Source organism: Nocardia acidivorans NBRC 108247, assembly GCF_001625085.1.
Lineage (GTDB): Bacteria > Actinomycetota > Actinomycetes > Mycobacteriales > Mycobacteriaceae > Nocardia > Nocardia acidivorans.
Window position 1 is genome coordinate 1 of record NZ_BDAW01000010.1, and the last position, 55,592, is coordinate 55,592.

General features: G+C 66.9%; 61 protein-coding genes and 1 pseudogene (1 of these 62 running past the window's edge). 23 read left to right on the forward strand and 39 right to left on the reverse strand.

The window, feature by feature from the left end; genetic code table 11:
* The 7 genes from NA10_RS04885 to NA10_RS04915 form a co-directional block, all read right to left on the reverse strand.
* Positions 1-1,179, reverse strand: a 1,179-nt coding sequence (locus NA10_RS04885; protein WP_067564145.1) for a hypothetical protein, incomplete at its 3' end; no start/stop codon positions are given.
* Positions 1,180-1,231: 52 nt separating this feature from the next.
* Positions 1,232-2,056 (reverse strand): DUF8175 domain-containg protein, encoded by an 825-nt coding sequence (locus tag NA10_RS04890; RefSeq protein ID WP_067564005.1) that lies wholly within the window; start codon positions 2,054-2,056, stop codon positions 1,232-1,234.
* 58 nt (positions 2,057-2,114) lie between these two features.
* A complete protein-coding gene (locus NA10_RS04895; RefSeq protein WP_067564008.1) occupies positions 2,115-2,378 on the reverse strand; it encodes a hypothetical protein in 264 nt (87 codons plus the stop codon).
* Positions 2,378-2,668 carry a hypothetical protein gene (locus NA10_RS04900; RefSeq protein WP_067564010.1) on the reverse strand — a complete coding sequence of 97 codons (291 nt, stop codon included), beginning with the start codon at positions 2,666-2,668 and terminating at the stop codon, positions 2,378-2,380. Before NA10_RS04900 ends, NA10_RS04895 begins: the two co-directional genes overlap by 1 nt.
* A 160-nt stretch (positions 2,669-2,828) precedes the next feature.
* A complete protein-coding gene (locus tag NA10_RS04905) occupies positions 2,829-3,482 on the reverse strand; it encodes a hypothetical protein (protein ID WP_067564013.1) in 654 nt (217 codons plus the stop codon).
* On the reverse strand, positions 3,479-4,354 hold the full coding sequence (locus tag NA10_RS04910) for a MinD/ParA family ATP-binding protein (protein WP_067564015.1): 876 nt from the start codon (positions 4,352-4,354) through the stop codon (positions 3,479-3,481). The genes NA10_RS04905 and NA10_RS04910 overlap by 4 nt, the downstream gene beginning before the upstream one ends.
* A gap of 18 nt (positions 4,355-4,372) precedes the next feature.
* The gene (locus tag NA10_RS04915) at positions 4,373-5,038 is read right to left on the reverse strand and encodes a hypothetical protein (protein WP_067564018.1); all 666 of its coding nucleotides are present in this window, start codon (positions 5,036-5,038) and stop codon (positions 4,373-4,375) included.
* A 324-nt stretch (positions 5,039-5,362) separates the two neighbouring features.
* Between NA10_RS04915 and NA10_RS04920 the strand changes: the two genes are divergently transcribed.
* Positions 5,363-6,124, forward strand: a complete 762-nt coding sequence (locus NA10_RS04920) for a 3-hydroxyacyl-CoA dehydrogenase (RefSeq protein ID WP_067564020.1) — start codon at positions 5,363-5,365, stop codon at positions 6,122-6,124.
* Between the two features lie 76 nt (positions 6,125-6,200).
* Here the strand turns inward: NA10_RS04920 and NA10_RS04925 are convergent, their stop codons facing one another.
* Entirely contained in the window at positions 6,201-7,172 is a 972-nt protein-coding gene (locus NA10_RS04925; RefSeq protein WP_067564022.1) for a quinone oxidoreductase family protein, read from the reverse strand.
* 100 nt (positions 7,173-7,272) lie between these two features.
* On the opposite strand from NA10_RS04925, the gene NA10_RS04930 reads away from it, so the two are divergent.
* On the forward strand, positions 7,273-8,196 hold the full coding sequence (locus tag NA10_RS04930; protein WP_067564025.1) for a dienelactone hydrolase family protein: 924 nt from the start codon (positions 7,273-7,275) through the stop codon (positions 8,194-8,196).
* 99 nt (positions 8,197-8,295) lie between these two features.
* Here NA10_RS04930 and ppnP read toward each other — a convergent pair whose 3' ends face one another.
* The gene (gene ppnP, locus NA10_RS04935) at positions 8,296-8,607 is read right to left on the reverse strand and encodes a pyrimidine/purine nucleoside phosphorylase (RefSeq protein ID WP_067564027.1); all 312 of its coding nucleotides are present in this window, start codon (positions 8,605-8,607) and stop codon (positions 8,296-8,298) included.
* 75 nt (positions 8,608-8,682) lie between these two features.
* Positions 8,683-9,033 (reverse strand): hypothetical protein, encoded by a 351-nt coding sequence (locus NA10_RS04940; RefSeq protein ID WP_067564030.1) that lies wholly within the window; start codon positions 9,031-9,033, stop codon positions 8,683-8,685.
* Positions 9,034-9,061: 28 nt separating this feature from the next.
* Between NA10_RS04940 and NA10_RS04945 the strand changes: the two genes are divergently transcribed.
* Complete coding sequence (locus tag NA10_RS04945; RefSeq protein ID WP_067564033.1) at positions 9,062-9,373, forward strand: hypothetical protein; 312 nt, start codon at positions 9,062-9,064, stop codon at positions 9,371-9,373.
* Between the two features lie 72 nt (positions 9,374-9,445).
* On the opposite strand, the gene NA10_RS04950 is transcribed toward NA10_RS04945, so the two are convergent.
* The 3 genes from NA10_RS04950 to NA10_RS04960 form a co-directional block, all read right to left on the reverse strand.
* Complete coding sequence (locus NA10_RS04950) at positions 9,446-11,803, reverse strand: RelA/SpoT family protein (protein ID WP_067564035.1); 2,358 nt, start codon at positions 11,801-11,803, stop codon at positions 9,446-9,448.
* Between the two features lie 207 nt (positions 11,804-12,010).
* The gene (locus NA10_RS04955; RefSeq protein ID WP_067564038.1) at positions 12,011-13,606 is read right to left on the reverse strand and encodes an ABC-F family ATP-binding cassette domain-containing protein; all 1,596 of its coding nucleotides are present in this window, start codon (positions 13,604-13,606) and stop codon (positions 12,011-12,013) included.
* A gap of 167 nt (positions 13,607-13,773) precedes the next feature.
* Complete coding sequence (locus NA10_RS04960; RefSeq protein WP_245677043.1) at positions 13,774-15,753, reverse strand: peptidoglycan DD-metalloendopeptidase family protein; 1,980 nt, start codon at positions 15,751-15,753, stop codon at positions 13,774-13,776.
* Positions 15,754-15,911: 158 nt separating this feature from the next.
* Between NA10_RS04960 and NA10_RS04965 the strand changes: the two genes are divergently transcribed.
* Positions 15,912-16,199 carry a hypothetical protein gene (locus tag NA10_RS04965; RefSeq protein ID WP_067564041.1) on the forward strand — a complete coding sequence of 96 codons (288 nt, stop codon included), beginning with the start codon at positions 15,912-15,914 and terminating at the stop codon, positions 16,197-16,199.
* Here NA10_RS04965 and NA10_RS04970 read toward each other — a convergent pair.
* Entirely contained in the window at positions 16,196-16,597 is a 402-nt protein-coding gene (locus NA10_RS04970) for a MerR family transcriptional regulator (protein WP_067564150.1), read from the reverse strand. The genes NA10_RS04965 and NA10_RS04970 overlap by 4 nt on opposite strands.
* Before the next feature lie 59 nt (positions 16,598-16,656).
* On the opposite strand from NA10_RS04970, the gene NA10_RS04975 reads away from it, so the two are divergent.
* Positions 16,657-17,688: an oxidoreductase gene (locus tag NA10_RS04975; RefSeq protein WP_084514319.1), complete on the forward strand. Its 1,032-nt coding sequence runs from the start codon at positions 16,657-16,659 to the stop codon at positions 17,686-17,688.
* Here the strand turns inward: NA10_RS04975 and NA10_RS04980 are convergent.
* Positions 17,607-18,797 carry a PucR family transcriptional regulator gene (locus tag NA10_RS04980; RefSeq protein WP_067564043.1) on the reverse strand — a complete coding sequence of 397 codons (1,191 nt, stop codon included), beginning with the start codon at positions 18,795-18,797 and terminating at the stop codon, positions 17,607-17,609. The two genes, NA10_RS04975 and NA10_RS04980, sit on opposite strands and share 82 nt — an antisense overlap.
* A 209-nt stretch (positions 18,798-19,006) precedes the next feature.
* Here NA10_RS04980 and NA10_RS04985 point away from each other — a divergent pair, with 209 nt between their 5' ends.
* Positions 19,007-19,297 carry a hypothetical protein gene (locus NA10_RS04985; RefSeq protein WP_157556060.1) on the forward strand — a complete coding sequence of 97 codons (291 nt, stop codon included), beginning with the start codon at positions 19,007-19,009 and terminating at the stop codon, positions 19,295-19,297.
* Between the two features lie 24 nt (positions 19,298-19,321).
* On the opposite strand, the gene NA10_RS04990 is transcribed toward NA10_RS04985, so the two are convergent.
* The 5 genes from NA10_RS04990 to yajC all read right to left on the reverse strand — a co-directional run bounded on the left by NA10_RS04990 (position 19,322) and on the right by yajC (position 25,072).
* Complete coding sequence (locus tag NA10_RS04990) at positions 19,322-19,894, reverse strand: adenine phosphoribosyltransferase (protein ID WP_067564048.1); 573 nt, start codon at positions 19,892-19,894, stop codon at positions 19,322-19,324.
* A gap of 35 nt (positions 19,895-19,929) precedes the next feature.
* A complete protein-coding gene (locus tag NA10_RS04995; RefSeq protein WP_067564051.1) occupies positions 19,930-21,609 on the reverse strand; it encodes an ABC transporter substrate-binding protein in 1,680 nt (559 codons plus the stop codon).
* A gap of 55 nt (positions 21,610-21,664) precedes the next feature.
* Positions 21,665-22,897 (reverse strand): protein translocase subunit SecF, encoded by a 1,233-nt coding sequence (gene secF / locus NA10_RS05000; RefSeq protein ID WP_084514320.1) that lies wholly within the window; start codon positions 22,895-22,897, stop codon positions 21,665-21,667.
* Entirely contained in the window at positions 22,897-24,606 is a 1,710-nt protein-coding gene (secD, locus tag NA10_RS05005; RefSeq protein ID WP_067564054.1) for a protein translocase subunit SecD, read from the reverse strand. The genes secF and secD overlap by 1 nt, the downstream gene beginning before the upstream one ends.
* Positions 24,607-24,703: 97 nt before the next feature.
* The gene (yajC, locus tag NA10_RS05010) at positions 24,704-25,072 is read right to left on the reverse strand and encodes a preprotein translocase subunit YajC (protein ID WP_067564057.1); all 369 of its coding nucleotides are present in this window, start codon (positions 25,070-25,072) and stop codon (positions 24,704-24,706) included.
* A 189-nt stretch (positions 25,073-25,261) separates the two neighbouring features.
* Between yajC and NA10_RS05015 the strand changes: the two genes are divergently transcribed.
* Together NA10_RS05015 and NA10_RS05020 are read left to right on the forward strand one after the other, a co-directional pair.
* On the forward strand, positions 25,262-26,182 hold the full coding sequence (locus NA10_RS05015; RefSeq protein WP_067564059.1) for a helix-turn-helix domain-containing protein: 921 nt from the start codon (positions 25,262-25,264) through the stop codon (positions 26,180-26,182).
* 1 nt (position 26,183) lies between these two features.
* Positions 26,184-26,711: a dihydrofolate reductase family protein gene (locus tag NA10_RS05020; protein ID WP_067564061.1), complete on the forward strand. Its 528-nt coding sequence runs from the start codon at positions 26,184-26,186 to the stop codon at positions 26,709-26,711.
* 82 nt (positions 26,712-26,793) lie between these two features.
* Here NA10_RS05020 and NA10_RS05025 read toward each other — a convergent pair whose 3' ends face one another.
* Entirely contained in the window at positions 26,794-28,287 is a 1,494-nt protein-coding gene (locus NA10_RS05025; RefSeq protein ID WP_067564064.1) for a flavin-containing monooxygenase, read from the reverse strand.
* 58 nt (positions 28,288-28,345) lie between these two features.
* Between NA10_RS05025 and NA10_RS05030 the strand changes: the two genes are divergently transcribed.
* Positions 28,346-29,017 carry a TetR/AcrR family transcriptional regulator gene (locus tag NA10_RS05030; RefSeq protein WP_067564067.1) on the forward strand — a complete coding sequence of 224 codons (672 nt, stop codon included), beginning with the start codon at positions 28,346-28,348 and terminating at the stop codon, positions 29,015-29,017.
* 73 nt (positions 29,018-29,090) lie between these two features.
* Positions 29,091-29,651 carry a DivIVA domain-containing protein gene (locus tag NA10_RS05035; protein WP_067564068.1) on the forward strand — a complete coding sequence of 187 codons (561 nt, stop codon included), beginning with the start codon at positions 29,091-29,093 and terminating at the stop codon, positions 29,649-29,651.
* Positions 29,652-29,683: 32 nt separating this feature from the next.
* On the opposite strand, the gene NA10_RS05040 is transcribed toward NA10_RS05035, so the two are convergent.
* On the reverse strand, positions 29,684-30,067 hold the full coding sequence (locus NA10_RS05040) for a hypothetical protein (RefSeq protein ID WP_157556061.1): 384 nt from the start codon (positions 30,065-30,067) through the stop codon (positions 29,684-29,686).
* 141 nt (positions 30,068-30,208) lie between these two features.
* On the opposite strand from NA10_RS05040, the gene NA10_RS05045 reads away from it, so the two are divergent.
* Entirely contained in the window at positions 30,209-31,699 is a 1,491-nt protein-coding gene (locus tag NA10_RS05045; protein ID WP_067564073.1) for a phospholipase D-like domain-containing protein, read from the forward strand.
* Between the two features lie 8 nt (positions 31,700-31,707).
* Here NA10_RS05045 and NA10_RS05050 read toward each other — a convergent pair whose 3' ends face one another.
* Both NA10_RS05050 and NA10_RS05055 read right to left on the reverse strand, forming a co-directional pair.
* Positions 31,708-32,337, reverse strand: coding sequence for a hypothetical protein (locus NA10_RS05050; RefSeq protein ID WP_067564076.1), 630 nt, complete (start codon positions 32,335-32,337; stop codon positions 31,708-31,710).
* Positions 32,338-32,671: 334 nt separating this feature from the next.
* Positions 32,672-33,550, reverse strand: coding sequence for an NAD(P)-dependent oxidoreductase (locus tag NA10_RS05055; protein ID WP_067564079.1), 879 nt, complete (start codon positions 33,548-33,550; stop codon positions 32,672-32,674).
* Positions 33,551-33,599: 49 nt separating this feature from the next.
* Between NA10_RS05055 and NA10_RS05060 the strand changes: the two genes are divergently transcribed.
* On the forward strand, positions 33,600-34,001 hold the full coding sequence (locus NA10_RS05060) for a MerR family transcriptional regulator (RefSeq protein ID WP_067564082.1): 402 nt from the start codon (positions 33,600-33,602) through the stop codon (positions 33,999-34,001).
* A gap of 107 nt (positions 34,002-34,108) precedes the next feature.
* On the opposite strand, the gene NA10_RS05065 is transcribed toward NA10_RS05060, so the two are convergent.
* Both NA10_RS05065 and NA10_RS36420 read right to left on the reverse strand, forming a co-directional pair.
* On the reverse strand, positions 34,109-35,560 hold the full coding sequence (locus tag NA10_RS05065; RefSeq protein WP_067564156.1) for an amidase: 1,452 nt from the start codon (positions 35,558-35,560) through the stop codon (positions 34,109-34,111).
* A 64-nt stretch (positions 35,561-35,624) separates the two neighbouring features.
* Positions 35,625-35,777, reverse strand: a complete 153-nt coding sequence (locus NA10_RS36420; protein ID WP_157556063.1) for a hypothetical protein — start codon at positions 35,775-35,777, stop codon at positions 35,625-35,627.
* Between the two features lie 362 nt (positions 35,778-36,139).
* Between NA10_RS36420 and NA10_RS05070 the strand changes: the two genes are divergently transcribed.
* Positions 36,140-37,363 carry an oxygenase MpaB family protein gene (locus tag NA10_RS05070; RefSeq protein ID WP_067564084.1) on the forward strand — a complete coding sequence of 408 codons (1,224 nt, stop codon included), beginning with the start codon at positions 36,140-36,142 and terminating at the stop codon, positions 37,361-37,363.
* A 74-nt stretch (positions 37,364-37,437) separates the two neighbouring features.
* Positions 37,438-38,127, forward strand: a complete 690-nt coding sequence (locus tag NA10_RS05075) for a TetR/AcrR family transcriptional regulator (RefSeq protein ID WP_067564087.1) — start codon at positions 37,438-37,440, stop codon at positions 38,125-38,127.
* Positions 38,128-38,185: 58 nt separating this feature from the next.
* Here the strand turns inward: NA10_RS05075 and NA10_RS05080 are convergent, their stop codons facing one another.
* Positions 38,186-38,554 carry a hypothetical protein gene (locus NA10_RS05080; protein WP_245677044.1) on the reverse strand — a complete coding sequence of 123 codons (369 nt, stop codon included), beginning with the start codon at positions 38,552-38,554 and terminating at the stop codon, positions 38,186-38,188.
* Between the two features lie 381 nt (positions 38,555-38,935).
* A complete protein-coding gene (locus NA10_RS05085; RefSeq protein WP_067564089.1) occupies positions 38,936-39,910 on the reverse strand; it encodes a GlxA family transcriptional regulator in 975 nt (324 codons plus the stop codon).
* 69 nt (positions 39,911-39,979) lie between these two features.
* On the opposite strand from NA10_RS05085, the gene NA10_RS05090 reads away from it, so the two are divergent.
* A complete protein-coding gene (locus tag NA10_RS05090) occupies positions 39,980-41,026 on the forward strand; it encodes an NADP-dependent oxidoreductase (RefSeq protein ID WP_305781663.1) in 1,047 nt (348 codons plus the stop codon).
* Positions 41,027-41,175: 149 nt separating this feature from the next.
* Here the strand turns inward: NA10_RS05090 and NA10_RS05095 are convergent, their stop codons facing one another.
* The 8 genes from NA10_RS05095 to pdxT all read right to left on the reverse strand — a co-directional run bounded on the left by NA10_RS05095 (position 41,176) and on the right by pdxT (position 47,483).
* On the reverse strand, positions 41,176-41,934 hold the full coding sequence (locus NA10_RS05095; RefSeq protein WP_067564092.1) for a hypothetical protein: 759 nt from the start codon (positions 41,932-41,934) through the stop codon (positions 41,176-41,178).
* 502 nt (positions 41,935-42,436) lie between these two features.
* Positions 42,437-43,594 carry a Holliday junction branch migration DNA helicase RuvB gene (ruvB, locus tag NA10_RS05100; protein ID WP_084514321.1) on the reverse strand — a complete coding sequence of 386 codons (1,158 nt, stop codon included), beginning with the start codon at positions 43,592-43,594 and terminating at the stop codon, positions 42,437-42,439.
* A gap of 6 nt (positions 43,595-43,600) precedes the next feature.
* Complete coding sequence (gene ruvA, locus NA10_RS05105) at positions 43,601-44,206, reverse strand: Holliday junction branch migration protein RuvA (protein ID WP_067564095.1); 606 nt, start codon at positions 44,204-44,206, stop codon at positions 43,601-43,603.
* A complete protein-coding gene (gene ruvC, locus NA10_RS05110; RefSeq protein WP_067564097.1) occupies positions 44,203-44,772 on the reverse strand; it encodes a crossover junction endodeoxyribonuclease RuvC in 570 nt (189 codons plus the stop codon). Before ruvC ends, ruvA begins: the two co-directional genes overlap by 4 nt.
* 96 nt (positions 44,773-44,868) lie before the next feature.
* Positions 44,869-45,315, reverse strand: coding sequence for an acyl-CoA thioesterase (locus tag NA10_RS05115; protein WP_067564100.1), 447 nt, complete (start codon positions 45,313-45,315; stop codon positions 44,869-44,871).
* A 41-nt stretch (positions 45,316-45,356) separates the two neighbouring features.
* Positions 45,357-45,866 (reverse strand): O-acetyl-ADP-ribose deacetylase, encoded by a 510-nt coding sequence (locus tag NA10_RS05120; protein WP_067564164.1) that lies wholly within the window; start codon positions 45,864-45,866, stop codon positions 45,357-45,359.
* Positions 45,867-45,989: 123 nt separating this feature from the next.
* Entirely contained in the window at positions 45,990-46,742 is a 753-nt protein-coding gene (locus NA10_RS05125; protein ID WP_067564102.1) for a YebC/PmpR family DNA-binding transcriptional regulator, read from the reverse strand.
* Between the two features lie 129 nt (positions 46,743-46,871).
* Positions 46,872-47,483 carry a pyridoxal 5'-phosphate synthase glutaminase subunit PdxT gene (pdxT, locus tag NA10_RS05130; protein ID WP_281180150.1) on the reverse strand — a complete coding sequence of 204 codons (612 nt, stop codon included), beginning with the start codon at positions 47,481-47,483 and terminating at the stop codon, positions 46,872-46,874.
* A gap of 297 nt (positions 47,484-47,780) precedes the next feature.
* Between pdxT and NA10_RS05135 the strand changes: the two genes are divergently transcribed.
* Positions 47,781-49,472 carry an APC family permease gene (locus tag NA10_RS05135; protein WP_084514323.1) on the forward strand — a complete coding sequence of 564 codons (1,692 nt, stop codon included), beginning with the start codon at positions 47,781-47,783 and terminating at the stop codon, positions 49,470-49,472.
* A 61-nt stretch (positions 49,473-49,533) separates the two neighbouring features.
* Here NA10_RS05135 and NA10_RS05140 read toward each other — a convergent pair whose 3' ends face one another.
* Positions 49,534-50,385, reverse strand: coding sequence for an acyl-CoA thioesterase (locus NA10_RS05140; RefSeq protein WP_067564105.1), 852 nt, complete (start codon positions 50,383-50,385; stop codon positions 49,534-49,536).
* A 130-nt stretch (positions 50,386-50,515) separates the two neighbouring features.
* Between NA10_RS05140 and NA10_RS05145 the strand changes: the two genes are divergently transcribed.
* The 5 genes from NA10_RS05145 (at position 50,516) to NA10_RS05160 (ending at position 53,016) form a co-directional block, all read left to right on the forward strand.
* Entirely contained in the window at positions 50,516-51,121 is a 606-nt protein-coding gene (locus NA10_RS05145) for a nucleoside/nucleotide kinase family protein (protein WP_157556065.1), read from the forward strand.
* Between the two features lie 81 nt (positions 51,122-51,202).
* Entirely contained in the window at positions 51,203-51,385 is a 183-nt protein-coding gene (locus tag NA10_RS05150) for a hypothetical protein (RefSeq protein ID WP_067564111.1), read from the forward strand.
* A 42-nt stretch (positions 51,386-51,427) separates the two neighbouring features.
* Positions 51,428-51,982, forward strand: a complete 555-nt coding sequence (locus NA10_RS05155; RefSeq protein ID WP_067564112.1) for a DUF1990 domain-containing protein — start codon at positions 51,428-51,430, stop codon at positions 51,980-51,982.
* A gap of 16 nt (positions 51,983-51,998) precedes the next feature.
* Positions 51,999-52,229 carry a hypothetical protein gene (locus tag NA10_RS36425; protein WP_169812522.1) on the forward strand — a complete coding sequence of 77 codons (231 nt, stop codon included), beginning with the start codon at positions 51,999-52,001 and terminating at the stop codon, positions 52,227-52,229.
* Between the two features lie 202 nt (positions 52,230-52,431).
* Positions 52,432-53,016, forward strand: a complete 585-nt coding sequence (locus tag NA10_RS05160) for a TetR/AcrR family transcriptional regulator (RefSeq protein WP_067564115.1) — start codon at positions 52,432-52,434, stop codon at positions 53,014-53,016.
* A gap of 7 nt (positions 53,017-53,023) precedes the next feature.
* Here NA10_RS05160 and NA10_RS05165 read toward each other — a convergent pair whose 3' ends face one another.
* Positions 53,024-54,142, reverse strand: a complete 1,119-nt coding sequence (locus NA10_RS05165; RefSeq protein ID WP_067564118.1) for a serine hydrolase domain-containing protein — start codon at positions 54,140-54,142, stop codon at positions 53,024-53,026.
* A gap of 7 nt (positions 54,143-54,149) precedes the next feature.
* Positions 54,150-55,019 (reverse strand): helix-turn-helix domain-containing protein, encoded by an 870-nt coding sequence (locus NA10_RS05170; RefSeq protein ID WP_245677045.1) that lies wholly within the window; start codon positions 55,017-55,019, stop codon positions 54,150-54,152.
* A 123-nt stretch (positions 55,020-55,142) separates the two neighbouring features.
* Between NA10_RS05170 and NA10_RS05175 the strand changes: the two are divergent.
* Positions 55,143-55,352 (forward strand): annotated as a pseudogene (locus NA10_RS05175) (3-ketosteroid-9-alpha-hydroxylase); the annotation flags it as partial.
* Positions 55,353-55,401: 49 nt separating this feature from the next.
* Positions 55,402-55,592: the 5' end (the start) of a MerR family transcriptional regulator gene (locus tag NA10_RS05180; RefSeq protein ID WP_067564124.1), read on the forward strand. 199 nt of this gene lie beyond the right edge of the window; the window shows 191 of its 390 coding nt (coding positions 1-191); the start codon lies at positions 55,402-55,404; its stop codon lies beyond the right edge, outside the window.

The following is a 55,592-nucleotide window of genomic DNA, read 5'->3' on the forward strand; positions in this document are numbered from 1 at the left end:
GGGTCCGACATAACCGGCGGCTCCGGGTGCGGCCGTCGCCTTCACCGCGACCGCGCGCGAACCGACCGCGCCGACCGCGGCGACACCGACCAGGGTGCCGGTGGTGGCGGTCAGACCCGAACCACCGCTGCCGACAATCGCCACGGCCGGGGTTGCCAGGCGCATGAGCGCGGGCAGTACGAAGGCCGCGCTGCACAGCAGCACGATCGCGACCAGCATGCGCTGGGCCTGATCGGCATCGGGCAGCCCGGCGGTGGAGGTCAGATCATCGGTATTGCCCGCGGTGACGAAGGCGATCATGTAGACGATCGCGGCCACCGGTTTGTAGAGCATGAAGGCGATGATCCAGCTGATCAGCTTCGGATAGGACTGCCGGCCGGTATTGGTGCCCGACGCCGCCGCGGCGAGCGGCAGCACTCCCGCCGCGACGATCAGCAGGCCCTGGCGCACGATGGCGAGCACGATCTGCGCGAGCGCGCCGAGCAGGCCCACGATCGCGATGATCAGCACCAGACCGGGTGAGAAGGCTTGCAGCTTGGAGGTTTTCACCATCAGCTCGGCGAGATCCTTGGCCTGGCCGTTGGTGGCGTCGTTGATCACCCACTCGGAGAACTTGTCCGAGGCCTGGGTGGCCGCGACGATCACCGCGCCCAGCATCCAGGAGCTGAAGACCACCCGGGCGTACATCCGGAAGGATTCAGCCGCCTCACTGACCGCGGCTCCGCGTCTGGCCTCGGCAAGCTTTGCGCCGGAAAGGATTACCGACACCATCAACAGAAGTATCTGCACCTGATACGTGTAGTCGTTGATCTTGGTGAAGAGCGTTCCGGAATCGCTGACCCGTTCATTGGGCAGTTTCATCCAGAACGTCAACGCCAGGATCAGCGCCTCGCCCAGACCGTTCATGAGCGAGTCGACCACCTTGCCGAAGGTGGAGTCCCACGCCTTGTCGCGGACCGCGGTGGCGGCGTCACCCGGATGGGTCGCGACATTGCCCGCCTTGCACGCGGCCGAGGCGGCGTCTCCCAGGCTCAGACCCGGTACGCCGAGACCGTCCAGGGAATCGTGTAATTGGTTGCAGGCCGGATCGAATCCGTAGTCCTGTCCGTACGCCACTGTCGGCGTAGCGATCATGACGGTGAACACGACCGCGAGGATCGTAAAGATACGCCTCACCATGTGGTTCCACCCCTCAATGGGTCGCTGGGCCACTTCCGCACCATTCGTTCGGTCACCATCGTGTCCACCCCGCAAGGGAATCCACGGTGTCGGTCTGCGAGGTCTTGGAGGTCGACGGTTTGAGCCGCCAGTCACCGGCGTCCCAGACCATGATCAGCCGGACCGCCGACCAGAGCTGGCGGCTGTTGACGACCGGACCGCGCACGGCGAGCCGCACAATGGCCATATCGTCGGCGTAGTTCTCGACCTGGAAACCGTCGGAGGCGACCAGATAGCGGGTCACCCTCTCCGGCTGCTGTTTCGGGAGCCGCTGATCGGCGAGCGCCCGGTCGTAGGCGGCCACCTGTTGCGCGGAGACCCGCACCTGCCGCACATAGAGTTCGCGATCGGCCGGGCGGGCGTTGAGGCGGTAGGTGATCTGCGCCGCCGCCAGCACCGCGCCCTGCGGGGTATGCGAATAGCCCACGGCCAGACCGTCTTCCAGGCGTGCGGGACCGTCGGAGGTGGAGAAGGGCACCGACGCCCCGAATACCCGCTGCCAGCCGTGCGGATCGACGGTGCCCGCCGGGGCGGCGGTCAGCCAATCCTGATCGGAGGGTTTGCGCTGCTTCCCCGGATCCTGTGGAAGCGGTTGCCCGGCAGCGTTATTGGGAATATCGACGCGACGGCCGAACAGATCCACCTCGGGCGCGGCGAAACCGGTCGCGCCCGACTGCGAGGTGGCCGGGGCGGTGCCGTCCGGCTTGGCGGCGGTCGGCGCGTCGCCGCGGCCGAGATACACCACGACACCCACGATGATGATCAAGGTCACCACGGCCGCCGAGGCGATGACACCGAACGAGACGCGGTCGCGCTCGGGCGACTCCTTCTCGCTCATGCCAATGCCTCCGAAGTCTTTGTGTCACTGGACAATTACGATGCCTGAACTCTTACGTCTACGTCGGGAGCAGTGCGAGCGCGATACCGCTGGCCGAACTGGCCATGATCGCGCCGAGCAGGCTCACCACCACCCCGTGCGTCGCGTCATTGGCGGCCAGATCATCGCGGAACGCGTACCACAGCCGCCCCGCCGAGAGGATCATCCAGGCCAGGCAGAACAGCAGTACGCACCACAGCAGCCAGTCGATCAGCTGCATCATCGGCCGCAGTACGTCGGCCGGCATCTGTTTGTAGGCCAGTACGGCCACTGTGGCGGTCATCAGGTGATCACGGCATTCATGATGGTCCCGGCGCTGGTGGCGATGATTCCACCAATCATGGCTCCCGCCACCATCTTCGGCGACTCCAAACCGCCTCCCGTCCACTTCTCCCAGGCGAACCGGCCGCCCGCGTAGGTGATTCCCAGAATGCCCGACAAGAGCACGAACCAGGTGAAGTATCGAACCAGCTTCAGCAATTTGTCGGACGCGGGCGGAGCCTCGGGGGTCGGATTGCCGACCTGGGCGAGGATCTGCTCGTATGCGTCATGCACAGCGAGGATCATGCTCATTGTCTGTCCTTCTCCAAAAACGAACTGCTAGTGACAATCTCGCCGCTTCCGGGCGCGTGGGGGCACCCGATTCCGGCAGCTCCTTCGGCGGTCGATCTTCCCCGCGCTCCCGGAACCCGGGAACGTGTTCGGGCACAACGTATTCCAATGGTCACAATGATCACTCCCCGGTTTCCGGAACATCCGGGCGGGGTGCGTCCAGCGCGTCCTGGGCGGCGGCCACGATGGCCGCGCCGATCTCCCGGACGTCGGTCGTAACCTCCTGCAGCGCATCGGCTTTGCGTTTGCGCTGGACGGGGGTCTGATCACCGGGCGACCAGACCGGGAGCTGATCGGGCTCGACCAGGGTCCATTCCTCGTGCCAGGGCATCTGCCAGACCTGACCGGCCAGCGAACCCACCACATCGCGATAGCGGCGGATCTCGGCCGGGATGCGGCCGGGGCGCGCGGCGACGGTCACCAGGCCCAGCACCTCACACGGACCCGCCAGGCCCGCGTGGTGCTGGCGCAGCAGATCGTGCGCGCGAGTCAGGCCGGAGATGGTCTCGCGGGCGACCAGGACGACGAACGGGGATTCCCGGTCGAACACCCCGGGCCAGCGGCGATACGAATCCGCCGCCGGGGCGAGCACATGGGCCAGGGTGCTGGCACCCGCGCCGCCGTGCACCCCGAGCAGCCACACCAGGGGTGCGCGGCCTCCGCCGGGTACGGGACGGTCCCAAATGGGTGCGCGGCGGGCCTCCGGTGGCGGCACCACACCAGCCGCCATAGCGGTTTCGGAGGAGGATCGACGTTCCTTCATGGCTGCGGTCATGATGCCACCCCCGCAAGCAGGCGGCGATACGCGCGGCGTGTCCCGGGGGCGAGATCGCTGTGCCGCACCAGTTCTCCGCGTGCCAGGTGCGGGTCGTAGGGCAGTTCGAGGATATCGCCGACCCAGCCGTCGAGATGTTCCCGCAAATGGTCAGCGACCCGAGAGTCGCTGCCGGGCAACTGATGTGAGACCACGATTGTGGTGTCACCGACAATTCCCTCCCCTTGACCCTCGCCCGGACCGCCGAACTGATCGTCGAGCCACTCGAGGGTCACCCGCAACCGGTTGGCGGCATCCGCGCGCGCCGGAATGGCAAGTACGAGAGCGATATCGCCATCCTCCAGCAGTGGCCGCAGATGCCGGCCGGCGATCGGATTGCCGCCATCGTAGACGGGCGTGTACCCGGCGTCGGCGATCGCGCGCGCGACCGTCAGATACGTCGCGCGGCGGCGCAGCGGCTCCGGATCACGCCACAGCAGTCCGATGCCGGAGGTGGCGCGCGAGAGGCATTCCTTGAGCGGCGCGGCCTCGTCCTCACCGCGGCCGTAGAGCCACGATTGCAGGCTGATCGGGCTCAAATGCTCATCGGCGCCGCGCAATGCGAGATCGCTGCCCGCGAAAGTGGCGTCGACCGCTACGGTTTGCGCACCGGCCGCGCCGATCTCACCCGCGATGCCGAGGGCGGTCGTGGTGGTGCCCGCACCGCCGCAGCCGCCGACCACCAGGATCGGCCGTTGTACGGGACCCGGTGCACCGGAGTCCCCGCGGCGCTTGCGCAGCCGCGCTACCGGAGCCTTGGAACGCGCGGCGGGACTCGGCGATTCACCCTCTTCGGGCACCTCGTCGAGCCAGCGGCTCCAGTCCTGATCCATCTTTCTCAGCTCTCCCTCTTATCCAGCCGGAATGCCTGCGGTGGGGATATGGTCGCCGATCGCCACGGTGGCCGTCATTTCGTTGTACGCCGCCGGGCGGTCGCTCGGACCGGAACGCGGGTCCCCTCCGAGTGTGCCGATGGATTGCGAAGTGCCGTCGTGTGAGTTGAGCACATAAAGAGCAACTCCTCCGGCAGCTACTAGCAACAGGATGGCAACAATCAGGAACAGCAGTGCGAAAAGTCGCCGGCGCCGAAACTGCCGGGGTGAGACGGACTTCACCGGATCGGGTTCGGCCACCGCGTCCAGCAGCGCCGAGGCGACATCCGGGCGATCCCGGTCGACGGGACCGCGCTCATCGTCTTCCGCACCCTCCCAGGGGAATTCCAGCACCGTGGTGCCGCGATAGCGGAGTTGCGGTGTGTACGAGGCGGACTCGCGATCGGTCATCCAATCGGACCACGCCCCGGAGAAGTGCGTGCGCCGCAGCACCGACTCGGGCACCGGCGGAATGGTGAGCTCGGGCTCGTCATCGTGGATGTAGTGCGGATAGCGGGCCGGACCGTCCGCGGCGCCGAAACCGGTCTCGCCGTTCGGATCCGCGGGCGCGGGCGCGCTGCCGTCCAGACCGACCGGTTCCAATGCCGGGTACCAGCGCGAGACTTTTTTGTACGACTTCAACATTGCTCGCGTCTTCGCGGAGCCAGGCGCGTCATGCTGCATCGTCGGACCCTCTCGGCGGTTGGTCGTGACGGGCGATCGTTGGTCGTACGGCGGCCCGCCGTCACCGCGCCGCCGGGTGCGCCGCAGTCCAGACGGTCCCGATCGGAAATTATTTCGCATGTGCAGGATTCCAACGACTCGACGCGCCGGAGTGCACCCCTCATATTCCACGCGCGTGCGCGATAGCAGCCCCGTCCGCAACAGGTGAACGCCACGCCGGGGACCCGCTTTTCCGCACCGCCACAGCAGAATCTACATTCACAAGACCTGATATTTGGAGGTTTTGTGAAGACAGCAGACATCGCCGCGGTTGTCACCGGTGGCGCGTCCGGACTCGGCCTGGCCACCGTGCGGGAACTGCACTCGGCCGGCGCGAAGGTCGTTATCCTCGACCTGCCCTCGTCCGACGGCAAGACCATCGCCGAGGAACTCGGTGAGCGTGTGGTGTTCTCGCCCGGCGACGTAACCAGCGAAGAGGATGTGACCGCGGCACTGGACGCGGCGCAGGCCCTGGGCACGCTGCGCATCGCGGTCAACTGCGCCGGACTCGGCAATGCCATCAAGACGGTCGGCAAGCAGGGCGCGTTCCCGCTCGACGCGTTCAAGAAGATCATCAACGTCAACCTGATCGGTACGTTCAATGTGATCCGCCTGGCGGCGGAACGCATTTCGACCACAGAGGAGGCCGACGGCGAGCGCGGTGTCATCGTCAACACCGCTTCGGTCGCGGCGTACGACGGTCAGATCGGGCAGGCCGCCTACTCCGCCTCCAAGGGCGGCATCGTGGGCCTGACGCTGCCGGTCGCTCGTGACCTGGCGTCCTACAAGATCCGCGTCATGACCATCGCGCCGGGCCTGTTCCACACGCCCATTTTCGCCAAGGTGCCCGAATCGTCCATCGCGGCCCTCGGCGCGCAGGTGCCGCATCCGGCCCGGCTCGGCGATCCGTCCGAGTACGCGGCGCTGGTGCGCCACATTGTGGAGAACCCGATGCTGAACGGTGAGGTCATCCGACTGGATGGCGCGATCCGCATGACGCCGCGCTAGTCACCCGGCACCGAACCGATCGAGAGAGGTTGGCTCTCGATCGATTTCGGCCCCGAGAGGGAGAGCGAGCAGTTCGTCAGACCGCGAGAATGAGCTTGCCCGTGGAGGTGCGACCGCCCATCAGGCGATGCGCGTCACCGGCCTCGGCGAGCGGGAATTCCGCGGTAATGGGCAGTTCCACCTTGCCGCTGGTGACCAATTCGAAGGCGTGCGCGGCGATTTCGCGCAACACCTGCGGTTCGGTCGCGGTGAGACTGAGGATGGAGAAGCCGGAGATGGAGCGACCGCGCGGGTAGAGCTCGGGTTGACCGACCTGCCAGGCGGGTTCGCCGCCGGCATTGCCGAACGAGACCAGTCGACCGAACAGGGCGAGGGTGTCGAGGCTGCGGCGCAGGGTGTCCCCGCCGACCGGATCCAATACCAGATCCACGCCCCGGCCGCCCGTGGCGGCCAGCACATCGGTGTCGAATGTGTCGGACAGGAACGCATCGTCATAGCCGCGTTTGCGGGCGTACTCGGCCTTCTCGGTGCTGGAGACCACGCCGTACACCGCGCTCGCACCCGCGAGTTTGGCCACCTGGCCCGCCACCGTACCGACACCGCCCGCGGCGGCCTGCACCAGCACGATCTCACCGGGCCGCACTCGGCCGACGGTGTTCACCAGTGCGTAGGCGGTCGGAAGCACGGTGGGAAGTGTTGCGGCCGTGCGCAAATCGATGCCGTCGGGAATCGGGAAGACGGTCGCGGCCTTGGCCCTGACCACCTCCGCGTACGCGCCGCCCTCGGTGATCGCGGCCACCGGCTGCCCGATGGTGAAACCCTCGACACCCGAGCCGAGGGCGCGAATCCGCCCGGAGAGTTCCAAGCCCGGCACGAACGGAAGTCCGGGCACCCGATAGCCGGTGGACCGCGCCTGCAAGTCCGCGAAGTTCACCCCCACGTAGGCGATATCGATGGTCACCTCGCCCGCGGCCGGCTCGGGGGCGTCCAGTTCGACCACCCGCAGTACCTCCGGTCCACCGAACTCCTCGAAACGCACACCGCGCATGGCGACCTCCAGATCTTGTTTGACAGCGACGTGAAGTCATAACGAAGGAACGGCTCGTCTGTTCCCCGCCGGCCGGGGTGGCGGGCTTAGGCTGGGGCGCATGACGCCGCTGCAGCGCTATATCGCGGAGGAGATCGCCACCGACCACGTCGAGGGGCTGCTCAGTCGCCGGGAAGCCATGCGCCGATTGGGCATGCTCGGGCTGGGCACACCGGCGGCCGTGGCGCTGCTGGCCGCCTGCGCCGGCAAGGCCGAGCAATCCGGTACTCCCCCAACGTCATCCGGCGCTTCGGGTACCTCGTCCGTGAGCGGCGCACCGGCCGGACCGCCGCCCGGGTCCGCGACCGCATTGCCCACCACCGCCATCACCTTCCCCGGTCCGCAGGGGCGCACGTTGCAGGCGGCCTGGGCGGAGGCCGCGCAGCCGCGCGGCGGTGTGCTGGTCATTCACGAGAACAAGGGTCTGACCGACCACATCCGTTCCATCGCAGGGCGTTTCGCGGGTATCGGCTATCACGCGCTCGCGGTGGACCTGCTCTCGGAGGAGGGCGGCACCGCCACCTTCACCGATCCGGCCGCCGCCACGGCCGCCCTCGCCAGACTCCCCCAGGAACGCTTCGTCGCCGATCTGCGGTCCGGCGTGGCCGAACTCCAGCGCCGCACCCCCGGAAAGAAGCTCGCCGCCACCGGTTTCTGCTTCGGCGGCGGCCTCACCTGGCTCCTACTCACCTCCGGCACCCCCGAACTGGCGGCGGCCACCCCGTTCTACGGCCCGTTCCCCGACAATGGCGAAATCACCACCGAGGCAGCGGTTCTCGGAATCTATGGCGCCCTCGACTCTCGCGTCGACGCTTCCCGCCCCGCCGCCGAAGCCGCCCTCGACAAGGTGGGTGCACCCCACGAATCCTTCGTAGCCGAGGGCGCCGACCACGCTTTCTTCAACGACACCGGCCCCCGCTACAACGCCACCGCCGCCGCCGAAGCCTGGCGTCGCGTCACCGACTGGTACGCCCGCTACCTCTGATCCGATGTGCATGTAACCACGCAGGCAGCTTCTCGACGTTTGCCCGCGCCATTACATGCACGTCGATACTCGCGCCGAACGCACAACGAGTGTGTGGGCTCAGCCGAAGTGGCAGACGTAGTGGACGGGCTCGAGGACTTCGATCTGGAAGCTGCTGTCGCCGGGCACCGAGAAGGATTCGCCGCCCTTGTAGACCACGGTCTCGTCCGAACCGGCGAGGGTCACCTTGGCCTCGCCCTCGAGGAGTTCCATGATCTCCGGCGCGCCGGTGTTGAAGGTCAGCGTCGCCGGGAGAATCACGCCGACCGACTTGCTGGTGCCGTCGGCCAACTCGATATTGTGGCTGACGCATTTGCCGTCGAAGTAGACGTTCGCCTTCTTGGTGACGCTGACATTCTCGAACGCGGTCATGAACTCTCCTGGTAGTGACGCTGGGAGAGGTCAGCGTACCGGGCCGGGTTCGACGTGCGGCGAACCGGTCGGGACTCACTCCGACTGTGCCCAGGCGGCGACGGGGAGAGACAGGTAGATGCCGAAGTCGGTCAGGCCGGTGGCGGCCTCGACCGTGCTGTGCAGTCGGTCGACCCGGTCCTGTCGGTTGTGGGCGCGGCTCTCGAACCATTTGGAGCGCACCTCGATGACGACGGGCAATCCGATGCTGTCGAATGGTCCGCGTTCGCGGAATCGCAGTTCGACATCGCCGGGTTGTAAGTCTCCGTCGTACGGCTCTTCCGGGCATTGCACCGCTACCGAAACCAGGTGCGGGAGCACGCGAGCCAACTCGCGGAGCGCGGACTCGGGAACATGGGGCGCATAGGTCACCTCGACAAGGGGCACAAGATCAAACTTACCGAGGCTATCTGCGATGCAGGCACCACAGTTCCAGTTCGTCCGGGGCCGGATAGGTGAAGGAGAGGCCGCCGCGGCGGTCGCAGCGCAGGCCGAAGTCGGTTTTCGCGGCATCGGCGGCGGCTTGGCGTGCGGGAATTTCGAGGCGGTCGAGAATCTGTCATTGCGCTTCGGCGGCGCAGGGCACGGCTTTCTTCGGAGGGTTGGCGCTGTCACGTTTGCGGATGCGGCCGCCGGGGGCTATCGACAGGTCGTCGGAGAGACCGAAAGACTCATCGGCGAAGGCGGAGAACCAGACGACATTGTGATTCTTCGAAGCGGCCGATGACAGAGCGAGGGCACGGAACGTGAAGCGGCGCTGCCCCGAAGGGAAGCGCCGCTCACGGATTTCGATGTACGGCTAGGCCGCCGAGGTCACGCGGTAGACGTCATAGACGCCTTCCACATTGCGGACCACGTTCAACAGGTGGCCCAGGTGTTTGGGGTCGCCCATCTCGAAGGTGAACTTCGAAATCGCCACGCGGTCACCGGAAGTGGTGACCGCCGCCGAGAGGATGTTGACCTTCTCGTCCGCCAGCACCTTGGTGACATCCGAGAGCAGGCGGGTGCGGTCCAGGGCCTCGATCTGGATGGCGACCAGGAAGACCGAGGACGGGGATGGGGCCCATTTGACCTCGATGATCCGTTCCGGTTGCGCGTGAAGGGAATCCGCGTTGGTGCAGTCGGTGCGGTGCACGCTGACCGCGCCGCCGCGAGTCACGAATCCCATGATCTCGTCGCCGGGCACCGGGGTGCAGCACTTGGCGAGCTTGGACACCGTGCCCGGCGCGCCCGGAATCTCCACGCCCGCATCACCGGTGAGCCGCTGCCGCGAGGGAACCGTTGAGGGCGTTGACCTTTCAGCCAGCTCGTTCTCGACATCGCTGACCCCGCCCAGCTGCGCCATCAGACGCTGCACGACGTGATGCGCCGAGACCTGGTTCTCCCCGACCGCGGTGTACAGCGCGGAGATATCCGCGTAGTGCAGTTCGGCGGCCAGGCTGGTCATGGCATCGGCGCTCATCAGCCGCTGCAACGGCAGACCGGACCGGCGGACCTCCTTGGAGATCTGATCCTTACCGGCCTCCAAGGCCTCTTCGCGGCGTTCCTTGGCGAACCACTGCCGGATCTTGGCCTTGGCGCGCGGAGACACCACGAAATTCGCCCAGTCCCGCGAGGGTCCGGCGTTCTGTGCCTTGGAGGTGAAGATCTCGACGACCTCACCGTTCTCCAGCTGTCGTTCCAGCGCGACCAAGCGCCCATTGACCCGTGCGCCGATGCAGCGGTGCCCGACCTCGGTGTGCACGGCATAGGCGAAGTCCACCGGGGTGGACTTCTGCGGCAGCGTAATGACCTCACCCTTGGGGGTGAAGACGAATATCTCCGGCGACTTCAGATCGAAGCGCAGCGACTCCAGGAATTCGGCCGGGTCCGCCGCCTCCCGCTGCCAGTCGAGGAGCTGGCGCATCCACGCCATATCGTCGACCTCGGTGGAGTCATTGGAGTGCTTACCCTTGGTCTCCTTGTACCGCCAGTGCGCGGCAATGCCGAACTCGGCGGTGCGGTGCATGTCCTGGGTGCGGATCTGCACCTCCAGGGGTTTGCCGTCCGGACCGACCACGGTGGTGTGCAGCGACTGGTAGACCCCGTACCGCGGCTGGGCGATGTAGTCCTTGAAACGCCCGGCCATGGGCTGCCACAGCGAATGCACCACGCCCACAGCGGCATAGCAGTCGCGCACCTCATCGCAGAGGATGCGGATACCGACCAGATCATGGATGTCGTCGAAGTCTTTGCCCTTGACGATCATCTTCTGATAGATGGACCAGTAGTGCTTGGGACGGCCCTCGACGATCGCGTTGATGCGGCTGGCGGCGAGGGTATTGACGATCTCGTCCCGCACCCTGGCCAGGTACGTGTCACGTGAGGGTGCGCGGTCGGCGACCAGGCGCACGATCTCGTCGTATTTCTTGGGGTGCAGGATCGCGAAGGCGAGATCCTCCAACTCCCATTTGACCGTGGCCATACCCAGGCGATGCGCCAGCGGGGCGATCACCTCGAGGGTTTCGCGCGCCTTCTTGGCCTGCTTCTCCGGCGGCAGGAAGCGCATGGTGCGCATATTGTGCAGCCGGTCCGCGACCTTGATGACCAGCACCCGCGGGTCCCGCGCCATGGCGATGATCATCTTGCGGATGGTCTCGGCCTCGGCGGCCGCACCCAGATTGACCTTGTCCAGCTTGGTCACACCGTCGACCAGGTGCGCGACCTCGGTGCCGAACTCGTCGGTCAGCTCCTGGAGCGAGTAACCGGTGTCCTCGACGGTGTCGTGCAGCAGCGCCGCCACCAGCGTGGTGGTGTCCATACCGAGCTCGGCCAGAATGTTCGCCACGGCCAGCGGATGGGTGATGTACGGATCGCCGGACTTACGGAACTGATGCTGATGCTTCTCGTCCGCGACGTCGAAAGCCCGTTGCAGCAGAGCGAGATTCGCCTTCGGGTACAGCTCGCGGTGCACGGTCGCCAGGGGCTCGAGCACGGGTTTCACCGCGGCGATACCGCGCTGGCCGGTCATCCGGCGGGCGAGGCGGGCGCGGACGCGGCGGGAGGCGGAGGTGGGGACGGCGGCGGATGCGGGACGTATGGGAGCGCCGGGCACGGAGGTGGCGGACTCGCCATTCTCCGATTGCCCGGCGTTCGCCTGCTCCAAATTCTGTGTCATGCCACCACCTCTCCCGGCCTCGATCGGAACACCGTACCGGACCGTCCAACCACGTAGACCACCCACTTTAGTCCTGGAAACGTTTCGAGACCGGAACGCCGAACGCCGCCTGACCGGACCTGTCCGGAGCGTTGAACCTTACTCTCTCCCGCTGACACTTCGCGGCGGCATTGCGTCCGGATTGCTCCGGTCCCGAAACCGCATCCCCTAATCGACCGGGACATCTGCCAGACCGTCGGCCGACAGCTCCAGGCTGCGCGTCACCCCGATCTCGGCCAGGAAGCGCGGATCGTGGCTGACCACGACGAGTGCGCCCTGGAAACCGGCGAGCGCCTCGGTCAGATGGCGCAGACTCGGCAGGTCCAGATTGTTGGTCGGCTCATCCAGCAGGAGCAGGCGTGGCGCGGGTTCGGCCAGCAGGATCATGGCCAGGGCCGCACGCAGACGTTCCCCGCCCGAGAGCGCGCCCGCCGAGACATCGGCATCCGCGCCACGGAACAGGAATCGGGCCAATTGCGCCCGGATCCGCTCCGGCGAGGCGTGCGGTGCGGTGGCGGCCACATTCTCGAAGACCGAGAGCTCCTCGCCGAAGACATCCAGGCGCTGGGGCAGCATGCGCCACGGCACCTTCGGCGATTCCTGCCGAATACGGTGCAGCAGAGTCGTTTTGCCTACGCCATTGCGGCCGGTGAGCGCGATCCGCTCGGGTCCGCTGATCTTCAGCGTCACCGTCGGCCCGCACGCCAGCCTCACCTTCTCCAATTCGATGACGTCCTGGCCCGGATACAGCCGGGTATCGGGCAGATCGACCCGAATCTCCCGGTCGTCGCGCAAGCGCTCCTGCGCCGCGGTGAGCTGATCCTTGGCGTCCTCGAGCTTGCCGATGTGCTGATTGCGCAGCTTGCCGGCCGAGACCTGGGCTTCGCGTTTGCGATTGCCCATGACGATCTTGGGCTCGCGCTTCTGATCCCACATCTTCTGCCCGTAGCGCTGCCGCCGATCGAGTTTGATCCTGGTCTCGACCAACTCGCGCGCCTGTTTGCGGACATCACCGCGCGCATCGCGGATCGCGGCCCGCGCGGCCTCCTGCTCGGCTTCTACGATGCGTTCGTACGCACTGAAATTACCTCCGAACACCCGGATTTCGCCCTGCCGGAGCTCGGCGATGCTGTCGACCCGTTCCAGCAGTTCACGATCATGACTGACGGTGAGCACGGTCCCGGCGAACTGCCCCACCACCTCGTACAGGCGCTCCCGGGCCACCTGATCGAGATTGTTGGTCGGCTCGTCCAGCAGGAGCACCTCGGGTTCGCGCAGCAGTTCGGCGACGAGTCCGAGCAGGACGGTCTCACCACCGGAGAGGGTGTCGAGCTCTCGATCGAGTTGCGCGATATCGCCTGCGACATAGTGCAATCCGAGTCGCCCGAGCAGTGCCACCGCCCGTTCCTCGATATCCCAGGCCGCGCCCACGATATCGAAGTCGCCGTCGAGCCCGACGCCGGTCTCGATGCGGTGCAAGGCTTTTCGGATCTCGGCGATCCCGAGCACCTCATCGACCCGCTGCCCGGTCAGCAGGCCCAGATCCTGGCGCAGATATCCGAGCGAGCCGGGCACCGTCACGGACCCGCGCAGCGGCCGCAGTTCCCCGGTGATGAGGCGGAAAAGCGTGGACTTACCGGCGCCATTGCTGCCCACGAGGCCGATATGGCCGCCGCCGAGCTGGGCATCGAAGCCGTCGAAGACGGGGGTGCCGTCGGGCCAGGCGAAAGTGAGATCGGAAAAGGAAATAGTCGGATACGCCATGCGGACTCCCACGGGTGATAGCCAGGAATGCGGCGCGCGGTAGTGCGGGCCACTCGAGGGTCACCTCAGGAAATCAACGCAATGTCTCCGATCGTTCGGGGTTGGGAACCTTCAACACCGTAATCAATGTCGACGCGGCTGTGCAAGGACCTATTTCGCGAGCGCCCTCACTGGCCGATGCGACGGGCCTTCATACCGTTCAGGAGCGGGACCTGGGCGACGGTGCCGCCGGGTTCGGCGTGCAGCATGCGTCCGTTGCCGAGGTAGATGCCCACGGTGGCGGGGCCGCGGGCGCCGAAGTCGCCGAAGACCAGATCACCGGCTTTGGCGTTGATCAGCGGCACTTCGGCGCCGATCTCCCACTGCTGTTCGGCGGTGCCGGGCAGGGTGATGGCGCCGCCGCTGGCGGAGAAGACCGCGGCGGCGGTGAGGCCGGGTTCGTCGAAGCCGCCGCCGGTGGGGCCCTGCGCGCCACCGCCGCCGAAGACGTATTTGGTGCCGAGCCAGTCCCGGCCCGCCGCCACGATCTGCGGGCCGAGGGACGCGGCGGCGTCGGGGGTGAAGCGGCCGCCACTGCCCATACTGCGGAAATTCGCCTCCGCCGCAAGGATTCTCGCGACGTAGGGGCGGGTTTCGCTGAAGTGGCCGGGGACCTGGTTGGGCATACCGCCCGAGGCCAGCACCGCGCCCTCACCGGCGTTGTAGGCGGCCAGGCTCAGCGCGGTGACATCGCCGGTGACCTTGCCCTGATCGATCCAGCCCTGCACGGCCTGGGCGATGGCGCACATATAGCGGCCCTGGCCGATGATGGCGTCACCGTCGTCCCAGAGGCTGGCGGTGCCGTTGCCGTCGGCGTCGATGACGTACGGCTGTCCGTCGGGGGCCAGCGAGGCCGCGGTGCTGGGTAGAAATTGGGCCAGGCCCTCGGCGCCGGCGGGTGAGGTGAGGCCGCGGCGGAAACCGGATTCGGCCTCGCCCTGGGCGGCCAGCAGGGAGGCGCTGATCTGCGGGCAGAGCGAACCGGCGCGGCGGTACCAGACCTCGAGTTCGGCCGGGACCTTACCGGGCGCGAGATTGCCTCCGGCGGAACCGAATCCGTTCTCGCAGTTGGGGACGGTGGCGGTGGGCAGCGCGGAGCCCGCGAGCCAGGCCATCGGGTCGACCTGATGGCCGCCGGTGAGGCGACCGCCGGGGACGAGCTCGAAATGCAAATGGGGACCGGAGGATTCACCATTGGAACCGACATCGGCGATGTGCTGGCCCATGGTGACGATGTCACCGGTGTGTACGAAGATGCCGGATTCGTACATATGCCCGTACACGGTGGAGTAGCGGTGACCGCTCTCGTCCAGGGAGTCGATGACGACCCAGTCGCCGAAGCCCGAGGCCGCGCCCGAGGCGACCACCAGCCCATCCGAGGCGGCGTAGATCGGGGTGCCCGCCGGGGCCGCCATATCGACGCCCAGGTGCGTGCCCCCGCGCGCGCCGAACACATCGGAGATGGTGAAAGTATTTGCGGCCAAGGGGTATTGGCGGCGACCGGCCCCGGTCAGGCGGCCCGCCTCATTGACCGGTCCGGGCATGGCGGCCAGCGATACCTCGGCGGGCGCGGTGACGGTCGAGGTGGCGGTGACCGGTTTGATGGTCACCTGTACGCGATCCATGTGATTGCTGGCGGCATCGCCGCGGTCCTCCAGTGGCGTCCACTGGATTCCGCGGGAGGCGTCGGGGGTCCAGCTGCGCTGCTTCCAGATCACATAGTCGACATGGAAGTTGGCGGCGCTGTCCCGCAGGAACGCGACAATGGCATCGCCCTTGGCCTGATCATTGCCGACGATGAATTCGACCGCGCGCCCCTCACGATGATCGGGATAGGCGTCGTCGGGGATGACCCCGCGCATATCCATCATGCCGAATCGCGCGACCACACAGCGCAATGCGCGCAGCGCCCCCTCCCGCAACCCGACCTCGGCGGCGGCTCCGGTGGCGGGGCAGTTGGGTTCGGTGAGCGCGGGGGTGGTGGCGGGAATGACGGGTGTGCCCGCACCGCAGGTCTCCTCGGTGGCGGGCAGGATGACCACGAGCACCAGGGTCACCAGGCTCAGTATCAGGCCGACGGCGCCCCCGATGAGGTACTTGGCCTTCACGCCAGAACGCTTCCGGTGGCCGTCGTGATCACCGGGTCATCATGCCATGCCGGACACGCCGTTTCACGGACCAGGCGTTCGGTTTCACGGTCCCGCGCGTCGAGGTCGACGCGCCGCAATCCAGTTTCCGATCCGCACACATCGGGCATCCTGAATCAATGCCGTACGTTGCCCGCAATGAGGCCACCGCCGCTCGCATCATCAGCGGTGTCGGTGCACTGTTCGCCCTCATCGAGGGCCTGTATCTCTTGCTGCTGGTGTTGCGGGCCGATCAGTCGAATCGGTTCTTCACCTTCATCAAGGGTCTCGCCGAGCCGCTGGCGCTGTTCTTCCCGGGACTGTTCCACACCGGCAACGGCACCATCGACATCATCCTCAATTATGGTCTGGCAGCGGTCTTCTGGCTGATCGTCAGCGGCTTCGTCGCCCGGTTGGTCGCCCGCTAGGACAGGGGAGCCCAGAGCCCCGCCGCGGTCCCATTCTCCACATGCCCGCGATAGGCGAGGACCTTGTCGCGGATGATCTCCAGGCTCGCCGTCAACTCGGCGATCCGGTCCTGAACGGTGCGTTCGTGCGCCTCCAGCAGCCGGAGACGATCGCGTTCGTTACCCGGCCCCGACCGCACCAGGGCCGCGAACCGCCGCAGGGCGGCGATGGGCATACCGGAGTCCCGCAACCGATTACACAGCAGCAGCCAGTCGACATCGGCCGAATCGTAGACCCGCTGACCCCCGGCGGTCCGCGGGATGGGGCGCAGGAATAGCTCCTCACGTTCGAAATAGCGCAGGGCGTGCACACCGAGGCCGGTCGCCTTCACCACATCGCCGATGGACAAACCGTTCATCTGCTCGCCGACTCCCTTCACTTGACCTAGATCGAACTCTAGATTTTAGGTTCGAGCGCATGACAATCACCCAGCAGCACAGGATCGGTTCGGGCTTCGGCGCGCGCAGCACGGCGGATGACGTACTCGCGGGCATCGACCTGACCGGTAAGCGCATCCTGATCACCGGCGGCTATTCGGGATTGGGCCTGGAGGCGACGACCGCGCTGGTCCGCGCCGGGGCGCACGTTATCGTGCCCGCCCGTCGGCCCGAGGCGGCGCGAGCGGCATTGAGCGGCGTAATACGAACGGAGGTAAGCGAACTCGACCTGGCCGACCAGGACAGCATTCGGACCTTCAGCGAGCGACTGCTGGATTCGGGCCGCACCCTCGACGTCATCATCAATAACGCGGGCGTCATGGCCTACCCGCACCGGCTCATCGGCCCCGGCTGGGAAGCGCATTTCGCCATCAACCACCTCGGCCATTTCGCCCTGGTCAATCGGCTGCGCCCGGCATTGGCCCGGACCGGCGCGCGAGTGGTGTCGGTGGCCTCCTCCGGACACTTCCTCTCCGATATCCGCTGGGACGATCCGCATTTCCACCGCGACTATGATCACTGGCTGGCCTACGGACAATCCAAAACCGCCAACGCCCTGTTCGCCACCCATCTCGACGCCCTCGGCGGGGACGGCGGTCCACGCGCCTTCTCGGTGCATCCCGGCAGCATTCTCACCCCGCTGCAACGCAATATCCCCCGCGCGGAGCAGATCGCACAGGGCTGGATCACCCCGGACGGTCGCCGTGCCGACGGATTCAAATCACCCGCGCAGGGCGCGGCCACGGCGGTCTGGGCGGCGACCTCCCCTCTTCTCGCGGAGCGAGGCGGGGCCTACTGTCAGGACTGCGATATCGCCGAACCGGCGACCACGGACGATATGCTCATCGGCGGCGTCAAACCATGGGCGGTCGACCCGGACGCCGCCGCCCGGCTCTGGGCCCTGTCCAGCGAGCTCACCGACGTGGGCGGCTACGCTTCCGACGAGGCCAGATCGAATGCGGTCAGGGCCGCGGCGAACAGTGGGGCGTGCTCGGAGCGGCCGGGGTCGTAGCCGGTGAGGGTGGCTATGCGGTTCAGGCGGTAGTTCAGCGTATTGCGGTGTACCACCAGGGATTCCGCCGCCGCCACGCGATTGTGGTCGTGGGTGAGATAGGCGCGCAACGCCTCCATGAGGTGTGGATGACAGGTGAGGGGTTCGAGCAGGCTCAGTAGCCAGGTGCGGGCGGGGCCGGGCCGGGCGAACTGGTATTGCAGGGCCAGGTCGGCCATGCGGTAGACGCCGGCGGGGCGGCCCAAACCCAGGGCCAGGCGGGCGATCTCACCGGCCTCCTCCGCCCGCGCCGGAATCTCCGAAACCATTGCGGCGGTGGATGTTCCGGCGATCAATCGGACGCCCGCCGCAGCGGCGATGCGCAGCACGGCGGCGTCCAGGCGGGCCGCGGGTTCGGTCGCGGGCACCAGCACCCAGCCGCCCGCGCGGTCCAGGATGGTCAGCGCCTGCGCCGAGAGAGCGTCGATCTCGCCGTGGATCACCCGGATGGCGGGTCGCCCGCCGTCCGCGGCCTCGGCCGCGCCCGAGGTGCGCAGTGCCAGTACGTGATACGGGCCCAGGGCGATCCCGAAACGTTCGGCCAGCAATTCGGCGGGCTTGCCCTGTAGGAGCGCCTGCGCCAGTGCGCGTTTCACCTCCCGCTGCTCCCAGTGCAGATCCTGGCGCTCGCGCAGATAGGAGGCCGCCACGCCGGGAATGACCGCACCCAGGTACCCGAGCAATTGCGGGACCGCGGCGATGAGTTCCTCGCGCTGATCCGGTGTCCGCGCGGCGGCGGCGAGATAGTTCCAGGCGGCCAGCGCGCCCCGGTGATACACCGCCAGCACCGCGTCCAGCGGAATGCCCTCGCGCGCACGGCGTACCGCGACCTCGATCATCTCGTCGAGATCCTCCGCCCGCGGCTCCCGATGCTCGCCCAGCAGGCGCAGGAACAGTCGCAGATTATCCTCGGACCGCCGAATGAGGTCCTGCTCCACCAACTCCGGCGGCAACTGTTCGTAATCGGGCACCGCGCGCACCACCGCGGTGACCATTTCCCGAGCCACCTCCGGCAGGTGAGCGCTCAGATAATCGGCGAAGGGTGTCTGCTCCCCCGGTGCGGTACTCATCTCGACATTGTGAGCGCGAACGAATCACCGCGCAGCACAACGGGACACAGCAGGGCAATCAGGACAACCAATCGTCCGCGACCTGTCATCCGACCAAAGTCACGGGGTCGAGACCGATTCCGCGCAGACGGACTACCGATGCTTTCCCGCGACCGCTGTTGCCCACCGATCGGTCGTTTCAACAGGCAATCTTCGGGCATTCCCCCTGCATGCCTTACATGTATCAAACCTATCGGGAGAGCGCCGCCGCCCGGTTGATCACCGGGATCGGCGCGCTCTTCGCGGTGGTCGAGGTCGTCTACATCCTGCTGCTGACCCTGGGTGCGGATCAGTCCAACCGGTTCTTCACCTTCATCAAGGGCTGGGCCGAACCGCTGGCGCTGTTCTTCCCCGGTCTGTTCCACACCGGCAACGGCAATCTGGACATTGTGGTGAATTATGGTCTCGCCGCGGTGTTCTGGCTGTTCGTCACCGGACTGATCGCCCGCGTCGTCTCCTGACGCGGGTCCGGCGTGCCGGACGGTTCAGAGCGTGACGATCGAGGTGAGCGGGTAGTCGCCCTGACGGCCCCGCCCGCCCAGGAAGCCGAGTTCGAGTACGACCGCGGCGGCGATGACCTGCGCCCCGGCGGCGTGGAAGAGTTCGGCCGCGGCCGCGAGCGTGCCGCCGGTGGCCAGCACGTCATCGAGCAGCAGGACGCGACGGCCCGTCAGATCGATGCCGTCGGCGGGGATCTCCAGTGCGGCCGAACCGTATTCGAGGGTGTACTCGCGGCTGATGACCGGCGGCGGCAGCTTGCCCGCCTTGCGCACCGCGACCACACCGGTGCCCAGCACCGCGGCCACGCCCGCGCCGAGCAGGAAGCCGCGCGCGTCCACGCCCGCCACGAGATCGGCGTCCGGCGCGCAGGCGGCGAAGCAGTCCAGGACGGTGCGGAAGCCCTCGGCCTCGGCGAAGACCGGCGTGAGATCGGCGAAACGCACTCCCGGAGTCGGGAAGTCGTCATGCCAGCGGGTCAGCCGCCGCACCGCGTCGGCGGCCTTGGCGGTGCGCTCACCGAGCGTCTCGGCGGTATCGACCATTTCATGCTTGCTCATACACCCACTCCTCGTCACCTCGCCGCCACCGTCACTCACCGTTCGAGTACCCAGCGATCCATATTCCAGCCCGCGCCCGCCTTGGTGGGGCTGGCGATCCCGTCCTTCAAACCGTCCCCGAACGCGATGGTGCGCGGGGAGGCGAACAACGGGATGGACGGCATCTCGCTCCAGAGCAGGTTCTCCTGCTCGTTGAGCAAGTTCAGCACCGTGGTCGAGTTGTCCTCCGCCGCAAGCTGATCCGCGATCGCATCGTAGCGGCCATTGCCGAATCTATTGAAATTCAGGCCCTGACCTGTGTGCAAGGACGCACTCGCATCGGTAGCTGTGAGCGAACCGGACGGTCCGGCGACACCGGCCGTACCACCGAGGATCGCGTCCACCTTGCCGTCGGCGAGCTGCTGCGGGGCGAAATCCGGCGTACCCGCGTCGACCACGGTGATACCGCCCGCCCTACAGGCATCGGCGATGGCGGCGACGGTCTGCGCGCGCCGCTCGTCCGGGCGCAGATAGCCGATGCGAACGGTGGCATTGGCCTGCCCGGCGGCGGTCATGGCCTGACCGGCCGCAGCCGCGTCACCGTTCTTGTACTTGTCACCGGCGCCCGCGACAGCCGGGTAGTACAGCGAATCCTGCTGCACGGTACGGGAGTTCAGCACACCCGCGCCGAGCCCGGTATCGACCTTGTAGTCCGGATGCCCGAACTTGTCGAACAGCGCCGCGCGCGGTACGCACAGCGCGAAGGCCCGGCGCGCGGCCACATTCTGGAAGACCCCGCCGGTGCCGAGAACCAACTGCTCCACCCCGCGCCCCGGGAGATTCTCCGCGGCCATCCCACCCGGTTTCCCGGCGCCGAGCGCGCCCGCACCGATATCGAGCACCTCGACGGCCTTGGACTCGACCTTGGCCTTGAGATCGGTGTTCTTGTCCCACACCACGATGCGCGGCGTCTTGGCGGCGTTGCCCCACCACTTCTCATTCTTGACCAGGACCAGACCGTCCTTGTCGCTGAATGATTCGATCCGATACGGTCCCGAGGCGGGCAGCACCGTCTGATCGATCTTGCCCGGCTTGAGAATCCAGCCGGTATTCCAGAAGCCGGCGATCCGCTCCGCGGTGGCCTGATCCCCGGATTGCAAGGGGGCCACCACATTCGGCACCTTCACCGCCGAGGCGACCACGTGCGCGGGCATCAGCTCGGCGGCATTGAACAGCGTCTTCCACGCCGAATAATGCCGACCGGGCCGGAACACCACGGTGGCGTCCTTGGACCCGGGCTGGCAGTCCACCCGCTCGATATCGCTGTATCCGGCCGTGCTCGCGGCATCGAACATGGGCACCGGTCCAGCGGGACCGGCCTTGGTGAAACGTCCGCTGCGCGCGGCCCACGCCATGACCAGATCGTCACAGGAGGTGGCCACGCCGTCGGAGTACTTACCGTCCGGATTCAACCGGTACTGGATGGTCTGCGCCTCGCCCGGCACCTCCTTCGCGGTGCCGGTATCGGTATCGGCCACCGGCTGCCCATCCGGGCCGGTGTAGAAGAAGCCGGTGATCACGCGTGAGAACACCGCCGCCGCACCACTACTCGCGCCCAGGGTGCTGCCGCCGTTGTAACTGGCGACGACGGTATCCACGCCGTACCCGATGGACGGCACCTGATTCTTTCCGGCGCAGCCCGCCACCATGCCCGCGGCGACCACACCGGCGAGCATGACGACCGAACCGCGGCGAGCCTTGTTTCCAATCACTTGCCGCAACCCCCTGCGCTCAGTGCCTTCTCTTGGTTCGTTTCCCACTCGGCCGGGTACCGGGACGCGGAGCCTCGGCCGCACCGCGCGCACGCGGTGCGGAGCCCTCCCGCCCGGCCGCGACGGTCACCGGACGGCTGGCCGCACCCGCGCGCTGTGCGGCGGATTCGGTGGCGCGACCGGTGGAGGCGCCCGAGCGGCGCGCGAGCACCTTCCGGGTGTGCGCGGCCACCGGACCCCAGCGTTCCTTGATGGTCACCAGCAGCGGCACCGCGAAGAAGATCGAGGAGTACGCGCCGACGATCATGCCGACCAGCTGCACCAGCGCCAAATCCTTGAGCGTGCCCACACCGAGCAGCCACACCGCGACCACCAGCATGCCGATGATGGGCAGAATGCCGATGATGGTGGTGTTGATCGAACGCATCAGCGTCTGATTCGCCGCCAGGTTCGCCTTCTCGGCATAGGTGTGCTTGCTCAGATGCAGGACGCCCTCGGTGTTCTCCTCGACCTTGTCGAAGACGACCACGTTGTCGTAGAGCACATAACCCAGAATCGTGAGCAGGCCGATGACCGCCGCGGGCGTCACCTCGAAGCCGACCAGCGAGTAGATGCCCGCGGTCACCACGAGATTGAAGAACAGCGAGCCGATGGCCGCGATGGACATATCGCGTTCGAAGCGAATCGCGATGTACACCATGGTCAGTACGACGAACACCACCAGCGCCAGCAGCGCCTTGTGGGTGACCTCACCGCCCCAGGTCTCGCTGATCTCGGCGGTGGAGATGGCGTTGATACTGGGCTGCCCGTTGGCATCCTTCGGCTTGAAGGCTTCGAACAGGGCGTTCTGCAATTTATCGGTCCGATCCTTGTCCAGGGTGTCGGACCGGATCTGGATTTGCGCGGCCGAACCCGAGCCCACCTTCTGCACCGTGACCGCGTCATGGCCGAGGGTCTGCGAATAGACCTTCTCCACCTGCGAGGTGCTCACCCCGTCGCCCGCGGGCAACTGGATGCGCGAACCACCGGCGAAGTCGATGCCGAGGGTGAATCCGCGAATCGCGATGCTGGCGATCGCGATCGCCAGCAGTCCGGCGGCCAGACCGTAGAACAGCTTGCGCCGCCCGACGATCTCGAAACCGCCGGTGCCGGTGTACAACCGCTCGAACAGGCTGTGCTTGCGCGTGGCCCTGCCCGATTCGTAGTCGAGTTCGGAATCGATATCCAGGACCGAACTGTTGTCGCGCGCCATCACGCCTCCTTCACCAGGACACCGGAGGCTGCCTTGCGCTCCCGGGCAATTTCAGCAACCGCGCCGAGACCGTTCACCGACGGCTTGGCCCAGAAGGCCGAGCGCGAGGCCAGCATCAACAGCGGCGAGGTGACCAGGTACAGCACGATGATGTCGAGCACCGTGGTCAGACCCAGTGTGAACGCGAAACCCTTCACCTGACCGGCGGCCAGGATGTAGAGCACCGCGGAGGCGATCAGCGAGACCGTCTTACCCGAGAGGTTGGTGCGCTGTGCGCGCTGCCAGCCGCGCGGGACCGCGGAGCGGAAACTGCGGCCGCCGCGCATCTGGTCCTTGATGCGTTCGAAGAAGACCACGAACGAGTCCGCTGTCATACCGATACCGATGATCAAACCGGCGATACCGGCGAGATCGAGGGTGAATCCGATGGACCTGCCCAGCAAAACGATCAGGGCGTACACCGCCACACCGGCCGCGACCAGCGAGAAACCGGCCAGGAAGCCGAGCATGCGGTAGTAGAGCAGGCAGTACAGCAGCACCGCCACCAGACCGATGGCGCCGGCGATCAGGCCCGCCCGCAGCGAGCTCAAACCCAGTGTCGCCGAGACGGTTTCGGCCTCGGAGGTCTGGAACGAGAGCGGCAGCGAACCGTACTTGAGGGTATTGCCGAGCTCCTGTGCGGTGGACTTGTTGATGCCCGGACCGGAGATCGAGGTGCTGCCGCCGTACTGGCCGCCCTGCTGCACGACCGGCGCGCTGACCACCTTGGTATCGAGCACGAAGGCCAGTTGCTTGTTGTAGTACTCGGTGGTCAGCTTGCCCCAGGTGTCCGCACCGCCGGACTTGAAGTCCACCGACACGACCCACTTGGATTCCTTCTGCACGTACTGGCCGGAGGCATCCTTGATCTCCTGGCCGTCCAGCCGGGACTTGTCCAGCAGATAGACCTCATTGCCCTCGACCGAACAGGTCACCAGGGGCAGGTTCGGATCGTCGTTGCCCTGCAACGGATCCGGCTTGGAGCAGTCCATGGTGAGCATGGCGGTCTGCTGGATCTGCGGATCGGTGCTCTGGCGCAGGGCCTTGGCCGCCGCGATCTCCTGCTGCGTCTGCTGCGCGCTGGGCTGGGTCGGCGGCGCGGACGGGGTGGTCGGAGCCTGTGCCGGGAACACCCGATTCTGCGGGGCGGGCGCCTCGCTTGTCGGTGCGTCGGCCGCGGGCGGCGTCTCCACGGGAGCGCTCGGCTCGACCGAGGAGGCCGGTGGGGCGGCCGGTTGCTGTGGCTGCTGTTGCTGCTGCTGGTTGGCCGGTTGGCCGTTCTTCACCTGCGGGGCGATCGCCTGCAGCACCGGGCGGATGTACATCTTGGCGGTGGTGGCGAGCGCCTTGGCCTGCGCACCGTCCTCGCCCGGCACCGTGATGACCAGGTTGTCACCCTCGATGACGACCTCGGAACCGGAGACACCCAGCCCGTTGACGCGCTGCTCGATGATGCTCTGCGCCTTGCGCAGACTGTCCTGGCTGGGCTTGCCGCCGTCGGGCGTGCGCGGGGTCAGCGTGACGCGGGTGCCGCCCTGTAGGTCGATGCCGAGCTTGGGGCTCGCCGCTTTGTCGCCGGTGAAGAAGATCAGGCCGAACATCACGGCCACCAGTGCGGCGTAGACGCCGAGCAGGCGCAGCGGATGCGCCGTTCCCTGGGAAGGTGGCACAGTACTTATCTCCTAGGCGGATCAGTGATGGATCGAGCGGGCACACCGCAGCGCCGTCGGCCGCCGGATCGCGGCGGGCCGACGGCGCGCGGGAATGTCAGTCCTTGGACAGCTTGGGGGCGTCGTCGAAGTTCTCCGAGGACGGGACGCTGTCGGACACGGACTCCGCGACGGGGGCCTCGGTGTCGGTCGACTCCTCGACGACGGCGGCATCCTCATTGCGGATCTCGCGGATGCTGGCGCGCAGCCAGGTGGTGACGACATCCTCGGCGATCTCGAGATCGACGGAGTCGTCATCGGCCTCGACGACGGTGCCGAACAGGCCCGACGTGGTGACCACGCGGTCGCCGACCTTCAGGGTCTCCTGCATCTCGGTCACCTTGGCCATCTCCCGCTTCTGGCGGCGAACGCCCAGGAACATCGGGATGAGCAGGGCAACCAGCAGCAGCGGCAGCAGAAGGTCCATCGTCGAAGTCAGCCCTTAATTTGAGTGGTCGAATGGGTCGTTTCCCAGACAGTCTGCCAGGAGAACCTGAGATAGGGCGCGCCGACCTGTATTGGATTCGCCCAGGGCGAATGAGTCGGCCGGGCCCGCGCACGGCACAGAGCAAGATCGGTCAAGCGCCGCGGACGGCCCATCCGCAAGACTTGTCGAGTGCACATCGGACGCGATCGACTTCGAGAACTGCTGGACGCGGTACTGGCGCAGGACAATTCGACGCTGGGCGAGATGGCGGCGGACGCCTATTCCTCACCGTTCCACTTCTCCCGGCAATTCGCCCGCGGCACCGGGGAATCCCCGGTCGCGTTGCGACGGCGGGTGCTGCTCGAACGCGCGGCCTGGCAATTGAGCCGGGGCGAGCGGGTCACCGAGGTGGCGTTCGAGGCCGGATACGACTCGGTCGAGGGGTTCAGCCGGGCATACAGCCGGGCGTACGGACATCCGCCGAGCGGAACGAGCACCGAGCGCGCCGCGCGCTGGCTGCCGGCGGTCAACGGTGTGCACTTTCATCCGCCCATGTCGTTGTGGGTGGAGAGCGAACCGAAGGGACGACCGGATATGGACCCGACGGCGATCATGCTGCATCACGAGGTGGATGACACCCGCGAGCTGCTGGAGCGGGCGGCGGAATTGACCGATGCGCGGTATCGGCTGGTCCGCGCACCGGACTTCTCGGTGCTGGAGTGGGACGGGGTGGAGGAATCCATCGCCGGGGTGCTGGCCAATCTGATCCGGACCAAAGAGGTCTGGCTGGCCGCGATCGAGGGCGCGGACACCCCGGCCGCGACGGACGACGATCCGGCGGCGCTGCGCGGGCGATTCGAGGAGATCATCCCGCGCTGGCTGGCCGCGGTGCGCGAGATCGATCGGCGCGGCGGCTGGAACGACACCCTCATCGACGCGCTGTGCGAACCGCCGGAGAGCTTCGTACTGGGCAGCGTGATCGCACACGTGCTGACCTATTCGGCGCATCGCAGACTGCTCGTTCGAGCCTGGCTGCGTGCCGAATCACCCGATAACGCAAGGGAAATCGGCCACGGAGATCCCATTCTGTGGCTGCGACAGAGAGGTTGAGATGTCCTTCACCACCTATTACACCGCCAGCAGTCTGGACGGCTTCATCGCCGACGCGAAGCATTCGCTGGAATGGCTGCTGTCCCGCAAAAACGACAGCTCGGGTCCGATGGGTTATGACGGTTTCATCGCCGAGATCGGCGCGATTGTCATGGGGGCCAATACCTATCAGTGGCTGTTGGATCATGATCCCGAGGCATGGCCCTATGAGGTGCCCGCGTGGGTGGTGACCCATCGCGAGTTCGAGACCAGGCCGGGGCGCGATATTCGCTTCACCAGCGCGCCCATTCCCGATATTCACCGGCAGATGGCGGATGCGGCCGGGGACAGGAAATTGTGGGTGGTCGGCGGCGGCGGGCTGGCCGCGGCGTTCGCCGAGCACGGACTGCTGGACGAGATCATCGTGTCGTTCGCGCCGGTCACCCTCGGATCGGGTGCGCCGATATTTCCCGCGCGGCAGGAATTGCGGCCCGTCGAGGTCGCCCTGAACGGTGAACTCACCTGCGCCCGTTACGAAGTCGTCAAATGAGCTGATACCCGACCGCGCGGCCGGAGCCGACCCACCGGCCGCGCGGCTCCGTGCCGGACCTACCCGGCACGGAGTCCCCGGGTCAGGCCGAGCGCGTGCCGTAGGTGTAATCGTCCAGCGGGAAGTTCGATGCCTCGCGATGCGCGTTCAGCGTGCTGGTGGGGCGCAGCAGGGCCGCCTCACCGTGCTGGTTGTAGTAGTAGCTGCGCGCGGTGGAGCACTTGCCGCTGTAGAAGACCGAGGAATCCAGCTTGTCGGTGACGCGATCGAGGAATTCGGAGTTCGCGTGCTCTGTCACCTCGAAGACCTGTTCGCCGCGTCGCTGCATCTCACCGAATAGTCGGCCCATATGCTTCATCTGGGCTTCGATGGTGGTGAAGTAGGACAGGCCGCTGTACGAGTACGGGCTGTTGAGGCTGACGAAGTTGGGGAACTTCGGCACGGTGACACCCTCGTAGGCCTGGAAGCGGTTGTCGCGCCAGAACTTTCCGAGATTGACGCCCTCGCGGCCGATGATCTCGATGGCAGGGAAGTTCACATCCCACAGGTTGAAGCCGGTGGCCAGGATCAGGGTGTCGATCTCGGTCTTGCGGCCGTCGGCGGTGACGATGCCGTCCGCTTCGATGTGGTCGATGGAGTTGGTCTCCAGGCGCACATGCGGTTCGTTGAAGGTCTTGAAGTACAGGTTGGAGAAGGTGGGGCGCTTACAGCCGAAGTCGTAGTCCGGGGTGAGCTTGCGCCGGGTTTCCTTGTCCTTCACCGAGGTTCGCAGATGCGCCTTGGCCAGTACCGCCGCGGCCTTGTTGAGCGGTTTGGCCTGCTTGAAGTGCAGCACGCCCACGACCATGAGGGCCTCGAGCATGGTAGTGTTGACCATGCGAGCGGCCTTCTGCGTCAAGGGAACTCGCGCGAACAGGCTCTGCACCGGCTTGGGGATGGCGGTATCCACCTTGGGCACCACCCAGATCGGGGTGCGCTGGAAGACGGTGAGCGCCCGCGCCTTCTTGGCGACCTCCGGAATCAGCTGTACGGCGGTGGCGCCGGTGCCGATGATGGCGGCCTTGGTATCGGTCAGGTCGAAGTCGTTCTCCCACCGGGTGGTGTGGATGATCTTGCCCGCGAAGGAGTCGATCCCCGGGAACGGCGGGGTGTACGGCTGGGACAGGAAGCCCGTCGCGGCGAGCAGGTAACGCGCGGTGAGGGATTCGCCGTTCTCGATGGCGACCACCCAGTGCTGCTGTTCCTCATCCCAGCGCGCGCCGCCGACCACGGTGTCGAAGCGCATACGGCGGCGCAGATCGTATTTGTCGGCGACGTGCTCGGCGTACTTCTTGAGCTCCGCGCCGGGCGCGAACAGTCGCGACCAACGCGGGTTGGGCTCGAAGGAATAGGAGTAGGTGACCGAGGCGATGTCGACCGCCAGGCCCGGATAGTGGTTGACGTGCCAGGTGCCGCCGAGATCGTCCTCGCGCTCGAGGATGAGGAAGTTGCTCAGGCCGAGCCGGTCCAGCTCGATGCCCGCTCCCATACCGCCGAAACCCGCACCGACCACGATGGCGTCGTACTGAGGTGCCACGCCGAACCTCCCTGTAAAACTGCGGCTCACAGACCGTATGTGACTCGGTTGTCACGGAATGACATCTCATTCCGTTTGTGAACACCGTATCATCAGGGTCGTGACGAAGCCATCCTCTCGAATCGAACGACGTAAGGCCGAGCTCCGCCAGGAGATCATCGACACCGCGTTCGCCCTGTTCGCCGAGAAGGGCTATCACGCCACCGGCATTGCCGACATCGCCGCCGAACTGGGCATCGGACATGGGACGTTCTATCGGTACTTCGCGAACAAGCGGGACATCATCGATCACGTCATCGACGATCTGGCGGCCCGGATCATCGAGGCGCTGGGCACCGAGAACGCCCCCGACGCCGCCGAGAGCCTGGAGGGATATCGGGAACAGTTGGAGCGCATCGGGACCGCGCTCAACGGGATCTTCCTCGCGGACGCACGGGTGGCGCAGCTGCTGCTGTTCCAGGCCACCGGTATCGATACCGAGCTGACCCTGCGGCTGTACGGACTCCTCGACACCGCCGACGCGCTGACCACCGCGTACCTGGAACACGGTGTGGAGCAGGGTTATCTGCGCGCCGATCTGGACACCGTCAATACCGCCAAGGCCGTGACCGGCATGCTGCTGGCCGCCATCCTGCACGGGCTGCGCAATCCCGAACCCGATGAGGCCGCGCGCGCCGGACTCACCGAGGCGATCCGGCGACTGCTCATCGACGGCGTCCGCAAGGACTGAGTCCCGCACCCGGCTTCCGACAAAGCGGATCCGCAAGGGGCGGCGACGATTCGGACATGAGCACATTGGCACAATGACCGGCGTGACTCCCGAGGACGTTCGCCGCAGACACTTCGGCACAGCACCGTTCGGGCACCACGGCTATCACCCCGGCCAGGTGGACGCCTTCTGCGCCCGCATCGCCGACACCATGTCCGGCCGCGATCACCTGACCGCGGCCGATATCCGCCTGGTCGAATTCGACGGCCCGCCCTTCGGCCACCGCGGCTACGACATCGACCAGGTCGACGAATTCCTCGACCAGATCTGCATGGACCTCGAATACCTCCGCCGCGGCCACCCCCTGATCGCCCCCGTGCGCCAGGAGGACCCCCTCACCCACGACGACGTCCTGCGCGTCCGATTCTCCGCACCCCCCTTCGGCCTATCCGGTTACGCCGCAGAGGAAGTCGGCGCCTTCCTGGACCGATTGGCGGCAACCCTGGCCCACGACGGCCCCAGCGGTCTGACCGCACAAGACGTGCGCGCCACCACCTTCCACACCGCCTCCCCCGGCACCGCCGCCTACCACCGCGAGGAGGTAGACGCCTTCCTCGACCTCGTCGCCCATCAACTCGCCAAGACCACCGGCTGATTTCCGCCCGCGGGCAACCCCGATGCGAGCGATTACGGGCGGTGGCAGTTGTCGACGGCGGTCGCCGATTCGAGATCGTTGGGGGACCGGCCGAGACCGAATTCCGTTCTATGGACCGTGCATACGACGTGGTCACCGGTGCGCAGGTTCTCGAGGCCCGGGGGGACGACCGAGGAGATGGTGTCGTCCGTTTTCCCGCCGACGGCCTGACGGGGGGTTTGCTCACGAACGCTGGTGAGGGTGCAGGGTGAACCGGCGGGGCAGTCGGCGACGAAGGGCACCTCACCCGCCCAGGTCGAATCGGTCATGGCGTCGTGCAGGCAGTACAGCAGCGCGCCTATGGCACCCGCCACGATCAGACAGCCGAACAGGATGCCCACCAGAACCGCCGCAGTATCGCCCAGTATTCGCCGCACCATCCGACGCTATCGCGAGGTTGTGCGGTAAACACGGTGGAGATGTGGAGATTTCCGTCCGCCGCGGGCGCAGTAGGGTGAGTTGTCCGTCTGTGCGGACGGGTGGGCGGCTGGACGGCTGGACGGGAGAGCTGAGTGCGCATGGTCGACGAGCGACGAATTCTCATTCCCGGCGAAACCTGCTGGCAGATAGCGCGGGCCGACCGGCTGGCGTGCATCGTCGACGCGGCGGACTACTTTCGCCATGCCAAGGCCGCGATGTTGCGGGCGCGCAAGCGGATTGTGCTGATCGGCTGGGATTTCGACACCCGGATCCAATTCGAACCGCAGGGCACGACCCTGCCCGGGCCGAATGAGCTGGGTGACTTCCTGTCCTGGCTGCCCCGGGAGCGACCCGACCTCGAGATATACCTGCTGAAGTGGAATATCGGCGCGTTCGCGGCGATCACCCGCGGGATGACGCCGGTCTTCGTCCTGAACTGGCTGACCGATCGGCGATTGCACTTCGAGATCGACGGCGCGCACCCGGTGGGTTCGGCGCACCATCAGAAGATCGTGGTGATCGACGACGCGCTCGCGTTCTGCGGCGGCATCGATATGACCGTGGATCGCTGGGATACCGGCGACCATCGCGACGACAACCACTATCGCACCAAGCCGAGCGGTCACCGGTACGGGCCGTGGCATGACGCGACCACCGCCGTGGACGGCGATGCGGCGCGGGCGATCGGCGAATTGGCCAGGGCGCGTTGGCAAGCCGCGACGGGACGGCAGCTCGACCCGGTCGGCGAACTCGACGGGGACACGCCCTGGCCGGAAGATCTGACGCCTACTATGCGCTCGGTGGAGGTCGGCATCGCGCGGACCTCCCCCGAACTCGCCGACCGCCCGGAGGTCCGCGAGATCGAGGCGCTGTACCTGGCGGCGATCGCGGGGGCCACCCGGTCGCTGTATATCGAGAGCCAGTATCTGGCCTCGCGCACGCTCGCCGCGGCGATCGCCGAGCGGCTGCGCGAGCCGGACGGTCCGGAGATCGTGCTCGTGCTCCCGCGCAATGCCGACGGTTGGCTGGAACAGCAGGCCATGGACGGGGCGCGGCGTCGCCTGCTGCATCTGCTATGGCAGGCCGATGCCGGTGGCCGGCTCGGCGTCTACTATCCGGTCACCACGAGCGGTGCGCCGATCTACGTGCATGCCAAGGTGCTGGTGATGGACGATCGCCTGCTGCGGGTGGGGTCGTCCAACCTCAACAACCGTTCCATGGGATTCGACACCGAATGCGATCTGGCCGTCGAGGTCACCCCCGAGACGGCCGACGCCGAGCTGTTGCGCGAGACCATCCTGGCCATGCGGCGCAGGCTGATCTGCGAACACCTCGACGCCGATCCCGCCGCCTTCGATGCCACCCTTGCCGAGACGTCGTCGCTGTTGCACACGGTGGAGGCGCTGCGCGGCGGCGGCCGCACCCTGCTGCGGTTCGAACCGGAAACCGTGGCGAACGAGGACAGTCCGCTCGCGGAGAACGAACTGATGGATCCCGAGCGCACCCCGTCGAGCCTGTGGGAGAACCTGCTGCCGAGCTGGAATCTGCGCCGCCTGTGGGCGATCCGGACGAGTGGGGCTTCGGACTGACGGTCCGGTCAACCGCGGGCGCGGGCGAATTCCGGGAAGCGTACGCGCAGCGCCAGATCGAAGGCGATGGCTCGGGGACGAGAGTCGAAGGGGCCGAAGGGGTCTCGCAGGCCGCGGAAGGGGCGCAGGTACCAGTGCATGAGGTCCGCGGCCTGGACGGGCTGATCGTGCAGCAGGCACCAGGCGACCGCACCGCGCAGCCGGGCCGCGTTGAAGCGCACGCCTTTGTCCCTGGTGCGGGCGGAGTCGAGCAGGGCGGCGGGGTCGGGCCAGCGGGTGAGCCATGCCGGGATCGGACCGCGGACGAATTCCATGAACCCGGACGCCGCACCGTCGATATCGGCCGTATCGGCCGGTCGGCGCTCGCGGCCCGGACCCCAGCGCTGATCCAGTTGCGAGAAACTCAGATCGTCGAGTTCACCGAAGCGGCGATCGTCCGCGATCCGCCGATCGAGCCGGGTGGATTCGGGTAGGCCCGATAGCAGGCGACCCACCTCGGGGTCGAAAAGTGAGGCGTAGCCGTCGATTTCGATGCCGCCGTAGCCGGTGCGGCTGATGTGGGCCGCTATCGCCGCGGTGATGCCGGGGACGGGGGTGGGGGCGGTGAACCAGACGCGCCGGTCGTCCAGGCTCGGCACAGCGGTATCCGAGGTCCTGTTCCATTTCGAAGGAGATCACCTCGCAGTCGGCCGAGAGTTCGGCGGGGTTCGCGATCGCTTCGATCTCCTCATAACCGCCCTCCGCGACGACCAGATACCAGCCCGCACGCACCACCGCCTCCGCGAACGGCAACCCCGTCCCCGCGCTCCGCTCCCCCGTGCGCCGCACCCCCAACGCCCCGCACACCTGCTCGGATGTCTTGCCGCGCACCGCGACCCAACCCACCGACGCTCCCATGATTCCTCCCCGATAACACTGTCCCTGACAACGTATCGAGGAAGGGTGATCTCCGCCGGGGAGCGGGTCGCGCGCTCAGTGACCGGGTTTGGCGAACTCCTCGATCAGCACCGGGTACTGCTCGCCGCCGTGCCCGGCGGCGATGGCGCGATCGGCCATGGCCTTGATCAGTTCGGGGAGTTCGGCATTGACGCCCAGGGCCCGGCTCTCCTGAACCATATGCGCCATCGCGCGGGCGTCGGTTTCCAGAGCCGACACCTCGGCGGGGTAGGAGCCGCGGTCGATCTGTTCGGCGTAGCCGGGGAGCCAGGTCGCCACGCCGGTGGCGATCTGCTGGGCGAACGGAGCGAAGGCGGCGGCGTCGACCCCGGCGGTGCGGAGCATGGCGGTGCCGTGCAGCCAGGCGTTCAGCACACTCCACACCATGGTGAGACCGGCCACGTCGTAGAGGGAGGCCAGGCCGTGATCGGCACCGAGATAGGACACGGTGCCCAGGGCCGCGAGAGTCGCACTGTGCGCGTCGAAGTCGGAGCGGTCGCCGCTGTGCAGGATGACCGCGTCGGCGGTGCCGATCGCCTGGGGGATGGCCATGATCGCGCCATCGAGATAGTGCGCGCCGCGCTGTTCGGCCCAGCGGGCGGTCGTGCGGGCCTGAGCGGAATCGCCCGAGGTGAGATTGAGCAGGGTGGTGCCGGACAGCACGGTCTCATTGGCGGCGAGCAGTTCGTGTACGGCCGGATAGTCGGTGAGGCACAGGATGGTGATCGATCCCGCGGCCAGGGCCTCGGCGACCGAGGATGCCGCTCGGGCGCCCTGCTCGACCAGCCGATCGGCCTTGGCGGGCGTGCGATTCCAGACGGTGGTGGGATGCCCGGCGCGCAGGAACGCGGTCGCGAGCGCCTGCCCCATGAGTCCGAGTCCGATCACCGTCACCGGGGTGCTGTTGTCGTTCATGGCACTATCGTCAACGTTGATACCGGTGTGAAGGTCAAGCGAGGATTCGATGCGTATCGGGGAACTCAGTCACCGAACAGGTGTGCACAGCCATCAATTGCGGTACTACGAATCGCAGGGTCTGCTCGAGGCGGACCGCACATCGAACGGGTACCGCAGCTACGACGAGAGCGCCGTGCTGCGGGTGCGGCAGATTCGCCATCTGCTCGGCGCGGGATTGTCCTCGGAGGACATCGCGTATCTGCTGCCCTGCGCTGTCGGGGAGGTTCCGACCCTGCCGGGATGCCCGGAGATGTTGGCCTCCATGCGATCTCGCCTACAGCGCCTGGACGATCAAATGAAGCGGCTCGCACAGTCGCGCGACGCACTCGCGGTGTACATCGCCGCCGCCGAGCGTATGGGCGGCAAGACCTACCCGCCGCTCGACGACACCGAGGCTGTTCCCGCCTGAAACACCTTCGTCGACACCGCATTTCGACACCGACCTCACCGCGATCGGCCCGGACGCCAACACCTGGCTCGACATGGCGCGCACCTTCCTCCGACGAGGGGTGGGCCTCAGTTCGGTGGGGTGAAGCCGCCTATCGATCGTTCCAGGAGTTCGGCGAGGCGCAGTCCGGTGCGGTCTTCGAACATGGGGGCGATGAGTTGGACGCCTACGGGGAGACCTTCGGGGGATGGGCCGGTGGGGATGGCGGTGGCGGGGAGGCCGGGGACGGTGGCCACACCCGCCCAGGTGAGCTGGTCGAGGTAGGGGTGGGGTGTGCCGTCTATGTCGAGGCGGCGCTCGGCGATGTTCGGGTTGTGGTCGTGGGGGAAGGCGGGGGTGGGGGTGATCGGGGTGATCACTATGTCGAAATCGGTGAACAGACGGCGCCATTCGCGGCGGAGGAGTTCGCGGCGGTCGTTGGCCTCGAGCCATTCGCGATGGCTGAAGACGCCGCCGCGCAGGCGTGCGGCGTCGCGGCCGTGGTCGTGGGGTCCGAGTTCGGCGGCCTGGGCGCGGAGCTGTTCGTAGCGGTCGGCGGGGAATCCGGCGGCCAGGGTCGCGAACAGCAATTGGCTGTACAGCGTTGCGGCGGAGTCGAGATCGGGGAGCAGAGAGCTCTGCCATTCGACTCGGGCTCCCCCCGCGGTGAGTGCGTCGGCGACCCGGTGCAGCGCGGATCGCACGGCGGTTCCGGTGGGAATGACGGGGTGGTCCTGGAGAATCAGGACGCGGAAATCGGCGAGGCGGTCATGGCGGGCGGGCGGCAGGGCCAGATCGAAGGCGATGCCGAGTGTCAGCGGGTCCGCGCCCGCCATCACATCCAGTAGCAGCGTCAGATCGCGGGCGGTGCGCGCCATCGGACCGATGACACCCAGGTCCCGTTCGGACGGGAGCGCCGGTGCGGGCGGTGGGACATGACCGCGGGTGGCGACCAGGCCGAACGACGGTTTGTGCGAGTAGACGCCGCAGAAGTGCGCGGGCGTGCGCAGCGATCCGCCGATATCGGATCCGAGTGACAGCGCGCCGAATCCGGCGGCCAGGGCCGCGGCCGATCCGCCGGAGGACCCGCCCGGCGAACGTCCGTGATCCCATGGATTATTGGTCGTGCCGTAGATCGCGTTGAAGCTCTGCAGGTCACCGAGCATCAACGGCACGTTGGTCTTTCCGAGTATCACCGCGCCCGCGGCCCGCACCCGTGCCACCGCCAGCGCGTCCTCGGCCGGAATGAAATCCGCGAACGCGGGCATCCCCCAGGTGGTGGGCAATCCGGCGACATTGTACGAATCCTTGACCGTGATCGGGATGCCGAGCAGTGGGGCATCCCGCCCCGCCGCCCGCGCCCGATCGGCTTGGCGCGCGGCCTCGCGGGCTCGTGTGAAGTCCGGTACGCAGATCGCGTTGATCGCCTTGTCATCGCGCTCGATTCGGGCGATTGCCTCCTCGGTCAGCTCGACCGAGGTCACCTCCCCCGCGCGCATTGCCCCGACTACGTCTTCGGCCGACCGATAGCTCCACTCCATCGAACCGACCATACCGCCCCATCGCGAACGGAGAGGGCGGTCTGGGTCTTGTTCGGGGGTGGTGTCAGCCTTGGGCCGTCAAACCCTTTGTGGTGTCGATGAATTCATTGGCGACCACGGCGGCGGTGAGACCGCCGGGAACCTGCCGACCGCGCGCCTTCAGCACCTGGCCGCGGCCGGTGTCGCGGTGGTCCCGCTGCCCGCCACCGATATGCACCTGGCGGGCGCTCGGACGTCGGCACTATCCGCCGCGGTATCGCCCCGATCCGCGAGCTCTGGTCCCCGGGTGTTCGAACCGCCTACTCCTCCAACAACATCCGCAATGCCTTCACCCCTACGGCAATACCGAGCTGACGCCCGCCCGCGCGCTGTCGCGCTGAGCGCACCGCCTCACCGCGGTCCGCTGCTTCCCGCGGACCCGAGGTCCAGTTGGTTGAGCAGATTCTGAATGACGACCCACGGGTTCATGTTCGATCCTTCATCTCATGGTTGTGATGGCAGTCACGATATGTTGTCATGAAGAAACGCAGATACACAATGCGTGTCTTTGTATCTCTCTCAACGAAGAGGCTTGGCAGCATGGATGCACATCGACTCAACCGACGGGACGCGATGCGGGCGGGGGGCGGACTCCTGGGCGCGGCCGCCGCCATGTCCCTGGTCACACGGACCGCACGCGCGGAGCCCTGGACGTGGTCGGCGACCGACTCGGTCGTCGGCAGCGGCGGGGGCGCGGATCCGCTCACCACCTGGGATCCCGAGGCCGATCCGGTGGTGGCCAATGTCATGGACAATTCCAATGTCCCCGAGGTCAATCGGCTGCTCGCGACCTGGACGCACAACACGCAACCGCTCCCGGACGGGCTGCCGAAAGAGCTGGCCGACTTCATCGAATACGCCCGGCAACTACCGTCCTGGACCGATCAGACCAAGTTGGCGAACTCGTTCGAGTTCACCAAGAAGCGCGGGCTGTACCTGGGCGTGCTGTACGCCTTCGCCAGCGGGATGATGTCGACGGTCATTCCGCACGAGGCGCTGGCGGTGTACTACTCGCGCGGCGGCACCCACCTCAAGGACCGCATCGCCAAGACCGCGAAATTCGGTTACGACATCGGCACGGTCAATGCCTACGGCGACGGTGGCGAAATGGTCGTGACCTGCGTGAAAACCAGAATCATCCATTCCGCCGTGCGCCATCTGCTGCCGCAGTCACCGTACTGGCCCGCCGGGGTCACCCCGATCACCCAGGACGATCTGATGGTCACCTGGCACAGCCTGGCCACCACCATCATGCGCACGCTCACCGCGTGGCAATTGCGTATTCCCCCGGCCGAATCCGAGGGATATCTGCACAGTTGGCAACTGGCCGGACACCTGCTGGGCATCCGCGCCGAATACATCCCCGCCACCTGGGATCAGGCCAATGCCCAAGCCGCACAGGTGCTGGACCCGATCCTGGCACCGACCGCCGAGGGCATCAATCTCGCCGATCAGTTGCTCAATCTGGGGGCGAACCTGGATCTGACCCTGCTCAGCCGCGGCATTCTGGGCGCGTTCACCCGATTCATCATGGGAGACAAGGTCGGCAACTGGCTCAATATCCCCCGCGAACCGGTGTGGAGTCCGCTGCTGGAGGTGGCGTGGGGACCGTTCGTCGCGGTCCGCGAGGGCGTGCTGGCCGTGGCCCCGGCGGTCGATATCCCGTATTGGATGTTCGATGAGTTCCTGCGCCAATTCGCCATGTGGTACGTCGCGGAACTGCGCATGCCCTTGAGCATCGAAATACCGCTGACCAACCGCTGACACCGCGAGACCGACCGTCAGTGGAACAATCGACGCATTGTGACGGCGCCATCGACCGACTGACGGAGTAACCAATGTCCCAGGACACACCCGTGGAAGCGGTGCTTCCCGCCGGCACTCCCGCGGTATCGCTGTTCGAACGCGCCTACCGCGAGGCGATCGACCATATCGACGACACCGATCCGATTCGCACCCGAATTCTGGATGCCGCCGATGAACGCTTCCAGCACTGGGGAATTCAGCGTTCGACCATGGAGGATGTGGCACGCCAAGCGGGTGTCTCCCGAATCACCGTCTACCGCCGTTTCACCACCAAGGATGAACTGGTCGAGCATGTCATCCTGCGCGAATTCCGCCGCTACTTCGACAAATTCCTCGGCGATATCGCCGGGGCCCGCACCCCCGCCGATCGCGCGGTCCTGGGGTTCGTCAGCTCGCTGCGCACCTTCCGGGGCAATCCGCTGATCGGCACCCTGATCACCGCCGAACCCGACCATTTCATCGGTTCACTCATCGGCGACGGCGGTCGATCGGTGGCCATGGTCAGCCAATTCGTCGCCCACCAACTGCGCCAGGAACAGCGTGCGGGCACCATCGCCGCGGACTTGAACGCCGACGTGGTCGCCGAACTGATGGTCCGGATCTGCGCCTCGTTCCTGGCGATTCCGAGCCAGATCGTCGATATCTACGACGATGAGCAACTGGCCCAGATCGCGCGTCAATACCTCGTTCCCCTCCTCGGACCACCGCCCGCACGCGACTGACCTCGCACCGGCCGAATCCTGTTCCGCCGGTGCGACTCCGGCCGCGAGAAGGGAGTGATCAGTCGCGGTAGATCGCGACGTGTGCGCCGGTGGCGGTGCCGACGCTGAAGGGGCCCAGGCAGGAAGCCGCGCCTGTCCCCGAGGGGCTGAACGAACCGCTCCACGAACCGCTGTAGGGGCCGACCGCCATCAACGGGAAGGCGTTGGGCACTCCATGCAAGCCCCAGCAGTCCACGATCAGGGCGTACTCGCGGCCGGCGGGAGCATCGTCGTCGTGGCAGCTCGCCGTGGCACCGGTGAGATCCCGGGTGATGACGCAGTCCTCCGGCGCGGCCTGCGCTGTGCCGGAACCGATCACCGCGGCGAAACCCAGGCCCACCACCGCGGCGGAAGTCACGCGGGCGGTAGCGATCAGCGACTTTCTCATTCGAATCCCCTCTCGTTGGAAATCACTCCGAACACGATCAAGTGAATGTCGAATACCCGGTCCGGAGTGTTACGAACACGGTAATCGGCCGGCATCCGTCCGCAGGTGCACGGCGCGATCGAATCGCCCCGGGGCGCCCGCGCGCGCGGGCGGAATCCGGCCAGGTCAGCGGCGGATGGAGCTGGCCGGATCACGGGCCATTCGAATGAGGGTGTGGTCGGTGCCGGGCGCGCCGATCAGGCAATCGACCACACGCGCACACCTTCCCTCCCCGACCGCAACCGAGTTCGCCGCGCCACAGGACCGGGCTCGGCGAGGCGCAGGCACCGTGAGTCGGTCAGTGGGGTTGCGACCGTGGCGGGTTGAAGGTGTTGTCGCGGTTCAGGGTTCGGTGGCGGCGAGGGATCGGAAGGTGCGGCGGTAGGCCAGGGGGGATACGCCGATGGCCTCGTGCAGGTGCTGGCGCAGGGAGGTGCCGGTGGCGAAACCCACTTCGGTGGCGATGCGGTCGACGGGAAGCTCTGTGGTTTCCAGGAGTTCGCGGGCGCGGAAGACACGCTGCTGGATGAGCCAGCGGCCGGGGCTGATGCCGACCTCATCGCGGAAGCGGCGGGCGAAGGTGCGGCCGGACATGCGGGCGCGGGCGGCCAGATCGGCCATGGTCAGCGGAGTGTGCAGGTTTTCCAGGGCCCACTGGCGGGCGTCGGCGGTGCCCGCGGCGGCGGGCGGGGGTACGGGCTGTTCGATGAATTGCGCCTGGCCGCCTTCGCGCCAGGGTGCCACGACGCAGCGGCGGGCCACCATATTGGCGACCTCACTGCCGTGATCCCGGCGGATCAGGTGCAGGCACAGGTCGACTCCGGCGGACGCACCCGCCGAGGTGAGGATGTCGCCGTCGTCCACGTAGAGCACATTCGGGTCGACCCGAATACGGGGGAAGAGCTGCCGGAAGCGGTCGGCGAAGTTCCAGTGCGTGGTGGCGGGACGATCATCCAGGAGTCCGGCGGCGGCCACGACTATCGCCCCGGTGCAGATGGAGACCAGGCGCGCGCCCGGCCTGATCCGGGCGAGCGCATCCGAAACCTGTTGCGGCAGGCCGTTATCCAGGATGCTCAGCACATCACAGGGTGCGATCACCACGGTGTCCGCGGTGTCCAGCAGGCTCGCATCGTGTTCGACGGCGATATGGAAGTCGGAGTTGCTGCGCACCGGCCCACCGTCGACCGAGCAGGTGAGCACCTCGTACCGCCCGTCGGCGGTACCGAACACCCGGTTCGGAATACCCAGCTCGAACGGATACACCCCGTCCAGTGCCAGAACGACCACGCGGTGCGGCCGGATTGCCTCGCTCTGCATGGCACGATCCTATCGAATAATGGCGATCATGCCATTTCCCGGTGCGGCCATCGGCGGCAAGCTGAGGGCATGAGCGAGAACATCCCCCAGACCATGCGCGCCATCGGCCAGGACGTACTCGGCGGCCCCGAGGTGCTGACCGAAATCCAGCGCCCGGTCCCGCGGCCCGGTCCGAGCGAGATTCTGGTGCGCGTGCGCGCCACCGCCCTGAACCCCACCGACTGGGGTCACCGTCGCCGCCCCGGACTGTTCCTGCCCCCGCCGCCGTTCGTGCTCGGCTGGGATGTGTCCGGCGAGGTCGTCGCCGTCGGCGTCGGCGTCACCCTCTTCCAACCGGGTGACGAGGTGTTCGGCATGCTCCCCTACCCGCACGGGCACGGCGCGGCCGCCGAATACGTGACCGGACCGACCCGCGCGTTCGCCCGCAAGCCCGGCAATCTCGACCATATTCAGGCCGCGGCCATCCCGCTGGCGGCGCTCACCGCCTGGCAGTCCCTGGTCGACACGGCGAAAGTGCAGGCGGGGCAACGGGTCCTGATCCACGCGGCGGCGGGCGGCGTCGGTCATTTCGCGGTGCAGATCGCGAAATCCCTGGGCGCGTACGTGATCGGCACCGCCAGCTCGGCCAATCACGAATTCCTGCGCGATCTCGGTGCGGACGAGGTGATCGACTATCACACCGTGGATGTGCACGAAACGGTCCGCGATGTAGATGTCATCCTCGACCCCATCGACGCCGACCATGCCATCAAATCGATGAAATCGTTGCGCCCCAATGGAATTCTGGTCTCGCTGCGCGCCCTCGGAGCCGAGATCCTGGTGTCGGCGGCCGCCGAGCGCGGCGTGCGCGCGGCCCTGCTGCTGGTCGAGGCCGATCACGCCGGTATGACCGCTCTGGCCGAACTCGCCGAATCCGGCGCGCTGCGCCCGGCCATCGCGGGCACCTTCCCGCTCGCCGATGCCGCCAAGGCGCACGCCCTGGGCGAAACCCGGCCGCACCGCGGGAAAACTCGTCCTCACCGTCGACTGAACCGAATACTGTTGCGGCGCGTTCTCTGGGTGATCCCGACCTGTGGCGTGGTGTTGCATCTCGCGACGGTTCTCTGGGGGGCGTAGCTCTGTGGCTCCGTGTTGCGACGATGGAGGCAGGGATGCGTGCGTTTCAGGTTCGGATCGCGCGCGCAATTAAGTAGAGTGCGTTGACTGGACAGCAGGTGATTATTGAGAGTCGTCGTGTTTCGGGACCGTCGATGTTCCCAAAGGATTCAGGGGCAGTAGTCCTGGTGAGCGCGGGCCATACCGCGGTTCCGCCAGGACTCCAACAGTAGCTGCGGCCAGGAATCGGAGCGCTTCCACCATTGACGCCATCGCGGGCCTGCCAGCCACTCCCGGTTCCATATCGCCGGATCCGTTGCCGAGGCGGTCACGGCATACCGGTACAGATCGATTCGGAGATCTTCACCGCGGACGGCGTAGGCGTAGAAGGTCAACGTTGCGGCTTCGCCGTCGGATACCAATGTCGGAAGGTCGAAGTCGGGCAGCCTTCGATTGCCGAACGTGGTGCGCAGTTCGCCGGGACACAGCACTGCGCCGTGCTTCAGGGCGCTATACGGATGCCACTGACCCAGTATTTCGGCATACGCGGCCGGGTCGATTCGGCCGCCGACCAGACGTTGTCCCAATCGTGCAACGTCACCGGTGTCACGCAAGCGAAACCATTCGCCGGATGTCGTGTGCAGGAATGCTGTTTCCCCGACGCGGTCGGCGTACGGGGTGCTCATGTTGACCCGCACCATCACGGCGACCCACGGTTCGTGCGTGACCAAGCGCCATGGCTCGGCTCGAAACGCCCTGTAGGTGATGTCGGTGTTCGATGTGAACTCGACGGCAGGCACACCTCCGTACTGGATGACCTTGGGGTCCTCCTTCAGCGTTTCCCCTTCGGGCAGTTCTCGTTTCAACAACTCGGCGACGACGGACCAGTCTATCTCCGGGTTCTCCGGTTCCCTATTGCGCTCGGCCACGCCAATACCCTCCAAGTCCCGCACAGGCTATTAAGCGAGTGTGCTTGTCCCCTTTGCTATTCCGCAAGCACAAGACTGACACTTCGTGGGCGGTGCGAGCAGTGCGCCCTGCGTTTGCCGCACCCTGTGGCCGGTTCAGGCAGCGCGAGAGGCGGGCACGCAGGTTCCGCAGTGCGCCCTGATGCTCGCCTAAGCACTGAAGTCGAGCGACCGTTCAAGCTTGATGCGCTCTCATTGGCAATACAGTGCGTTCTCGAGCGTGTGCCGGCTTCATCCAGTCACCGCGAAAGGCACCGGGCTGCGCAAACCTTTGGCTGGGCCGCCTCGGACCCTCGATGACCCCAGAGAACGGGCGTAAGACCCGGCATGGGCCGAGCCCGATAAAGCTCCCCCAAGGCCGGGCGACGCGTGCGCGAACCCCGATATCCGGGGAATAGGTGGTATGAGAAGCGCCCCGGGACAGCACCTGTCCCGGGGCGCTCGCCCGGGTGGCCGTGACCGGCTACAGCGAGTCGAACAGGCCCGGATGTTGTTCGCGGGCACGGACTTCGATGGAACCGAAGACAAGATCCGGCGGCGGGACCAGACCGAGGTGTTCCCAGGCGGCGGCGGTGGCCACGCGCCCACGGGGGGTTCGGGCGATCAGACCCGCGCGGACCAGGAAGGGTTCGCAGACCTCTTCCACGGTCGCGGACTCCTCGCCCACCGCGACGGCGAGGGTGGAGACGCCGACCGGACCGCCGTTGAAACTCCGGATGAGCGCGGCCAATACCGCGCGGTCCAGGCGATCCAGGCCGAGCACATCCACGTCGTACACCTCGAGCGCGGCATTCGCGATATCGCGGGTGACCATGCCATCGGCCTTCACCTCGGCATAGTCGCGCACCCGGCGCAGCAGCCGGTTCGCGATACGCGGCGTGCCACGTGAGCGCCCGGCGATCTCGGTGGCCGCGTCCTCCTCGACGTGGACGCCGAGAATGCGGGCCGAGCGGATCAGAATCCGTTGCAGCTCATCGGGTTCGTAAAAATCCATATGCCCGGTGAAGCCGAAACGGTCCCGCAGCGGGCCGGTGAGCGCACCGGAGCGGGTGGTCGCGCCGACCAGGGTGAAGGGGGCGATATCCAAGGGGATGGAGGTCGCGCCCGGCCCCTTGCCGACCACCACGTCGACACGGAAATCCTCCATGGCGAGGTAGAGCATTTCCTCGGCGGGCCGTGCCATGCGGTGGATTTCGTCGATGAACAGCACATCGCCCTCGACGAGATTGCTGAGCATGGCGGCCAGATCCCCGGCGCGCTCGAGCGCCGGACCCGATGTCAGGCGCAGGGCGGTGCCGAGTTCACCGGCGATGATCATCGCCATACTCGTCTTGCCCAGTCCGGGCGGACCCGAGAGCAGCACGTGATCCGGTGTGCCACCGCGCTGTTTCGCACCGCGCAGCACCAGCGCCAACTGTTCGCGCACGCGCGGCTGACCGATGAAATCGTCCAGGGATTTCGGGCGCAGGCTGGCCTCGATCTCCCCATCGGAGGCGAGATAGCCCGCGGTGACCGCCGATTCGGCGGCCTCGGAGTCGAAGTCGGTGCCCGGGGCGAACTTCGGGTCCGGGGCGAACTTCGGGTCCGGGGCGAAGTCGGATTCGGATTCGTCGTCGATCATGAGCGCCTACCGGTTCTTACCCAGCAGCCCCAGCGCCGCCCGCAGTGCCTGCGAGGTGCCCAGGTCCGGATCGTGCACCAGTACGGCTTCGACGGCGGGTTCGGCCTGTTTGACCGGGAAACCCAGACCGATGAGCGCCTCCACCACCTGTTCGCGCACCGGAGTCGCGATGGCGGTCGGCCCCGAACCGGGCGGACCCGATTGCACGGGAACCAGATCCACCTTATCGCGCAGTTCCACCACCATGCGCTCGGCGCCGCGCTTGCCGATACCGGGCACGCGGGTCAGCGCGGCCACATTGCTCTCGGCGAGCGCCTTGCGCAGAGCCTCGGGTTCGAGCACCGCGAGCACCGCCATGGCGATCTTGGGGCCGACACCGGAGACGGTGAGCAGTAGCCCGAAGAGTTCGCGAGATTCGGTGTCGGAGAACCCGAACAGCGTCATGGAGTCCTCGCGCACGATCATGGTCGTGTAGAGCCGCGCATCCTCCCCGGTGGTGAGCGTGGAGAGGGTTGCGGGGGTGGCATTGAGCCGATACCCGACCCCGGCGGCCTCGAGGACCACATGGTCGAGCCCGATCTCGAGCACCTCACCGCGTACCGACGCGATCACCCGGATACCGCCTTCCGTTGCTGGGCAAGCCTTTCCTCGTACGTGCGCCGCTGCGCCGCCGCCAGTGCCTCGGCCTTGGCCATGCGATCGATCATCGGCGCGCGCCAGCAGTGACAGATCGCCAATGCCAGCGCGTCGGCGGCGTCCGCGGGTTTCGGCGCGACCGCCAGCCCGAGGATACGGGTGACCATGGCGGTCACTTGCGCCTTATCCGCGGAACCGTTGCCGGTGACCGCGGCCTTGACCTGACTCGGGGAGTGGAAGTGCACCGGAATCCCGCGGCGCGCCGCCGCGAGCGCGATCACCCCACCCGCCTGTGCGGTGGCCATGGCCGTGCGCACATTGTGCTGGGAGAACACCCGCTCGACCGCGACCGCCTCGGGTAGGTATTCGTCCATCCACTGTTCGGCGGCGTCGGCCACACCCATAAGGCGTTGTGCGAGATCCATATCGGGCGGGGTACGCACCACATCGACGGCCAGGGCCGTGACAGTGCGCCCGATGCCGCCTTCGACCATGCTGAGCCCGCACCGGGTGAGCCCGGGGTCGACGCCCATCACCCGCACGAAAACCCCTCTCACCGCAGACGAACAACTGTTCGAGAGTCTAACGGACCCGAACCGCTCCCCCGCCCACCGACACGACCGCACCGGCCGAGTGGCTCAGGAGCACACCGGTTCCACTCCGAGCAGTGTCGGATCCTTCGCCCGCACAGCCCATTCCCGCGCCGGGTTCTCGACCAGGCGTCTGGTGCGCAGATCCAACAGCCCGCTGACATGACTGATGGTCGCCGATAGCTCACCATCGGCGCGGGCGAATCGATGCTCGACCCGATAGGTCTTGCCCTCGCCCCACACCCAGCCGCAGGTCACATCGACCACATCCCCCGCCCGCAACTCCCGGTGATACTTGATCACCGTCTCCAGATTCACCGGACCGATCCCATCCGCCAGTAGCTCCTCCACCGAAACTCCCGCCGCCCGAACGCATTCGAACCGCGCGTGATCGGCAAACTGCTGGTAGGCACTCCCATTGACATGCAACTGGTGATCGAGATCGGAAACCCTGACCTCGATCCGTATCCGAAACGCCTCATCCGCATTCGTCACCCCACCACCCTGACAGACGCCACCGACACAGTAGCGGTGGATTACACCCCCTGCGCCCGAAATGCCTGGTAGGCATCATTACCGAACAGCACGAACCGCACTTCGCGCACCGCCGTCTTCGAATTCCGAACCGTCTCGACCGCGATCCGCGCCCCGTCATCCATGGGCCACCGGAAGATTCCCGTCGAGATCGCCGGAAAAGCGACCGCCTCCGCTCCCAATTCGTCTGCCACCCGCAGTGATTCGCGATAGCAGGAAGCCAGCAGTCGGGAACGATCCTCGCTCTCGGACCACACCGGCCCCACCGTATGAATCACCCACCGCGCGGGCAATCGCCCCGCCGTGGTCGCCACCGCCTGGCCCGTAGCGAGTCCCTTCCCATAGTGCGAGGCCCGCAACCTGCGGCACTCGGCCAGAATCTCGGACCCACCCTTGCGATGGATCGCCCCATCCACGCCGCCACCGCCCAGCAGTGACGAATTGGCCGCATTCACCACGGCGTCCACATCCTGCTCGGTGATATCCCCTCGAACCGCCACCAATTCGACCATGCCCTGATTCTTCCACCGCACAGGCCGATCATGAACTGCCACGGCGGTTTTCGGCGGTCGGTGAAATACCGAAGGCCGCCTCCCGGAGAGGAGGCGGCCTTCGGGTTCGCTGATTGCGACCGGTCAGTCGTCGAGTTCGGCGAGGACTTCGTCGGAGATATCCACATTGGTGTAGACATTCTGGACGTCGTCGCTGTCCTCGAGGGCGTCGACCAACTTGAAGACCTTGCGGGCGGCGTCGGCGTCGACCGAGACCGACATCGACGGCTGGAAGCCCGAATCGGCGGAGTCGTAGTCGTAGCCGGCCTGCTGTAGGGCGGTGCGGACGGCGATCATGTCACCGGGCTCGGAGATGATCTCGAAGGTGTCGCCATTGTCGTTGACCTCTTCGGCACCGGCATCGAGTACGGCCATCAGCACGTCGTCCTCGGTAAGACCGTGCTTCTCCATGGTGACGATGCCCTTGCGGTGGAACAGGTACGACACCGAACCCGGATCGGCCATGGAGCCGCCGTTGCGGGTCATGGCCACGCGCACCTCACCGGCGGCGCGGTTGCGGTTGTCGGTGAGGCATTCGATCAGCACCGCAACACCATTGGGGCCGTAGCCCTCGTACATGATGGTCTGCCAGTCGGCGCCGCCGGCCTCTTCACCACCGCCGCGCTTGCGGGCGCGCTCGATATTGTCATTCGGCACCGACGACTTCTTCGCCTTTTGGATGGCGTCGTACAGGGTCGGATTGCCGTCCGGGTCACTACCACCGGTGCGGGCCGCCACCTCGATGTTCTTGATCAACTTGGCGAAGAGCTTGCCGCGCTTCGCGTCGATCCCGGCCTTCTTGTGCTTGGTGGTGGCCCATTTGGAGTGGCCGCTCATTCCCTACTTCCTCGGTTCAGGGGGCTGAGTAGTTTCACCACAGCGACACTACGTGCCCACGGACGGACAGCGCCCCAGTCTACTGCTCGCGACCCGGACGGCCGCGAGCACATGATCGCGGGCGGCGGGTCAGACTCCGGCGCGGGGCCGCACCAGGGTCTCCACGAAGAGGCGATGCACCCGCAGATCGCCGGTCACCTCCGGATGGAAGGAGGTCGCCATCACATTGCCCTGGCGCACCGCGACAATGGTGCCCGCCGCCGGACCCGAGGGCACCCGCGCCAGCACCTCGACGTCCGCGCCCGCGCGCTCCACCCACGGCGCGCGAATGAAGACCGCGCGCACCGGCCCGTCGTCGAGCCCGGTGAATTCCAGATCGGTCTCGAAGGAATCGACCTGACGGCCGAAGGCATTGCGCCGCACCGTCATATCGATGCCGTTCAGCGTGTGCATATCCGGTCGGGTGTCGAGCACCTCGTTCGCCAGCAGGATCATTCCCGCGCAGGACCCGTAGGCGGGCATCCCCTCGCGCAGTCGCTGCCGCAACGGTTCCAGCAGTTCGAAGACCTCGAGCAGTTTGCTGATCGCTGTGGATTCGCCACCGGGCAGCACCAATCCGTCGACGGCCGCCAGCTCCGTTGCGCGGCGCACCGCGACGGGCTCGGCGCCGCATGCCGCCAACGCGTGCATGTGCTCACGCACGTCGCCCTGTAATGCCAGCACACCAATCCTCGGAGTCACGCGTCGAGCATACGGTTCAGCCGCGCGCGGGCCTTCCCCACCTGCGGGTCCGAGGCGGGCCGAGGCTGTCACCGGGGATTACGCGGGTTCGGGCGAAAGTGACGTTGTGCTCCTACTCACCGGGCCGTCAGAGTTTCGTTAGGACGGGCGTCCAGGTGTCGATTTCGGAGAACACTCCGCGATGTGACTGATGTGCTTCCGCAAACTTTGCCCGGTCCGCGCGGCGGGGTGGACGCTCCGCCGCGCAGGCGCGGGCTGACTGTTTCGACCGGTTTGGCCGGGCTTTCCCTCGATGCCATGGCATCGGTGTCCTACGGGCCGGAAGCGATCGTGCTGGTGCTGGCCGCCGCCGGATCGGCCGGGCTCGGATTCACGCTGCCGGTGACCGCGGCCATCGTGGTGCTGCTGGCGGTGCTGATCGCCTCGTATCGGCAGGTGATCGCGGCGTTCCCGAACGGCGGTGGCGCGTACGCGGTAGCCAAGGAACGGTTGGGGCATCGCACGAGTCTGGTTGCCGCGGCGTCGCTGATCGTGGATTACATCCTCAATGTCGCCGTGTCGATCGCCGCGGGTGTGGCGGCGCTGACCTCGGCGTTCCCCGGACTGCTGCACTACACGGTGTGGATCTGCCTAGCGGTGCTGATCGGCATCACCGTGCTGAATCTGTACGGCATCCGCGAGAGCGCGCGGGCCTTCATGGCGCCGACGGTCGTGTTCGTGGCGGGTATCTTCGTCGTGATCATCGGCGGCCTGCTGCGGACCGAACCGGCGAGTGCGGCCTCCGGCGCGGCCGTGGTCACCGATGCGCACGCGTTGGGAATCCTGTTGCTGCTCAAGGCTTTCTCCAGCGGTTGTGCGGCGCTGACCGGTGTGGAGGCGATCGCCAACGCGGTGCCGAGCTTCGCCAAGCCCAAGGTCAAGCGGGCACAGCGGGCCGAGGTCGTGCTGGGGGTGCTGCTGGGTCTGATGCTACTGGGCCTGGCGACGCTGATCGAGAAGTTCGACATTCATCCGATCGCGGGCACCACGGTGCTGTCGCAGCTCACCGAGGCCGCGCTCGGCCACGGAATCGGTTACTACGTGGTGCAATTCGCCACCGTGATCCTGCTCGCGCTGGCGGCCAACACGTCCTACGGCGGTCTGCCCACCCTCACCAAGATCCTCGCCGATGACAACTGCCTGCCGCACCGGTTCGCGGTGAGTTCGCCCCGTCAGGTCTACCGCTTCGGCGTGCTCGTGCTGGGCGGCGCGGCCGCGGTACTGCTCATCGCCTCCGAGGGCAATATGAACGCCCTGGTCCCGCTGTTCGCCATCGGTGTCTTCGTGGGCTTCACCATCGCCCAGGTCGGTATGGTCCGGCATTGGCTGGCGACCCGCGCCGACGGCTGGCGGTGGCGGACCGCGCTCAATGGTTTCGGCGCGGCGCTCACCTTCGTGGCCGCCATAGTCACCACCTCGATGAAGTTCGCCGAGGGCGCGTGGCTCATTGTGCTGGTGCTGCCGCTGCTCGTGGTCGCCATGGAGCGCATTCGCTCGACCTACACCCGCATCGATGGTTGCCGGGGCGTGGGCTGCGTGCCCGGCACCCCGCGTGCGACCGAGACCGCCATCGTGGTGCCGGTCTCGGAGGTCTCCGAACTGAGCCGCGAAGCCCTCTCCGCCGCAATGTCCTTGGGCCGCGATGTGATCGCCGTCCACGTGTGCCTACCGGGTGAGAACATCACCGTCTTCACCAAGGAATGGGAGACCTGGCATCCGGAGGTGCGCCTGGTGCTGCTCGAGGACGGCGACTCCACGGTCGGCGGTCCGGTGGCGCAGTACGTCCGCGACCATTTCCCCGGCCGCCGCAAGGTGGTGGTGATCGCCGAGGTGGAGCCCCCGGCGGGCTGGAATCACCTGCTGCCCAGCCACCGCAGCGACGAACTCGAACGCGTGCTGCGCAAGATGCCGGATACCGTGGTCTGCCACCTGCGTGTTCAGACCGCATGATCCGATAGCGCGGACGAATCGGCCCCGGCAACGGTGTTGCCGGGGCCGATGACGTTGTGCCTCAGTTGGTTCCGGGCGGGAAGGACTCGGTCTTCTTGTCCCGGAAGGTGCGGATCAGCCCCTCCTGGACCACGACCGCGACGAGTTCGCCGCGCTGATTCCAGATGCGCCCGGCGGTCAGCGCGCGGCCGAAGCCCGCGGACGGGGACTGCTGGTCGTAGAGCAGCCAGCCGTCGGCGCGGAACGGGCGCAGAAACCACATGGCGTGATCGAGCGAGGCGTTCTGGGTCGGTTCGTCCGGGTGCGGGACCTTCGAGGAACCGAGCAGCGTCATATCGCTCATGTACGCCAGGGTGCAGACGTGGAACAGCGGATCGTTCGGCAGCGGATGCCGGTAGCGGAACCAGACCTGCTGCTGGGCGGCCAGCCCTTCGCGCCGATCCACCTTCTCCTGCGGGACGGTGCGAATATCCCAGTGCTCCCATTCACGCATGGCCCAGAGCCGCTCCGGGCTCATGCTGACCGCGGCGTCGGGCAGATCATCCGGCGCGGGCACCGTCGGCATCTCGTCCTGATGCTCGGGTCCCTGATCGCCGACGTGGAACGAGGCCGACATGGTGAATATCGCCTCACCGTTCTGCACCCCGGTAACCCGGCGGGTGGTGAACGAGCGGCCGTCGCGAATGCGATCCACCAGGTACACGGTGGGTTCCAGGGGGTTGCCCGGCCGCAGGAAGTAACCGTGCAGCGAATGCACCTGATACTCCGGATCGACCGTGCGCACCGCCGATACCAGCGCCTGGGCGGCGACCTGACCGCCGAACGTGCGCGGCAGCTGCGTCTCGGTCGACGCGCCGCGGAAGATGTCACGTTCGAGCCGCTCGATTTCGAGGGCCTCTTCGATCGTCGCCATGCACCGTTCCCTTCCGGATTGTCCGGCTCAGGCTAACAACCGGGAACCGGCGCGAGCCGCGCGACCTGCCAGAACAACGCGATCACGTGCCGATCCCGGGATGCCGCGACCGATCGACCATGATGGGCAGGTGCCCGACTTCACCGCCATCACCCCGAATGCCTTGGCCGCCTTGGTCGCGGACCGCGCGAACGAGTTGAGCGGCTTCGCGGTGATCGCCGTCGAGGGTGCGGATGCGGCGGATCCGATGGCATTCGCGGTCGCGGTCGCCGAACTGCTGCACACGACCGGACGCCCCGCCGAGGTGGTCGCGCTGCACGATTTCGTGCGCCCGGCCTCGGTGCGCCTGGAGTTCGATCGCGAGGACGAATTCACCTATCGCACCGGATGGTTCGACTACGCGGCGCTCAATCGTGAAGTGCTCGAACCACTTCGGAAGAGTGGAAGATGGTTGCCCGCGCTGTGGAACGAGCGGGCCGATCGTTCGGCGCGGGCGCGGATTCGCACCGCGCTGCCGGGCACGATTCTGCTGGTCGCGGGTCCCATGCTGCTCGGACGCGGGCTGCGCTTCGATTTCACCGTCGGCCTGCGCATGTCCGAGGCCGCTCTGCGCCGTCATACCGAGGAGCGGGCGCGATTCACCATCGCACCGATCCTGGCGCAGCAGGAGTTGGAGACGCCGGATGTGCTGGTCGCCTGGGATCATCCGAACCGCCCGGCGGTCCGGGCCGGCTGATCCGGCGACGCCGCCTCCGCCGAATCCGCCCTGCCACCGGCAGTATTGGCGGGCCCGGCCGAACAGGGGTATCCAGGCACTATGAAGTTGGGACAGCATCCCCAGCGCACGCCCTTCTACGGCGTGCTGATGCTGCTCACCGTCATGATCAGCGGATTGTGGGTGCGCGACCTGCCCTGGCTCGCCGTGCGGATCGTGGCCTGGGTGGTGCTGTTCGCCATTGCCGTGGTGGGCTTCGTCATGACTTTCCGCGACTACTCCTGACCCCGATAGCCTGGATTCCGGTGGCCCGTCGACAGGAGAGCAATGCCCGCGAACGATCCGGCACGCGATGCGGCGGGTCTGAACTACGACCCGATCGGCGGGACGCACCCCGCCGAGGCCGTGTGGTCCGCGGTCTTTCCGGGCTATCGCCGCTATGAGCGCACCGCGACCATCGGACACGGTGAAGCCGATTGGCGGGAATCCTGTGCCGCGGTGATGGAGTGGGAGGTCAAGCGGCGCAGCGGCTTCCGCGTGCGGCCCGTGACGGGGTCGGTCGTTCGCGCCACCGCGGACGCGGACTATCGGATTACGGCGGTCTTGGGCCCGTTCACGATTCGCGAACCCGTGCGCGTGGTCGAGACGGTGCATACCCTCACCCGATGCGGGTTCGCCTACGGCACGCTGCCCGGTCACCCCGTTTCGGGTGAGGAGGCGTTCATCGTGCACCGCTCCCCCGACGGCACGGTCTGGCTCACGCTGCGCTCACTCACCCGCGCCTCGGGGACCACCGGATGGCGAGTGCTGTTCCCGGTGCTGCTGCTCGCGCAGCGGGTGTATCGCCGCCGCTATCTACGTGCCCTGCGACCCCGGTATTGATCCAGGTTCCGGTGAAATGACAATCACTTCCACTACGCTCTGCTGTGGATTGCTCCCGGTTCCATCCTGCGACAGTGTGGCGGTGCAGGATTCCCCCTCGGGCATCCGATCGGCGCAATGCGGCCGGTATGCGGGTGCTGGCGATCCCCCACTGGGCGCTCACCGCCCGGCCGAACTGGACCTGGCCGATCATCACGCCGTCGATGCCGTCGCGGCGCATGACCGGCGCAACTCCGCGATCACCTGATCGGTCTGCATGCGCAGGATATGCTGCCGCCCTTCCTCGCATTGTGGAGCGGCACAGTCGATTTCGACCCGCGGTTGTCTGCCGTACCGGCCGTCTCGGCGCGGGAGTCGGCACCACTGCGCAGGTGCGGGTTCGCGTGGTTTGCTACCTTGTGCCTATCGATCTTAGGTTTCGCCTTATAGACCGTAGGACGGAGGCCGGTATGTCGCCGAGAGCGGGATTGACCACCGAGCGCGTGGTCACCGCGGCCGCGGAGCTCGCCGATGAGATCGGTTTCGACAAGCTGACCCTCTCCGCACTCGCCCGGCGGTTCGGGGTCAAGGACCCGAGTCTCTATGTGCACGTGCGCAATCTGCACGATCTGCGGGTGCGGGTGGCGCTGCTGGCCAGTGCCGAGTTGAACGAGCGCATTGCCGCGGCCATGGTCGGCAGGTCCGGCAGGGACGCCCTGGTCGCCTTCGCCGACGCCTACCGCTCCTATGTGCTCGACTATCCGGAACGCTATGCGGCAACCCAGATTCGGATGGATCCCGCCGAGGTGGCGCAGGAGCCCGCGCTGCTGCGCGCTATCGAGCTGACCGCGGCCATCCTGCGCGGCTACGGGTTGGGCGAATCCGAGGGACTGGACGCGGCGCGCCTGCTGCGCAGCACTTTTCACGGATTCGCCACCCTGGAGGCCGCGGGCGGGTTCGCGCACTCCCGCCCGTCCGAGCAGTCCTGGCCGCATATCGTCGACGCGCTGCATACCGCGCTGTCGAATTGGCCGAGCTACCCGGAGCGGTCCTAGCCGAGCGTCATCGCGACAGCGCGAGCTGGATGAAGCCCTGCAACGCGTCATCGATGGGATGGGGTTGCGGGCGGCCGTCGGGGCCGAGTCGATTCCAGCGTTGCAGGTTCACCGCGACGGACAGCTGCCGTGCGCCGTCGGCGCTGGTCAATGAAAGCGCACCGCCGCCCCAGACGGAACCGTCATGGCCCCAATGGATTCCGGATCCCGGGATGATCATCTTGTGCAGGCCGAGACCGTAGTGGATGGTCTTGCCCTCGAAGGAGATGACCGGGCCGGTGCGCCGCATCTGCTCCAGGGCGGAACGGCTGACTATTTCCCCGGACAGCAGCAGGGCGAAGAAGCGGTTCAGATCCGCGACGGTCGAGATCAGTGAGGCCGAGGGTCCGACGAAGGACATGTCGAAGACGCTGAAATCGCGAGGGGGGTCGATCATGCCGAGCCATGCCTCGTAGTGCCGTGAGTGCGGTCCGGTGATGTGCGGTCCGGCCGGGAATTCGGTGTCGCGTAGTCCGGCGCGCTCGATGACATCGCGGGTGATGCATTTCTCCGCGGAGGTGCCGGTGATCAACTCCAGAAGTTGGCACAGCAGAAGGTAATTGGTGTTCGAGTACACCCCCGGTGCGGCGCCGGGCGCACCGGAGGCGGGTGCGGCGACGCCCATGCCGATCAGTTCGATCGGATCGAAGAGGGTGAACCGGTGGTCCTGCAGGCTCTTCGGCGTCGTCTTCGCCACGTTCGGGAAGGCCGCGAGGGAGGGGTAGGCGTACGGGAGGTATTCGGCGAGACCGCTGGTGTGGCTGATCAGCATGCGCACCGTGATCGCGCGGCCGCGCTCGCCCGGAACCAGTCGCGGCAGGTAGTGGCCGATCGGCGTATCGAGGTCGACCGCGCCGTTGTCGACCTGCTGAAGCACCGCGGCGGCGGTGAACGTTTTGGTGATGCTGCCGACCCGGTGCCGCATTTCGGCGGTGACGGGGCGGCCGGTGGCGAGATCGGCGACTCCGGCCGCGCCGCACCAGGTTCGGTCGTTATCGCGCACCTCGGCGAAGAGGCCGGGGATACCCGCGGTATGGACGTTCGCCAGCGCGGTCCGCAATTTCTCGGGATCAAGAGTGGTGGTCATGCGACCACTATCGAACGGTGGCCTCCGCCCGGTCTTGGAAGAATTTCCCCCACGCCCGATAGCGGTACCGGGAGATGGCGGGCTCGTACGCGGCCGACAGCGCCCGCGGCGTACGGTCCGCGAATATTGAGACGTCCCGGCACAAATGCGCCTGATCGGTGTACCCGCTGTCCACCGCCACCTCGGCGGCGGGCCGCCCCGCCAGCAATCCGTCGACCGCGTACCGGAATCGCACCAGCATGGCCGCCCGTTTCGGCGTCAGCCCCAGCTGCGATTCGAACCGTGCCCCGAACCGCTTATGACTCCACCCGGCAGCCTCGGCGAGTTCGCCGATGCGCACCCGACCGTGTGAGCGCAGTATCCGATGCCAGCCCGCCAGCACCTCGGGATCGGGCAGCCGCATCGGCCGCTCCCCCTGTGTCAGAAACGATTTCGTCAACGCGAACCGCTCGTCCCAGGTCCGGCTCTCCGCGAGTCGCTCCCGCAGCTCCCCCACCCGCGTTCCCCACAGCTCCTCGAGCCCGACCGCGCCCCGCCCCAAAGCGGTCGGGGCGATACCCAAGAGCGAATACGCCCCCGGCGGCGAAAGCCGAACCTCGACACACTCCGCCCGTTCACTCCACACGCTCATGGCCTCCACCGGCAACCCGACGACGAATCCACCAGAAATGCTCCGCCCCACCGCATCATCGACAATCACCTCCCGCTCCCCGAACCCGATCAGCACGGTGATCGCCGCCGCCCCCGCAACCTGGAGACCGAGCCCCGACCCGCCCAGATCCCGATATCCGATCATCGCCCCACCCAGCTCCGCATCGGCCACCCCGGCGAAATCCCAGCCCGTCCCGTCCCCACGAGCGAAGTCCCTCTCTCCCACCCGTCCAGGCTACGGAAACAATCCGCCCTGCGCGCAGGGATGATCGCCGCGCTCGCGTACATCACCGCCTGCGCCCCCGATAAGGACGAACCGGTGAACAGCCTGATCGCGGGCTTCCCGCAGGAACATAAGTCCAAGATCGACAATCCGCTGCTCACCGAGGAGGACGGACCGGTCTATCAGCTGCGCCGCTGGTACGACCAGTTCTACGTCGACGTCGCCGATATCGATCCGAAGATGGTGCGGCGCTTCGAATTCGAGGTCGACACCACCAAGGCCGATGAAGCCTGGGAGGCGGAGGTCGCCGAGAATATGCGGCAGCGGGGCGAATAGCCCTCACACGGATGTGAGGGTGGGGCCGTGGTGAATTAGATTGGTCGGTATGCGAATCGGCGAGCTGTCGCGGCGCACGGAGACCTCCGCGCGCCTGCTCCGCTATTACGAGGGGCAGGGGTTGATCGTCTCCAGCCGCTGCGCCAACGGGTATCGGGACTACGACGAGGCGTATGTGGATCGGGTGTTGCAGATTCGCGGTCTGCTGGCCGCGGGGCTGCCGACCCGGATCATCAAACA

Excerpts from the sequence above, each read along its gene's own strand:
- NA10_RS04890 (WP_067564005.1), bottom strand. The coding sequence starts at position 2,056 with ATGAGCGAGAAGGAGTCGCCCGAGCGCGACCGCGTCTCGTTCGGTGTC.
- NA10_RS04895 (WP_067564008.1), bottom strand. The coding sequence starts at position 2,378 with ATGACCGCCACAGTGGCCGTACTGGCCTACAAACAGATGCCGGCCGAC.
- NA10_RS04900 (WP_067564010.1), bottom strand. The coding sequence starts at position 2,668 with ATGAGCATGATCCTCGCTGTGCATGACGCATACGAGCAGATCCTCGCC.
- NA10_RS04905 (WP_067564013.1), bottom strand. The coding sequence starts at position 3,482 with ATGACCGCAGCCATGAAGGAACGTCGATCCTCCTCCGAAACCGCTATG.
- NA10_RS04910 (WP_067564015.1), bottom strand. The coding sequence starts at position 4,354 with ATGGATCAGGACTGGAGCCGCTGGCTCGACGAGGTGCCCGAAGAGGGT.
- NA10_RS04915 (WP_067564018.1), bottom strand. The coding sequence starts at position 5,038 with ATGTTGAAGTCGTACAAAAAAGTCTCGCGCTGGTACCCGGCATTGGAA.
- NA10_RS04925 (WP_067564022.1), bottom strand. The coding sequence starts at position 7,172 with ATGCGCGGTGTGCGTTTCGAGGAGTTCGGTGGACCGGAGGTACTGCGG.
- NA10_RS04930 (WP_067564025.1), top strand. The coding sequence starts at position 7,273 with ATGACGCCGCTGCAGCGCTATATCGCGGAGGAGATCGCCACCGACCAC.
- ppnP (WP_067564027.1), bottom strand. The coding sequence starts at position 8,607 with ATGACCGCGTTCGAGAATGTCAGCGTCACCAAGAAGGCGAACGTCTAC.
- NA10_RS04945 (WP_067564033.1), top strand. The coding sequence starts at position 9,062 with ATGCAGGCACCACAGTTCCAGTTCGTCCGGGGCCGGATAGGTGAAGGA.
- NA10_RS04950 (WP_067564035.1), bottom strand. The coding sequence starts at position 11,803 with ATGACACAGAATTTGGAGCAGGCGAACGCCGGGCAATCGGAGAATGGC.
- NA10_RS04955 (WP_067564038.1), bottom strand. The coding sequence starts at position 13,606 with ATGGCGTATCCGACTATTTCCTTTTCCGATCTCACTTTCGCCTGGCCC.
- NA10_RS04965 (WP_067564041.1), top strand. The coding sequence starts at position 15,912 with ATGCCGTACGTTGCCCGCAATGAGGCCACCGCCGCTCGCATCATCAGC.
- NA10_RS04970 (WP_067564150.1), bottom strand. The coding sequence starts at position 16,597 with ATGAACGGTTTGTCCATCGGCGATGTGGTGAAGGCGACCGGCCTCGGT.
- NA10_RS04975 (WP_084514319.1), top strand. The coding sequence starts at position 16,657 with ATGACAATCACCCAGCAGCACAGGATCGGTTCGGGCTTCGGCGCGCGC.
- NA10_RS04980 (WP_067564043.1), bottom strand. The coding sequence starts at position 18,797 with ATGAGTACCGCACCGGGGGAGCAGACACCCTTCGCCGATTATCTGAGC.
- NA10_RS04985 (WP_157556060.1), top strand. The coding sequence starts at position 19,007 with ATGCCTTACATGTATCAAACCTATCGGGAGAGCGCCGCCGCCCGGTTG.
- NA10_RS04990 (WP_067564048.1), bottom strand. The coding sequence starts at position 19,894 with ATGAGCAAGCATGAAATGGTCGATACCGCCGAGACGCTCGGTGAGCGC.
- NA10_RS04995 (WP_067564051.1), bottom strand. The coding sequence starts at position 21,609 with ATGCTCGCCGGTGTGGTCGCCGCGGGCATGGTGGCGGGCTGCGCCGGA.
- secF (WP_084514320.1), bottom strand. The coding sequence starts at position 22,897 with ATGGCGCGCGACAACAGTTCGGTCCTGGATATCGATTCCGAACTCGAC.
- yajC (WP_067564057.1), bottom strand. The coding sequence starts at position 25,072 with ATGGACCTTCTGCTGCCGCTGCTGCTGGTTGCCCTGCTCATCCCGATG.
- NA10_RS05020 (WP_067564061.1), top strand. The coding sequence starts at position 26,184 with ATGTCCTTCACCACCTATTACACCGCCAGCAGTCTGGACGGCTTCATC.
- NA10_RS05030 (WP_067564067.1), top strand. The coding sequence starts at position 28,346 with ATGACATCTCATTCCGTTTGTGAACACCGTATCATCAGGGTCGTGACG.
- NA10_RS05035 (WP_067564068.1), top strand. The coding sequence starts at position 29,091 with ATGACCGGCGTGACTCCCGAGGACGTTCGCCGCAGACACTTCGGCACA.
- NA10_RS05045 (WP_067564073.1), top strand. The coding sequence starts at position 30,209 with ATGGTCGACGAGCGACGAATTCTCATTCCCGGCGAAACCTGCTGGCAG.
- NA10_RS05055 (WP_067564079.1), bottom strand. The coding sequence starts at position 33,550 with ATGAACGACAACAGCACCCCGGTGACGGTGATCGGACTCGGACTCATG.
- NA10_RS05060 (WP_067564082.1), top strand. The coding sequence starts at position 33,600 with ATGCGTATCGGGGAACTCAGTCACCGAACAGGTGTGCACAGCCATCAA.
- NA10_RS05065 (WP_067564156.1), bottom strand. The coding sequence starts at position 35,560 with ATGGAGTGGAGCTATCGGTCGGCCGAAGACGTAGTCGGGGCAATGCGC.
- NA10_RS05070 (WP_067564084.1), top strand. The coding sequence starts at position 36,140 with ATGGATGCACATCGACTCAACCGACGGGACGCGATGCGGGCGGGGGGC.
- NA10_RS05075 (WP_067564087.1), top strand. The coding sequence starts at position 37,438 with ATGTCCCAGGACACACCCGTGGAAGCGGTGCTTCCCGCCGGCACTCCC.
- NA10_RS05080 (WP_245677044.1), bottom strand. The coding sequence starts at position 38,554 with ATGAGAAAGTCGCTGATCGCTACCGCCCGCGTGACTTCCGCCGCGGTG.
- NA10_RS05085 (WP_067564089.1), bottom strand. The coding sequence starts at position 39,910 with ATGCAGAGCGAGGCAATCCGGCCGCACCGCGTGGTCGTTCTGGCACTG.
- NA10_RS05090 (WP_305781663.1), top strand. The coding sequence starts at position 39,980 with ATGAGCGAGAACATCCCCCAGACCATGCGCGCCATCGGCCAGGACGTA.
- ruvB (WP_084514321.1), bottom strand. The coding sequence starts at position 43,594 with ATGATCGACGACGAATCCGAATCCGACTTCGCCCCGGACCCGAAGTTC.
- NA10_RS05120 (WP_067564164.1), bottom strand. The coding sequence starts at position 45,866 with ATGGTCGAATTGGTGGCGGTTCGAGGGGATATCACCGAGCAGGATGTG.
- NA10_RS05125 (WP_067564102.1), bottom strand. The coding sequence starts at position 46,742 with ATGAGCGGCCACTCCAAATGGGCCACCACCAAGCACAAGAAGGCCGGG.
- NA10_RS05135 (WP_084514323.1), top strand. The coding sequence starts at position 47,781 with ATGGCATCGGTGTCCTACGGGCCGGAAGCGATCGTGCTGGTGCTGGCC.
- NA10_RS05140 (WP_067564105.1), bottom strand. The coding sequence starts at position 50,385 with ATGGCGACGATCGAAGAGGCCCTCGAAATCGAGCGGCTCGAACGTGAC.
- NA10_RS05150 (WP_067564111.1), top strand. The coding sequence starts at position 51,203 with ATGAAGTTGGGACAGCATCCCCAGCGCACGCCCTTCTACGGCGTGCTG.
- NA10_RS05155 (WP_067564112.1), top strand. The coding sequence starts at position 51,428 with ATGCCCGCGAACGATCCGGCACGCGATGCGGCGGGTCTGAACTACGAC.
- NA10_RS36425 (WP_169812522.1), top strand. The coding sequence starts at position 51,999 with ATGACAATCACTTCCACTACGCTCTGCTGTGGATTGCTCCCGGTTCCA.
- NA10_RS05160 (WP_067564115.1), top strand. The coding sequence starts at position 52,432 with ATGTCGCCGAGAGCGGGATTGACCACCGAGCGCGTGGTCACCGCGGCC.
- NA10_RS05165 (WP_067564118.1), bottom strand. The coding sequence starts at position 54,142 with ATGACCACCACTCTTGATCCCGAGAAATTGCGGACCGCGCTGGCGAAC.